Annotated in this window: 47 protein-coding genes and 2 tRNA genes (1 of these 49 only partly in view); 44 read left to right on the top strand and 5 right to left on the bottom strand. The window is 35.4% G+C overall.

Annotated elements, in window-relative coordinates; translation table 11 throughout:
- From HMPREF9333_RS02390 to HMPREF9333_RS02270, 25 genes are all read left to right on the top strand, one after another.
- A protein-coding gene (locus HMPREF9333_RS02390; protein WP_156797233.1) for an ABC transporter substrate-binding protein crosses the window boundary here: on the top strand, positions 1-778 show its 3' portion. It extends 596 nt beyond the left edge of the window; only the last 778 of its 1,374 coding nucleotides appear in the window; its start codon lies beyond the left edge, outside the window; it ends in the stop codon at positions 776-778.
- A gap of 161 nt (positions 779-939) precedes the next feature.
- Complete coding sequence (locus HMPREF9333_RS02385; RefSeq protein WP_005539521.1) at positions 940-1,782, top strand: carbohydrate ABC transporter permease; 843 nt, start codon at positions 940-942, stop codon at positions 1,780-1,782.
- Entirely contained in the window at positions 1,782-2,678 is an 897-nt protein-coding gene (locus HMPREF9333_RS02380; RefSeq protein ID WP_005539519.1) for a carbohydrate ABC transporter permease, read from the top strand. The genes HMPREF9333_RS02385 and HMPREF9333_RS02380 overlap by 1 nt, the downstream gene beginning before the upstream one ends.
- Positions 2,679-2,696: 18 nt before the next feature.
- Entirely contained in the window at positions 2,697-3,719 is a 1,023-nt protein-coding gene (locus HMPREF9333_RS02375; protein ID WP_005539517.1) for a LacI family DNA-binding transcriptional regulator, read from the top strand.
- A gap of 27 nt (positions 3,720-3,746) precedes the next feature.
- On the top strand, positions 3,747-5,480 hold the full coding sequence (malQ, locus tag HMPREF9333_RS02370; protein WP_156797232.1) for a 4-alpha-glucanotransferase: 1,734 nt from the start codon (positions 3,747-3,749) through the stop codon (positions 5,478-5,480).
- A gap of 56 nt (positions 5,481-5,536) precedes the next feature.
- A complete protein-coding gene (locus HMPREF9333_RS02365) occupies positions 5,537-6,274 on the top strand; it encodes a CpsB/CapC family capsule biosynthesis tyrosine phosphatase (RefSeq protein WP_005539515.1) in 738 nt (245 codons plus the stop codon).
- A 43-nt stretch (positions 6,275-6,317) separates the two neighbouring features.
- Positions 6,318-7,094, top strand: a complete 777-nt coding sequence (locus tag HMPREF9333_RS02360) for a YveK family protein (RefSeq protein WP_005539514.1) — start codon at positions 6,318-6,320, stop codon at positions 7,092-7,094.
- Complete coding sequence (locus HMPREF9333_RS02355) at positions 7,094-7,855, top strand: CpsD/CapB family tyrosine-protein kinase (protein ID WP_005539513.1); 762 nt, start codon at positions 7,094-7,096, stop codon at positions 7,853-7,855. Before HMPREF9333_RS02360 ends, HMPREF9333_RS02355 begins: the two co-directional genes overlap by 1 nt.
- A complete protein-coding gene (locus HMPREF9333_RS02350; RefSeq protein ID WP_005539512.1) occupies positions 7,825-8,856 on the top strand; it encodes an LCP family protein in 1,032 nt (343 codons plus the stop codon). The genes HMPREF9333_RS02355 and HMPREF9333_RS02350 overlap by 31 nt, the downstream gene beginning before the upstream one ends.
- A gap of 86 nt (positions 8,857-8,942) precedes the next feature.
- The gene (locus HMPREF9333_RS12115) at positions 8,943-9,539 is read left to right on the top strand and encodes a hypothetical protein (protein ID WP_005539511.1); all 597 of its coding nucleotides are present in this window, start codon (positions 8,943-8,945) and stop codon (positions 9,537-9,539) included.
- Between the two features lie 77 nt (positions 9,540-9,616).
- A complete protein-coding gene (locus tag HMPREF9333_RS02340) occupies positions 9,617-11,038 on the top strand; it encodes a sugar transferase (RefSeq protein ID WP_005539510.1) in 1,422 nt (473 codons plus the stop codon).
- Between the two features lie 4 nt (positions 11,039-11,042).
- Positions 11,043-12,125: an NAD-dependent epimerase/dehydratase family protein gene (locus tag HMPREF9333_RS02335; RefSeq protein WP_005539509.1), complete on the top strand. Its 1,083-nt coding sequence runs from the start codon at positions 11,043-11,045 to the stop codon at positions 12,123-12,125.
- Positions 12,126-12,130: 5 nt separating this feature from the next.
- Entirely contained in the window at positions 12,131-13,384 is a 1,254-nt protein-coding gene (locus HMPREF9333_RS02330) for a nucleotide sugar dehydrogenase (RefSeq protein WP_005539508.1), read from the top strand.
- 34 nt (positions 13,385-13,418) lie between these two features.
- Complete coding sequence (locus HMPREF9333_RS02325) at positions 13,419-14,588, top strand: glycosyltransferase family 4 protein (RefSeq protein WP_005539507.1); 1,170 nt, start codon at positions 13,419-13,421, stop codon at positions 14,586-14,588.
- A complete protein-coding gene (locus HMPREF9333_RS02320) occupies positions 14,563-15,681 on the top strand; it encodes a glycosyltransferase family 4 protein (RefSeq protein ID WP_005539506.1) in 1,119 nt (372 codons plus the stop codon). Before HMPREF9333_RS02325 ends, HMPREF9333_RS02320 begins: the two co-directional genes overlap by 26 nt.
- A 170-nt stretch (positions 15,682-15,851) precedes the next feature.
- Positions 15,852-16,769 carry an ATP-grasp fold amidoligase family protein gene (locus tag HMPREF9333_RS02315; RefSeq protein ID WP_005539505.1) on the top strand — a complete coding sequence of 306 codons (918 nt, stop codon included), beginning with the start codon at positions 15,852-15,854 and terminating at the stop codon, positions 16,767-16,769.
- A gap of 95 nt (positions 16,770-16,864) precedes the next feature.
- Positions 16,865-18,049 carry a glycosyltransferase gene (locus HMPREF9333_RS02310; protein WP_005539503.1) on the top strand — a complete coding sequence of 395 codons (1,185 nt, stop codon included), beginning with the start codon at positions 16,865-16,867 and terminating at the stop codon, positions 18,047-18,049.
- Positions 18,046-19,233 (top strand): glycosyltransferase family 4 protein, encoded by a 1,188-nt coding sequence (locus HMPREF9333_RS02305; protein WP_005539501.1) that lies wholly within the window; start codon positions 18,046-18,048, stop codon positions 19,231-19,233. Before HMPREF9333_RS02310 ends, HMPREF9333_RS02305 begins: the two co-directional genes overlap by 4 nt.
- Positions 19,234-19,304: 71 nt before the next feature.
- Positions 19,305-19,898 (top strand): hypothetical protein, encoded by a 594-nt coding sequence (locus HMPREF9333_RS02300; RefSeq protein ID WP_005539499.1) that lies wholly within the window; start codon positions 19,305-19,307, stop codon positions 19,896-19,898.
- A complete protein-coding gene (locus tag HMPREF9333_RS02295; protein WP_005539498.1) occupies positions 19,874-20,503 on the top strand; it encodes an O-antigen ligase family protein in 630 nt (209 codons plus the stop codon). The genes HMPREF9333_RS02300 and HMPREF9333_RS02295 overlap by 25 nt, the downstream gene beginning before the upstream one ends.
- Positions 20,504-20,627: 124 nt before the next feature.
- Positions 20,628-22,139 (top strand): lipopolysaccharide biosynthesis protein, encoded by a 1,512-nt coding sequence (locus HMPREF9333_RS02290; protein WP_005539497.1) that lies wholly within the window; start codon positions 20,628-20,630, stop codon positions 22,137-22,139.
- Positions 22,140-22,198: 59 nt separating this feature from the next.
- Entirely contained in the window at positions 22,199-22,753 is a 555-nt protein-coding gene (gene rfbC, locus HMPREF9333_RS02285; protein WP_005539496.1) for a dTDP-4-dehydrorhamnose 3,5-epimerase, read from the top strand.
- Positions 22,754-22,765: 12 nt separating this feature from the next.
- Complete coding sequence (locus HMPREF9333_RS02280; protein ID WP_156797231.1) at positions 22,766-23,578, top strand: ABC transporter permease; 813 nt, start codon at positions 22,766-22,768, stop codon at positions 23,576-23,578.
- Between the two features lie 27 nt (positions 23,579-23,605).
- Complete coding sequence (locus tag HMPREF9333_RS02275) at positions 23,606-25,012, top strand: ABC transporter ATP-binding protein (protein ID WP_005539494.1); 1,407 nt, start codon at positions 23,606-23,608, stop codon at positions 25,010-25,012.
- Positions 25,013-25,060: 48 nt separating this feature from the next.
- Positions 25,061-29,104 (top strand): glycosyltransferase, encoded by a 4,044-nt coding sequence (locus HMPREF9333_RS02270; protein WP_005539493.1) that lies wholly within the window; start codon positions 25,061-25,063, stop codon positions 29,102-29,104.
- 247 nt (positions 29,105-29,351) lie between these two features.
- Here the strand turns inward: HMPREF9333_RS02270 and HMPREF9333_RS02265 are convergent, their stop codons facing one another.
- The gene (locus HMPREF9333_RS02265; protein WP_005539492.1) at positions 29,352-30,746 is read right to left on the bottom strand and encodes an NCS2 family permease; all 1,395 of its coding nucleotides are present in this window, start codon (positions 30,744-30,746) and stop codon (positions 29,352-29,354) included.
- A 474-nt stretch (positions 30,747-31,220) separates the two neighbouring features.
- On the opposite strand from HMPREF9333_RS02265, the gene HMPREF9333_RS02260 reads away from it, so the two are divergent.
- The 8 genes from HMPREF9333_RS02260 (at position 31,221) to HMPREF9333_RS02225 (ending at position 37,663) form a co-directional block, all read left to right on the top strand.
- On the top strand, positions 31,221-31,400 hold the full coding sequence (locus HMPREF9333_RS02260; protein ID WP_005539491.1) for a hypothetical protein: 180 nt from the start codon (positions 31,221-31,223) through the stop codon (positions 31,398-31,400).
- A 120-nt stretch (positions 31,401-31,520) separates the two neighbouring features.
- Positions 31,521-32,174, top strand: a complete 654-nt coding sequence (locus tag HMPREF9333_RS02255; RefSeq protein ID WP_005539490.1) for a coiled-coil domain-containing protein — start codon at positions 31,521-31,523, stop codon at positions 32,172-32,174.
- 63 nt (positions 32,175-32,237) lie between these two features.
- A complete protein-coding gene (locus HMPREF9333_RS02250; protein ID WP_005539489.1) occupies positions 32,238-32,936 on the top strand; it encodes a response regulator transcription factor in 699 nt (232 codons plus the stop codon).
- Positions 32,933-34,189 (top strand): sensor histidine kinase, encoded by a 1,257-nt coding sequence (locus tag HMPREF9333_RS12110; RefSeq protein ID WP_005539488.1) that lies wholly within the window; start codon positions 32,933-32,935, stop codon positions 34,187-34,189. The genes HMPREF9333_RS02250 and HMPREF9333_RS12110 overlap by 4 nt, the downstream gene beginning before the upstream one ends.
- Positions 34,190-34,196: 7 nt before the next feature.
- The gene (locus HMPREF9333_RS02240; protein WP_005539487.1) at positions 34,197-34,940 is read left to right on the top strand and encodes a hypothetical protein; all 744 of its coding nucleotides are present in this window, start codon (positions 34,197-34,199) and stop codon (positions 34,938-34,940) included.
- 185 nt (positions 34,941-35,125) lie between these two features.
- Positions 35,126-35,800 (top strand): response regulator transcription factor, encoded by a 675-nt coding sequence (locus HMPREF9333_RS02235; RefSeq protein ID WP_005539486.1) that lies wholly within the window; start codon positions 35,126-35,128, stop codon positions 35,798-35,800.
- Positions 35,797-37,188, top strand: a complete 1,392-nt coding sequence (locus tag HMPREF9333_RS02230) for a sensor histidine kinase (protein ID WP_005539484.1) — start codon at positions 35,797-35,799, stop codon at positions 37,186-37,188. The genes HMPREF9333_RS02235 and HMPREF9333_RS02230 overlap by 4 nt, the downstream gene beginning before the upstream one ends.
- A gap of 175 nt (positions 37,189-37,363) precedes the next feature.
- On the top strand, positions 37,364-37,663 hold the full coding sequence (locus tag HMPREF9333_RS02225; protein ID WP_005539480.1) for a PepSY domain-containing protein: 300 nt from the start codon (positions 37,364-37,366) through the stop codon (positions 37,661-37,663).
- A gap of 296 nt (positions 37,664-37,959) precedes the next feature.
- Here the strand turns inward: HMPREF9333_RS02225 and HMPREF9333_RS02220 are convergent.
- The 4 genes from HMPREF9333_RS02220 to HMPREF9333_RS02205 form a co-directional block, all read right to left on the bottom strand.
- Positions 37,960-38,032 (bottom strand) — tRNA-Gly (locus HMPREF9333_RS02220).
- A gap of 171 nt (positions 38,033-38,203) precedes the next feature.
- Positions 38,204-38,274: transfer RNA gene (locus HMPREF9333_RS02215), tRNA-Gly, on the bottom strand.
- Positions 38,275-38,448: 174 nt separating this feature from the next.
- Positions 38,449-39,372: a cysteine synthase A gene (cysK, locus tag HMPREF9333_RS02210; RefSeq protein WP_005539479.1), complete on the bottom strand. Its 924-nt coding sequence runs from the start codon at positions 39,370-39,372 to the stop codon at positions 38,449-38,451.
- A gap of 247 nt (positions 39,373-39,619) precedes the next feature.
- Complete coding sequence (locus HMPREF9333_RS02205; protein WP_005539477.1) at positions 39,620-40,222, bottom strand: Type 1 glutamine amidotransferase-like domain-containing protein; 603 nt, start codon at positions 40,220-40,222, stop codon at positions 39,620-39,622.
- A 325-nt stretch (positions 40,223-40,547) separates the two neighbouring features.
- On the opposite strand from HMPREF9333_RS02205, the gene HMPREF9333_RS02200 reads away from it, so the two are divergent.
- The 11 genes from HMPREF9333_RS02200 to HMPREF9333_RS02155 form a co-directional block, all read left to right on the top strand.
- A complete protein-coding gene (locus HMPREF9333_RS02200; RefSeq protein WP_005539475.1) occupies positions 40,548-42,233 on the top strand; it encodes a hypothetical protein in 1,686 nt (561 codons plus the stop codon).
- 174 nt (positions 42,234-42,407) lie between these two features.
- Positions 42,408-47,357, top strand: coding sequence for a S8 family serine peptidase (locus tag HMPREF9333_RS02195; RefSeq protein ID WP_005539473.1), 4,950 nt, complete (start codon positions 42,408-42,410; stop codon positions 47,355-47,357).
- A gap of 89 nt (positions 47,358-47,446) precedes the next feature.
- On the top strand, positions 47,447-49,213 hold the full coding sequence (locus HMPREF9333_RS02190) for a glutamine--tRNA ligase/YqeY domain fusion protein (protein WP_005539472.1): 1,767 nt from the start codon (positions 47,447-47,449) through the stop codon (positions 49,211-49,213).
- Between the two features lie 72 nt (positions 49,214-49,285).
- On the top strand, positions 49,286-50,794 hold the full coding sequence (pdxR, locus tag HMPREF9333_RS02185) for a MocR-like pyridoxine biosynthesis transcription factor PdxR (RefSeq protein WP_005539470.1): 1,509 nt from the start codon (positions 49,286-49,288) through the stop codon (positions 50,792-50,794).
- A gap of 65 nt (positions 50,795-50,859) precedes the next feature.
- Positions 50,860-52,350, top strand: a complete 1,491-nt coding sequence (locus tag HMPREF9333_RS02180) for an MORN repeat-containing protein (protein ID WP_005539468.1) — start codon at positions 50,860-50,862, stop codon at positions 52,348-52,350.
- Between the two features lie 181 nt (positions 52,351-52,531).
- Positions 52,532-53,674, top strand: a complete 1,143-nt coding sequence (locus HMPREF9333_RS02175) for an acyl-CoA dehydrogenase family protein (protein ID WP_005539466.1) — start codon at positions 52,532-52,534, stop codon at positions 53,672-53,674.
- Between the two features lie 298 nt (positions 53,675-53,972).
- Positions 53,973-54,245, top strand: coding sequence for a hypothetical protein (locus HMPREF9333_RS02170; RefSeq protein ID WP_005539463.1), 273 nt, complete (start codon positions 53,973-53,975; stop codon positions 54,243-54,245).
- 138 nt (positions 54,246-54,383) lie between these two features.
- Positions 54,384-55,667, top strand: coding sequence for an aminotransferase class I/II-fold pyridoxal phosphate-dependent enzyme (locus tag HMPREF9333_RS02165; protein WP_005539461.1), 1,284 nt, complete (start codon positions 54,384-54,386; stop codon positions 55,665-55,667).
- A 363-nt stretch (positions 55,668-56,030) separates the two neighbouring features.
- Positions 56,031-56,306 carry a DNA cytosine methyltransferase gene (locus HMPREF9333_RS12460; RefSeq protein WP_083816556.1) on the top strand — a complete coding sequence of 92 codons (276 nt, stop codon included), beginning with the start codon at positions 56,031-56,033 and terminating at the stop codon, positions 56,304-56,306.
- A gap of 326 nt (positions 56,307-56,632) precedes the next feature.
- Positions 56,633-57,046: a BlaI/MecI/CopY family transcriptional regulator gene (locus tag HMPREF9333_RS02160; protein ID WP_005539456.1), complete on the top strand. Its 414-nt coding sequence runs from the start codon at positions 56,633-56,635 to the stop codon at positions 57,044-57,046.
- Positions 57,024-57,671: M56 family metallopeptidase (locus HMPREF9333_RS02155; protein ID WP_005539455.1), on the top strand; the 648-nt coding region annotated here is incomplete at its 3' end. The genes HMPREF9333_RS02160 and HMPREF9333_RS02155, both read left to right, overlap by 23 nt.

Below are 57,671 nucleotides of genomic sequence, written 5' to 3'. Positions count from 1 at the left end.
CAGTGCATTTACTTCTGCAGGTATGGATAAATCTTCAGATTGGAGATTTAAAACACATCTTGCAAATCTTCCTATATACTATGAGTATAAAAAAGATAATATAGACAATACAAAGGCTATAAAGGGAACATATCTTGATAATTACAGACAGATCTGGGATCTTTATATAAATAATTCGACTGTTTCACCCGCAGTTATATCTACAAAGACTGCAGATGACGCAACGGCTGAATTTGTAACCGGACAGGCGGTATTTTACCAGAACGGAACATGGGCATATAATGATATAACTGATATCGGTGATGATAATCTGGGTATGCTTCCTATCTACATAGGTGTTGACGGTGAGGACAAGCAGGGACTTTGTACAGGTACTGAGAACTATTGGTGTGTAAATAAGAATTCAAAACCTGAAGATATTCAGGCTACGCTTGATTTTATGAACTGGTGTGTAACTTCAGAAACCGGTGTTAAGGCACTGTGCGGAGCTGAAAATTCACTTCCGTCAGGTGCAAGCGGCATGGGCTTTGTAATACCGTTCAAAAAGAATCTTGAGTCTTCAAATCCGCTTGTAAATATAGCTAATGAGTATGTTGAAAAAGGATATGTACCTGTTTCATGGACATTCTCAACCATGCCTTCAGAAAACTGGAAAAATGGTGTGGGTTCAGCACTTACCGCTTATGCGGCAGACCAGAGTGATTCAAAATGGGAAGATGTTGTAAAGGCATTTGTTGAAGGCTGGAAAACAGAGGCTGAAGCATCTAAGACTGAATAAAACAGGTTCGGGTTCGGTTTTATATACCAACCGTTCGGGCTTAAACAGTTTTTATAAATAACGATACGAAAGGCACATAAAGTAGATTACAATATTATAAATCTCTATTTAATGTGCCTTTTATATACTTTAAAATAACCCGATTGAAAGGAGGGGTATAAGTGGAAAAAGCCATAAAACGTTATTTTCCGATATTTGTAATACCTACATTTGCAGCTTTTATAATAGGATTTGTAGCGCCTTTTATAATGGGGCTGTGGCTTTCATTTTGTGAATTTACAACTGTAACTGATGCCAAATTTGTAGGGATTTCAAATTATATAAAAGCATTTGCAGATGCTATGTTCAGGCATGCTTTTGTATATACATCACTTTTTACCATAGTATCGCTTGTAATTGTCAATGTAATAGCTTTTGCCATAGCACTTGCACTTACACAAAAGCTTAAAGGAACAAATATATTCAGGACGGTCTTTTTTATGCCTAATCTTATAGGCGGGATAGTTTTAGGATATATATGGCAGCTTATATTCAGTGCAATACTTTCAAAATACAATATGGCACTTGCTCTTAATGAATGGCTCGGATTTGCAGGTCTTGTAATACTTGTGGCATGGCAGCAGATAGGCTATATGATGATAATTTATATAGCAGGTCTACAGGCGATACCCATGGATGTAATAGAGGCTGCACAGATAGACGGTGCAAATGCATGGCAGAGATTGTTTTCTGTTACAATTCCAATGATGATGCCGTCAATTACTATATGTACATTTTTATCTCTTACAGGTAATTTTAAACTGTTTGACCAGAACCTTGCACTTACTAAAGGAGAGCCTTCTCACCTTTCAGAGATGCTTGCACTTAATATTTATGATACATTTTATGGACGTACGGGCTGGGAAGGTGTAGGTCAGGCAAAAGCGGTAGTATTTTTTGCAATAGTGGTGGCAATAGGATTGCTGCAACTTAGGATCACACGCTCGAGGGAGGTACAGCAATAATGGATAATGTAAAAAAGATAAATACGGATTCAAATAATAGGGCTGTAAAAACATCAGGAAATACGAAAAAGAAAGTTTTAGGTATAATCGGAACCGTATTTTTCACTATAGTAAGTTTATTTTATATAGCTCCTATAGTAGTTGTTTTTGTAAATTCATTTAAAAAGAAAGCCTTTATAAATCTTGATATATTCAGCTTCCCTGACAGCAAATCATTTGCCGGTAATGCAAACTATATTGAGGCTGTAAATAAATATGGATTTTTAAAATCAGTCGGATGGACAGTATTTATAACTGTATGTTCAGTATTTGTCATACTTTTATGTACATCAATGTGTGCATGGTTTTTAATGAGAGTAAAAAATAAAGTTACAAAAACAATTTACTTTTTATGTATATTTTCAATGGTAGTTCCATTTCAGATGGTTATGTTTACACTTGCACTTATAGCGGACCGTATGAAGCTGAACACCCCGTGGGGGCTTATAATAGTTTACCTCGGTTTTGGTGCAGGACTTGCAGTATTTATGTTCTGCGGTTTTGTAAAATCAATACCTGTTGAGATAGAGGAAGCCGCCATGATAGACGGCTGCACTCCGCTTCAGACTTTTTTTCTCGTGGTACTGCCTATTATGAAGCCTACTTATATATCGGTAGGTATACTTGAAACTATGTGGATCTGGAATGACTTTCTGCTGCCTTATCTTGTTCTTGATATAAATAAATACAGAACAGTTTCAATAGTTGTACAGTACATGAAGGGAAGCTACGGAAAAGTTGATATGGGGGCTATAATGTCGGCACTTACTATGGCGGTTATACCTGTAATAATTTTATACCTTGCATGTCAGAAGCATATTATAAAGGGTGTTGCTTCAGGAGCTGTCAAAGGCTAATAAACAGGAGTTTTAGATATGAATATAAAAGATATTGCAGCCGAAGCAGGCTATTCGGTCGGAACAGTTTCCAGGGTACTTAACAACCACCCCGGAGTGTCTCAGAGGGCAAAAAGGAGAGTGCTTGAAACAGCTGAAAAATACCGTTTTTATATAAACAGCAATGCAAAGCATCTTAAACAGGCGGATTACATGGCAGTTGCAATTATAGTTAAAGGGACTGACAATATGCTGTTCGCTTCTATAGTTGAAAAGCTTCAGGAGTTCATATATAAAGAGAAATATGATTGTCTTATACATTATATAAATGAAGAAGATAATGAGGTTGAGTTTGCCATAAAGCTTATACAGGAGAGGCAGCCTAAAGGAATTTTGTTTTTAGGCAGCAATGAACAGTATTTTAAAGAAAGTTTCGCTTATATAAAGGTTCCGTGTGTGATGGTTGCAAATTCTGCAAAGCAGCTGGGATTTTCACATCTTTCAGGAGTGTGTGTAAATGACAGAGAGGCTGCAAAGCAGGCAATTGTACATCTTATAAAATTGGGGCACAGAAATATAGCTGTTATAGGAGGCAGTACAGACTCAAGCAGTCCTTCACAGGAGCGTTATCTGGGAGTTATAGAAGCATTTAAAGAAAGCGGTATAGATTTTAATCCTAAGCTTCAGTATGAAAGCACATGTTTTTCAATGGAAGGCGGATATTGTTCAATGAAAAAATTACTTGAAAGATATTCTGAGCTTAGTGCTGTATTTGCGATGTCGGATGTGATGGCTATAGGTGCTATGAGAGCGGTAAGAGAGGCAGGGCTTAACGTTCCTGAAGATGTTTCGGTAGTCGGGTTTGACGGTGTTGAGATAGGAAAATATCTGTATCCTATGCTTACGACCGTAAAGCAGCCTATGTACGATATAGCAAAATACAGTTTTGACACACTTATGAAGTGTATAGATGGAGATGATGCCGTTCACACGCTTCTTCCTTTTAGTTTTCAAAAAAGGGGCAGCAGTGCACATATAGATGGCAGGCGGATATTAAATTAGCCTACAGCTGCTGAGGCGAATATTAAATTGAAAAGTAAATTTAACAATAACGGATTTAAAAGTCAAGGTACGGATATGGAAACAAATTTTGAATATAAAAGAAGTTGCGGAGTATTGATGCATATCTCATCGCTTCCATCGCCTTACGGCATAGGTACTATGGGAAAAGAAGCCTATAAATTTGTAGATTTTTTACATGATTCAGGTATGTCGTATTGGCAGCTTCTTCCTATATGCCCTACAAGCTATGGAGATTCTCCTTATCAAAGCTATTGTATATATGCAGGCAACCCTTATTTTATAGATCTTGACCTGCTTTACGGCATGGGGCTTATCTGTAAAAAAGATTTTGAACAGGCAGGTATTAATACAGATGATATAAATGCAGACTGTGGTAATGTCAGCATTGCCGAACCATCATATAGCTATGTGGATTACGGAGATTTATATAAAAAAAGGTATGCTGTATTAAAGAAAGCTGCCGATACTTTTTTTGAAAAATTTATAGAAAATCATTCTGAATTTATAGAGAATCGTTCTGAGCGGAAAGAGGGGTATTTAAGCAGTGAGAAATCAGGTGTAAATACAGCCGGTTCATCAGGTCCGCAAGGAACGATTTTAAGGTTCAGACATACGGATATAACACAGGATTATAAGAGATTTTGTGCTGAAAATGCTATATGGCTTGATTCATATTCACTTTTTATGGCACTTAAGGAATATAACGGGGGTGAAAGCTGGTACAGCTGGAAAGACGGATGCAGTCGCTATGAATCTCCGAGGGTAAGTGCTTTTGAGATGTCAAATGTAAAAAATATAGAGTTTTGGAAAATAACACAGTACTTGTTTTTTTTCCAGTGGTTCGCACTTAAAGAATATGCTGAAAGCAGGAATATAGGCATAATAGGAGATCTCCCTATATATGTATCAATTGACAGTGTTGATGTATGGAAAAATCCCGAGCTTTTTCAGCTTGATGAAAACAGGATGCCCAAGGAAGTTTCAGGCTGTCCTCCGGACAATTTTTCAAAGGAAGGACAGCTCTGGGGCAATCCGCTTTATGATTGGGAACGCATGGAAAGGGACGACTTTAAATGGTGGATAAGACGCATAGAGTATATGTGCAAAATATATGATGTTTTAAGGATAGACCATTTCAGGGGATTTGAGTCTTATTATGCAATTCCTTATAAAACAGGAGATGCTCTAAAAGGCAGGTGGAAACAGGGACCGGGCATGAAAATTTTTAATGCTTTATTTAAACATTCGGGAAGAAAAAGAATTATTGCTGAAGACCTCGGATTTTTAACAGAGGGTGTAAAAAACCTTTTAAAAAACAGCGGATTTCCGGGCATGAAAGTAATTGAGATTGCATTTGACAGCCGTGATCCTGCGGCGAAAGACTATCTGCCTCATAATTTTATAAGAAACTGTGTTGCATATACAGGAACACATGACAATGATACTTTGCTTGGATGGTTATCATCAGCCTCAGAAGCCGATGTAAACTTTGCAAAGGCTTATCTGAGAATAAAGGACGACTCTGCATTTAACTGGGATGTTATAGCGGCACTACTTGCAACTGTGGCATCAACATGTATAATACAGGCACAGGATCTTTTAGATCTTGGAAGTGAAGCAAGGATGAACACACCGTCAACTGTCGGTAAAAACTGGAAGTGGAGAGCTAATAAAGGCGATTTTAATAGCCGTCTTGCAAAAAAAGTTAAGGAAATGCTTACATTATATAATAGAATTTAGAAAATATTTAATGTATAAAAATATAAAATCGTATAATACTAGGAAGGCTGCCTGATATGGCTGTTAATGATATTATAAATGATACAGGTTTTATAGATATACATGCACATATCCTGCCGGGTGTCGATGACGGTGCAGAAAATATGCAGGAAGCACTGTATATGGCATATATGGCTTACAATAACGGAATAAGGCATATAATTGCTACACCTCACAGTAAAATAAAGTATACAGTGCATGAACTTGAAAACAAACTTGCAATTTTACAGAATATGATTTATAATCGTTCTCTGAAATTAAAATTATATTTAGGTCAGGAGATATTTTACAATATCGGTTCTGTCGGGCTTTTAAAGGAAGGAAAGCTCGCAACTATGGCAAAAAGCCGATATGTGCTTGTTGAGTTTGATATAAATATAGCATATGCAGCTATATATGCAGCAGTCAGAGAGTTTATAAACAGCAGGTATATACCTATAATTGCACATGCGGAAAGGTATGCCTGTTTGTATAAAAGGGGGAGAATTGAGGAGCTTAAGATGGCGGGCTGCAAGGTTCAGGTTAATTACGAAAGTGTATGCTCGGGTTTATTAAATGCACGTTCTGCATGGTGCAGAGCACAGCTTTTGGCAGAGAATATTGATTATCTGGGAACTGATATGCATGGAGTAAAATTCAGGACTCCTGATATAACGAAATCATGCAGATGGATTGACAGACATTTAAAAAAGGAATATATAAGAAAGATTGTACACGATAATGCCGAAGAATTTATCAAACAGGCTGAGGATTAAAACACCTTATATATTTATAATTACAATAAAGTAATGAATATAGGTGAATTTTAGGAAAGGAGAAACTGCTGTATCTACCGGCAGCAGTTTTTATATACCGCTTGAAATGGTTAACAATATAAATGAGGAAGAGATACAGCTTGATATTTTTGAAGTATTATATGCTTTAAAAAAGAGGTTTTTTTTATTACTCTTTTCAACCATATTAGGTTTTGGCATTTTCGGAGCATACAGTTATTTTATACTGTCGCCACAGTATACATCAACTGCTATGCTCTATGTATTTTCAAAAGAAACCACGCTTACATCTCTTGCAGATCTGCAGATAGGAAGTCAGCTTACAAAGGATTATAAAATAATAATATCAAGTCGTCCGGTACTTCAAAAGGTTATAAATACGCTTGATTTAAAAATAGATTATAAAGAACTTAAGAAGAAACTTACAGTTGATAATCCTAACGATACAAGGATATTGTCCCTGTCTATAGTTGATGAAGATCCTGCGATGGCAAAGAAGATAGTTGATGAGGTGGCAAATACCGCCTCGGATTACATAGGAGATTTGATGGAGATGGTGCCTCCAAAACTTATAGAAGATGGTGAGGTACCTATACATAAGACGAGTCCGCATACTGTTTTAAATGCGGTTATAGGTGCCGTTCTGGCAGTTGTGATTGTTGTAGGGGTTACAGTGCTCCAGGTTATATTTGATGAATCTATAAAAACGGAAGATGATATTGCGAGGTATCTTGATATTACAGTGCTTGCTGTTCTTCCTGATACAGATGAGGATGAAAAATTAAACAGGAGAAAAACATAGTGGATATAAGGGGACAAAACGGAACTGTAAAACTAAGACCGCCAAATAAAGAAGATTATTTTTATAATGAGGCTATAAAAGCTTTAAGGACAAATATACAGTTCTGTGGAAATAATATACATGTCATTATGATAACAAGTTCAATTCCCGGAGAAGGAAAGACTATGACAAGTTTTGCACTTGCAAGATCTTTTTCGCAGATAGGAAGAAAAACACTGTTTATAGATGCTGATATAAGGAAATCGGTTATGCTTACAAGATACCAGGTTGACATAGATGTATACGGACTTAGTCAATATCTTAGCGGACAGATAAAGCTTGAGGAAGTAATATATTCAACCAATATAGAAGATATGGATATAATTTTTTCAGGACGATTTGCCCCCAATCCGGCGGAGCTTCTTGAGGAAGAACTTTTCATACAGCTTATAGACAGGGCTTCAAAAGAATATGACTATATAATTATAGATACTCCGCCTATGGCAAATGTCATAGACAGTGCGGTGATTGCAAAGTCATGTGATGGTGCGGTTATAGTTATTGAAAGCGGTAAAATAAGTTACAAGACGGCACAGAAGGTTAAGCTTCAGCTTGAAAAGAGCGGCTGTCGTATACTTGGAGCCGTACTGAATAAGACTGCTGTCCAGGAGAGGGGATATTATGCGAAATACTATGGCGGCAGAAATAAGTATAAGTATTCAAAAGATACAGAACAAGCAGGCAGGTCCAAATGGATACAGAGAGACAAGGCGGAAAGGTAATTGCAGTACTGATTGCGGTTATAATGGTTATAGTAATTGCAGTCAGCCTAATAAGAATATTAATTTCTTCAAACAATAATGAAATAGGAGAAAATGAAATATCTAAAGACACTCCTGAAAGTACTTTACCGGATGCTGAAGATACCGTACAGGGAGATGACGGAAAGATATATAAAAGGGAGAAATATATAAAAGCTGTAATGTGTCTTGGAGTTGACACCGACAGGAGCATGTATGAAAAGCGTCAGGCAGGTTCAGGCGGGCATGCGGACTCCATAGCACTTATTGCTTGGGATACCGCCAGAAATGAAGTGAAGATACTTATGATTCCACGTGATACTATGACGGATATCATGCTTACAGACATAAATGGCAATGAACTGGGAAAATCAAAACAGCATATAACTATGGCATATGCTTACGGCGACGGCAAACAGTTAAGCTGTGAGTATACAAGGAGTGCACTTAGCGAGCTTTTATCAGGGCTTGATATAGACTTTTATGTAGCCTTAAATGTAAATGCCATTTCCATATTAAATGATGATGTAGGCGGCGTTAGTGTAACTATAAATGATGACAGCATGGAGGAAGTCTATCCGGAGCTTAAAAAAGGTTCCTTTGTAAAGCTTGACGGAGAGCAGGCTGAATTTTTTGTAAGATATAGAGATATTAATGAAGATTTTACCGCAATAAAGCGTATGGATAACCAGAAGGAATATATAAAGGGCTTTCACAATGCATTAAAGAAGCAAGGGTCAAAAAAAGACAGCCTTATTGAAAAGCTTATTGATGATATAAATCCATATATGGTTACCGATATGGAGAAGGCTGAGCTTTTAAAGCTCGGGGCGGATGGAGCACAAAGCAGCGATTTAACAGAAGAGGATATACTTGTTATACCCGGAAAATCTGTTACGACAGAGCTTTATGATGAGTACTATCCCGATAAGAACGGTGTTAAAAAGATGGTGCTTGATTTATTTTATAGAGAAGTACAATAAGCCTTATGATTATGGATTGGACTTTACTTAAACCATAATTTTCTTAGCTTATATATGACAAGCTTATTTTAAAGGAGGAGAAGAACATGTATAGGAAAACAGCGGGAATTTTAATGACGGCAGCACTGGCTTTGGCATTGTCTGTAAATGTTATGGCAGCAAGAAGCATAGGCGGAGGAGCCGGCGGAAGAGGTATAAGGCAGAGAGAGGCATCGGCAAGAGGAGCAAACAGCAGAAAAAACAGCACATCAGGTGCAGTATCTCCAAGCAGTGCTATTACTATAATTTATACAGGTGATAGAAAACAGGTCAGCTTTATAACGGGAGATGCCGCTACGGCAGGGCTTCCGGCAGAAGTAACTGCTGTAATAAAAAAACTGAATGATGGAATTACACTTAAGGATGCGGTGGGTATTGCCGGTCTTGAGGGCTTTAATGCACTTACAAAGACGGATGCCATAGCAGTTAGAGATACGAAAGGCAACATCTCGGATACAGATACAAGGCTGAGACTTAATATTCCGAATCTTGCAGGAAATCTTGGCAGTATAAAGATACTTTATTATGCAAATGCAACCGGACGTTGGGCAATACTTGATACAAGTTCAGTTGATGTGGAAAATAAAAATCTTTCATTTACAGCACCAGGATCGGGAACATTTACAGTTATATATAAAAAATAAAATACATATTGCACCGCCTGCCGGGTATTACAGAGTTTTGTGCGTATCCGAAAATAAAATGGGGGAATTATGTAATTATGTATAGAAGGCAAAGATATGGACTATATAAGCATTGGGATATAATATTAATTGATATAATACTCTTTCAGATATCTTTTATAATGGCATACATGATAAGGCACGGTTTGCGCCTTCCGTATAAAAACAGCGATTATAATACAATTGCGGTTATGCTTGTACTTACGGATTTATGCCTTGCAATAATTGGAAAAGGATACAGCAAGATACTTAAAAGAGGATATTATAAAGAATTAAGGGCATGTATAAAGCGTACAAGCATAATCATTGCAATTATAGTGCTGTATATGTTCATTGTAAAAAGGAGTTATATATATTCAAGAGAAGTCATACTTACCATGTGGTACCTTGATATATGTCTCGGATTTCTTGCAAGGATAGTTTGGAAGCTTTGTCTAAGGTACAGGAGAAGGAAGGCAAAGCTGCGTGCTGCAAGATCCGTCCTTCTTATGACATCAAAAGCGGCTGCCGAGAATATAATTGAAAATTTTAATAAACGGCAGTACAGGGATTTTTACATTTCAGGTATAGTTACTTCAGACAGCAATGATATAGGTGAATATATAAGGGGAGTACCCATAGTTTCAGATTTTTGCGGTATGTATGAATATGTAAAAACAAATGTCATAGATGAAATATTTATAAGTTTTGATAATAAAGGAATGCCTGCAGAATGGGTGGTTGAAAAATTTTTGGAAGCAGGGATAACCGTACATACCAATATAAGCGGTTTTCAAATCCCTGCATGCCAAAATATTGTGGAAACATTCAGCGGATACACGGTTATTACAAGCAGTATAAATATGGCAACTATGAAGGATATGATTATAAAAAGGATTTTTGATCTTGCAGTATCCATTGTAGGTATAGCAGTTATGATTGCAGCAACCGTTATAGTGGCACCTGTTATATTTATACAAAGTCCCGGGGCTATATTTTTTTCACAAATAAGAGTGGGCAGAAACGGCAGGAAATTTAAGATATATAAGTTCAGAACCATGTATCTTGATGCAGAGGAAAGAAAACGGGAACTTACAGATCAAAACCGAATAAAGGACGGTATGATGTTTAAGGTTGAAAATGACCCCAGAATATTTCCGTTCGGTCATATAATGAGAAAATTTTCAATAGATGAGATACCACAGTTTATAAATGTATTAAAGGGCGATATGAGCCTGGTAGGCACACGTCCGCCTACTGTGGATGAATATGAAAAATATGATTTGGTACATAAGAGCAGGCTTGCCATAAAACCGGGAATTACAGGTATGTGGCAGGTAAAAGGAAGAAGCAGTATACTTGATTTTGAGGATGTTGTAAAGCTTGATAATGAATATATAAGAAATTGGAGCATAGGGCTTGACTTACATATAATATTTGAAACCTTCAAGGTTGTAATATTCGGAAAGGGGGCTATGTAAATATATGTTTCAGTATAAAGGTTTAAATAATAATGCTACATCTTTTGAGTTCGAAAATAAAAAAGTCCTTATAACAGGTGCGGCAGGCTTTATAGGTGCCGCACTTGCAGAGGCATTTTTAAACGGCTTCGTAAAGAGTACGATCATAGGAATTGACAATATGAATGATTACTATGAAGTTGCTCTTAAAAAATACAGGCTTTCCCGCATAAAAGAGAGGGAAAATTTTAATTTCATAAAAGGAGATATCGCCGACAAGGAATTTATAGACGGAGTATTTGAAAAATACAGACCTGAAATTGTAATAAATCTTGCCGCTCAGGCAGGAGTGCGGTATTCAATTATAAACCCGGATGCATATATACAATCCAATATAACCGGGTTTTTTAATATTTTAGAGGCTTGTCGCAGATATATGCCCAAGCATCTTGTATATGCTTCAAGTTCTTCGGTGTACGGCAACAATAAAAAAGTTCCTTACGATACGCAGGATAAGGTGGACAATCCGGTCAGCCTTTATGCTGCCACAAAAAAAAGCAATGAACTTATGGCACATGCATACAGCAAACTGTATGATATACCGTCGACCGGGTTGAGATTTTTTACAGTATACGGTCCTGCCGGCAGACCTGATATGGCATATTTCGGTTTTACCGACAAGCTCTTAAGAGGAGAGAAGATACAGATATTTAATTACGGCAAATGCAGCCGGGATTTTACCTATATTGATGATATAGTTGAAGGGATTATACATGTAGCAGGAAAAGCACCTTTAAAAAGGTATACAGATGACGGGCTTTCAATAGCTCCGTATGCTTTATACAACATAGGCAACAGCCACCCTGAAAACCTTCTTGATTTTGTAGATATACTTACGGATGAGCTTATAAGAGCCGGGCTTCTGAAAGAGGACTATAATATTGAGGCACATAAGGAGCTTGTTCCAATGCAGCCCGGAGATGTTGAAACAACTTATGCGGATATAAGTCCGCTTGAAAGAGATTTCGGATACAGACCTAAAACAGATCTTAGGGAAGGTCTTAAAAGATTTGTAAATTGGTATGCAGAGTATAAAGGCAGGATTTAAGCGGCATGACAAATAATAAATTTAGAGCTAAAATTGCAGTTGCAGGTATGGGATATGTGGGGCTTTCAATGGCGGTACTGCTTGCACAGTATAATGAAGTAACGGCATTTGACATAGTTTCCGAAAAGGTTGATTGTATCAATAATAAAAAATCACCTTTAAAGGATGATTATATAGAAAAATATTTATCGGAAAAAAAGTTAAATTTAAGTGCTACCATGGATAAGGAAAAAGCACTTAAAGATGCGGATTTTATAATTGTTGCAGCACCTACTGATTATGATCCTGCAAAAAATTTCTTTGATACGGCAGCTGTTGAGAAAGTTATAAAGGATGCTGTTAAAATCAATAAAAATGCATTTATAGTAATAAAATCAACAGTTCCTGTAGGTTTTACACTATATATAAGAAAAAAAGTAAAAAGTGACAGAATTCTTTTCAGCCCTGAATTTCTGCGTGAGAGTAAAGCTCTTTATGACAATCTTTATCCTTCCCGTATAATTATAGGGACTGATTTTAATGACAATGAGCTGGTAAAAGCCGCCTCAGCCTTTGCAAATCTGCTTAAGGCAGGTGCGAAGAAGGAAGATATAGATACTTTAATTATGGGGTTTAGCGAAGCCGAGGCGGTAAAGCTTTTTGCAAATACATACCTGGCACTGCGTATAGCCTATTTTAACGAGCTTGATACCTATGCCGAGACAAAAGGCTTAAATACAAGGCATATAATAGAGGGTGTATGTAAGGATCCACGTATAGGCGATTATTATAATAATCCTTCTTTCGGTTACGGAGGTTACTGCCTGCCTAAGGATACGAAGCAGCTGCTTGCAAATTATTCTGAGGTTCCTGAAAATCTTATAGGTGCAATAGTGGAAAGCAACAGAACCAGAAAGGATTTTATAGCCGAACGTGTGCTTGAACTTGCAGGAGCCTACGGTGCAAACAGCGAATGGAGTGAAGATAAGGAAAAAGAGGTTATAATAGGCATATACCGGCTTACTATGAAGTCAAACAGTGATAATTTCAGACACAGTTCAATACAGGGAATAATGAAAAGGATAAAGGCAAAAGGAGCCTTAGTTGTAGTATATGAGCCTGCATTAAAAGACGGCACAACATTTTTTGGAAGCAGGGTGGTTAATGACCTTGAAAAATTTAAAAAGCAGTGCAGAGCTATTATTGCAAACAGATATGACAGCCGACTTGAAGATATAAAAGAAAAGGTATATACAAGGGATATATTTAACAGGGATTAGGAAAATATATTTTGGAGAATCAGGTTTTATTTATATGAAGATAGCTATTATAGGGCATAAGCGTATACCCTCAAATGAGGGAGGTATTGAAAAATGTGTGGAGCAGCATGCGGTAAGGATGGCTGCACTTGGGCATAAGGTTTATGTGTATAACAGAGGCGGAGATAATGTTTTCGGGAAAAAATATAATAAAAAAAGGCTTAAAAGCTACAAGGGTGTCAGGATAATTACTGTTCCGGCAGGAAACAAAAAAGCAGGTGTGATTATATACTCATTTTTGGCAACAATACATGCCGCATTTATGAGATATGATGTAGTAAGCTACTGTGCATCAGGTCCATGTGCCGCAATCCGGCTTGCAAAAATTTTTAAAATCAGGTGTATAGCTTCACTTCACGGTATTGACAGCAAAAGAGACAAGTGGGGCGGCTTTGCAAAAAAATATCTTGAATTCGGTGAAAAAACCGCAGCAAAAAAAGCTGATGTATGTATGGTTTTATCACAAAATATGAAGGACTATATAGATAAAAGATATAATGCCGATTCATTACTTTTTGCAAACGGAATAGATAAGCCTAAAAAACGCAAAGCCCGTATTATAAAGAATAAATATGGCATAGATAAGGACAGTTATATACTTTCTCTCGGGAGGATAGTTCCTGAAAAAGGTATTCATTATCTTATAAATGCTTTTAAAAAATGCGATACGGATAAAAAACTTATAATAGCCGGAGGCGCAGAGGCTGACAGGGAATATTACAACAGCTTAAAAAGAGCCGGGGCAGATGACATGCGAATTAAATTTATAGGTTATATAACAGGAGATGAAATAGGAGAGCTTTACAGTAATGCGTATATATTTACACTGCCAAGTAATCTTGAGGGTATGGCAAATACGCTTCTTGAATCCATGTCATATGGCTGCTGCTGTCTTGTAAGTGATATTCCTGAAAATACGGAGGTTGTAAAAGATAAGGCTGCCTGCTTTAAAAAATCGGATGAGGAAGATTTATATAAAAAGCTGCAGCATCTTCTGGATAATCCGGATATAGTTGAAGATTATAAAAGCACTGCTGCGGATTATGTACTTAAAAGATACAATTGGGATATTGCAGTGGATCAGCTTTTAAGAGTGTTTAAGGGGGAAAGGGTTACATATATGGAGGTACTTAAGGAATATGAAGATAGACTTTTACATAAGTAGCCTTTCAAGCGGCGGAGCTGAGCATGTAATGGCAAATCTGGCAAGATATTTTGCTGCCGGAGATAATGAGGTAAATCTGATCTCGTATGAAAAAAGACCTCAATTTTATAATATTGATAAAAATGTAAATGTTATAAAATATAATAATAAGGCTAAAAACAGATTTTTCTTATCATTATTTGTTGAAGTTTTTCGTGATATCAGAGATACTGTAAGACGGCTTAAAAAGGGAAAGCCTCAGGTAGCCGTATCATTTTTAAGCCGCTGCAATATAATGCTTATAATTGCAGGAATATTTTCAAAAAGCAGGATAGTGGTATGCGACAGAAATTACCTGCTTAAGGAATATCCCGGATATATATTTACAATAAGCTGTTTTTTTTACAGATTTGCAGATGCTGTTATAGTACAGACGCATGAAGTAAAAAAAACTTATCCTAAATATCTTCAGAATAAAATATTTGTTCTTGAAAATCCTCTTGATTTTAAAGAGCTGGAATTACAGTGTATAAAAGAAGATACGAAAAATTCTGATGAAAACGATATAAAAAGAGAAAACACCGTTCTTTCAGTAGGCAGACTTGAAAAACAAAAGGATTTTAAGACACTTATAAATGCCTTTAAAAAGACTGCGGCAAAATTCCCTGACTGGAAACTTAAAATATTCGGTCAGGGCTGTATGAAGAAAGAGCTTGAAGCTTATATAAAGAATATAGGTATGTGCGACAGAATTAAACTTTGCGGTGTTACACATACACCGTTTTTCGAGATGAAAAAGGCGGGAATTTTTGTATTGTCTTCATTTTATGAAGGCTTTCCAAATGTATTATGTGAAGCTATGTATGCGAAAACGCCGTGTGTATCGACAAGATGCAAATGCGGTCCGTCAGATATAATAAAGGATGCAGTAAACGGCTATCTTGTAGACATAGGCGATGAGGTTAAAATGGCAGAGAAGATGGAGTTTCTTATGGGAAACGGTGAAGAAAGAAAAACAATGGGAGAAAGGGCTTTTGAAAGTGTAAAATACCTTGATATAAACAGGGTGTTTTTAAGGTGGGATAAAGTCCTGCATAAAATTGTGGATTTATAGAATAATATACTGTAATTATTTATTACCGGGAAATTTAAAATCCACAATTATACTATACTATAATATGATGTAGGTGTAAAAAGATAATAAATTCCCTTGCAGGCAAGCTTGCATCGAATTTTTATACTTTTGGTAATTGTATAATAATATATTATATTTGAGGAAAATAAATGAAAGATAAATTCAAAAAAGTTATCAGTGTATTAACAGATAAATATAAAAGAACTATCTTTATGTCAAAGCTTGGTTTTTATAATCATATATCTGATGAGAAATTTGTAAAAATGCAATTTAAAAATGTATTCGGGTATGAGCCGGATTTGGAAAACCCGGTTACATATGATGAAAAACTTCAGTGGTTAAAGCTTTACAATCACAGAGCAGAATATATAAATATGGTAGATAAGTACGAAGTAAAACATTATGTAGCTTCAATTATAGGAGAAGAACATATAATACCTACGCTTGGGGTGTGGGACAGCTTTGATGAAATAGACTTTAATATTCTTCCTGATAAATTTGTATTAAAATGTACACATGATTCAGGAGGAGTTGTAATATGTAAAGATAAATCACAGTTTAATATATCTGCTGCAAGAAAAAAAATAAGTGCAAGCCTGGCAAAAAACTACTATATACAAAATAGAGAGTGGCCTTATAAGCATGTAAAAAGACGTGTGATTGCGGAAAAATATATGGTTGATGAATCAGGATATGAATTAAAGGATTATAAATTTTTCTGTTTTAATGGTGAAGTAAAGGCACTTTTTACCGCAAGCGGCAGAGAAAATCAGGAAACAGGTGTAAAGTATGACTTTTATGACAGTGATTTTAAGCACCTTCCTATAAATACAGATGAAAACTCATATAAACCTTTAAAATGCCCGGATTCATTTGAACAAATGAAGTATTATGCCGGCTTGTTGTCAAGAAATATACCGCATGTAAGGGTTGATTTTTACGATATAAACGGAAAGCTTTATTTTGGTGAGCTTACATTTTTCCATTTAAGCGGATTTGAAAGGTTTGATCCTCCGTACTGGAATAAAGTGTTCGGAGATTGGATAGAGCTTCCTGAGGTCATATAGTATAGGCTCTGTATCAATATTATAATATCCGATTTAGGGATCTGTTGAAGGGAATGATGTTATAACAGGAGAAAGTTATACGGGAGGGAGTCATTATGAAAAAGAAAATTTTATTTATTATGAGCAGTTTAAGAAGCGGAGGAGCTGAAAGAAGTCTTGTTAATCTTCTTTGTCTTTTTGATTTTAAAAAATATGATGTAGATCTTTTATTATTCCAGCAGGAGGGTTTTTTTTTAACACAGCTTCCGGATGAGGTAAAGCTTATTTCAGACTGTGAAGATCTTCATGTACTTTATGAAAACTCATTAAATAAAATTTTTTCGTTTAAGCATCCTATACTAAGTATTATGCATGTAATATGCACAATTATATCAAAAGCGGCTGCGGGCGGAGGTTCTAAGAGCCGCCAGTACAGGTGGAAAAAATTTTATAAAAATAAAATAAAAGAAATAAAAATGCATTATGATATAGGTATTGCATATATGCATTGTGAACCTGTATATTTTTTGGCAGATAAAGTTAATGCCGATATAAAGATAGGCTGGATACATAATGATTATTCACAGATAGCACATGATAAAAACATGGATCTTGAATACTTTAAAAAAATAGATAAGATAATAAGTATTTCCGATATCTGTGTTGAAGTATTAAAAAAGACATTTCCTTCGCAGGCAGACAAGATATATATGCTGCCAAATCTGACCTCATCACAGGCAGTACATAAACTGGCTGATGAATTTATGCCTGAAGTATTTAATACTAAAAAAATAAAACTTTTATCGGTGGGCAGACTTGAAGAGCAAAAGGGTTTTGATATTGCAGTTAAAGCAGCTGCAATATTAAAAAAAAGAGGTATGGATTTTATATGGATTGTGCTTGGAAGCGGCAGATTAAAAAAAGAGCTTGAAAATCAGATTAAACAGTCGGCTCTTGAGAATCATTTTTTTCTTGCAGGAACCAAAAAAAATCCTTATCCTTTTATGAAAAACGCAGATATAATAGTACAGACTTCCAGGTTTGAGGGCAAATCGGTTGTAATTGACGAAGCAAAGATATTGGTAAAGCCTATAGTTGTAACACGCTATCCTACAGTATATGATCAGATAGATGAAAACGAGGGTATTATAACGGAATTAAATGCACAGTCCGTTGCGGACGGGATAGAGTCTATGCTTATAAATAAACAAAAATATATTGATTGGATTTCAAAACGTAATTACGGCAATCAGGATGAGATAAATAAATATTATGAAATATTTAAAGGGAGTAATATATGAAATATATGTTTATTTCAAAGGAACTGAACCTTACTTCAGGCGCAGGCGTGGGTGCAAGGATGCATAGAGACACACTTATAAATCTTGTCGGAGCGGATAATGTTTTTATAGTGGATGTTTCAGTTCAGGCGGCACCTTTAAAAAAAGAAAACTATATTGCGTACGGAAAATATAAAAATCCATTTGAGCGTATAATAAGGCATATACAGGGGAATGTATACTTATTTTCAGATAATATTATAGAAGATATATGCAGTATAATAGAAAGCCAAAATATAAATTTTGTATTTGTTGATGACTCTTTTTTCGGGAGACTTGTAAAAAAAATAAAAACAAAATTTCCCCGTTTGCCTGTAGTCTCTTTTTTTCATGATGTAAAGGCTGAGCTTTTTGCTATATGGATTAAAAGGAGCCGTTTTATAGATAAGATAGATTTTATGATAGGAATTAAAAATGAGGCTATTAATGTTAAATATACTGATAAAAATATAGTTTTGAATAAAAGAGAGGATGAGCTGCTTTTTAAACATTATAATATACACTCCGATTTTTATCTTCCGGTATGTGTGGACAGGAATGATTGTTATATTGAAAAAAAGCCTGAAGATCCGTATAAGGAAACGGGCAAAAAACATATCCTTTTTGTGGGTACATCATATTATCCGAATATAGAAGGTATAAAGTGGTTTTATATAAATGTATTTAAATATGTACGGCAATATTATGATTTATATATAGTTGGAAAGGGACTTGAATGTCTTAAAGATTATTTTGATGATGATGATGTTTATGTCATAGGCTTTTGTGAGGATTTAAGCAGTTTTTACATATATTCAGATATTGTAATTGCACCGCTTACTGACGGCGGAGGCATGAAGATTAAGACGGCGGAGGCATTTTCATACGGCAAAGTTTTTTTAGGCAGCACTGAAAGTCTTCAGGGATACTATGAGAAGCTTGATTTATATAAAGAAAATACAATAAAGGAAAAACTTATATTTTTATGTGATACTGCAAAAAGATATAAGGAGGTACTTGAAATGCTTAAGGATACTGATGTAAAAAAAGAAAATCCGGAAATTATAGATATATTTGAAGAATATTTTTCGCCACGGGCTGCTAAGGTATATATGAAAAATATAATAGATTCCGCAATTAATGATATGCAGACCCCGAATAAATAATTATACTTATTATTTTTAATTGAACGACTGCATTTGTTGATTTTAATTATATTGGCGAGGAAAATATATAGATGACAAATATAAATAACAGGGGAATTATAAAATTAAATAAAACGGATTTGATATTTTTTTTCAGTCTGGCAGTTATGCTTATGCCGGCATATTTTGCGAATAATGCGGTTATAAAGCTGCTTGGAAATATATGTGTGCTTTTTATATTCTATTTGCTGTTTGTACGTTTATATAAGCCCTCAGGATTTATTTATTTATTTACACTTTATTATATCTATATTGTAGCAAATACATTTATAAATAAAAACGGAGACATACATAGTATAATATCATCTGCAAAGATTGTGCTTATGGCATCATTTATAGACTATATGTTAAGGAAACATACTTACAGAGCAGTGAATATATTATACTATATTATATTCGTCTATGTTTTAATAGATTTTGTGTCAGTGGTTTTATTTCCGTCAGGTTTATATAAAACTACAATAGAGTGGAATCAGTGGTCAAGCAGTGAATTTTCACAATGGGTGTTCGGCAATAAGAATAATCATATATTCTGGTTTCTTGCATTGCTTATACTGGCATATATACGGTATTTTTTATTAAAAACAAAAAAAGAAAAAATATGCTTATTTTTATCACTTTTATAAGTATAATTACACCTTTAATACTGCGCTCAAGCACTTCACTTATAGTTTCGCTTATTGCCGCCTCAGGTATATATTTGTCTGATTTTAAAATGAGGATAAAAGTAAGGATAGAGCCATATATAGTTTTACTGGTATATGCCGCAGCTGCAATTTTAATTATTTTTGGAAGCGTTTCATTTCTTGCACCTATTATAAAAGGGCTTTTTGGCAAGGATCTGACATTTTCAAACAGGACGGCGGCATGGGCGATGGTTTTATTGCTGATATCAAAAAGACCTGTATTCGGATGGGGCGATATGTCAAATGCGGATGCGGCTTCAATGCTTGGAAGCAAGGCTTTTGTAAATTCACATAACCAATGGCTTGAAACCCTCTGGCAGGGAGGAATTGTATTTTTTATTATAACGCTGTTTTTAATATTAGCTGCCGTTTCAAATTTAAGGAAATGCATAAAAATAGATTTTGCAAATACACTTATATTTATAATGGCGGCATATTTTATTGAAATGATTTTTGAAGTCGGCTTGGGAAATATAGTTGCATGGTGCCCTCTTTTATTATGTTATCATGCATGCAATATAGAAAAATCAAATGAAAATATTTAGCATTATACAGGCATAAAGGACGATTGTGTAAAGAATATATATCATTTAAATAGCATTTACCTAAAGAGAATATATAAAATTTAAAACGCATTTATAAAAAATGCAGGTATTTTAAAGGAGATAAATGTCAAGGGATAATTTTAAACTTGCAAAGACTATACTTATAACGGGATTTGGAGTTTTTATAAGCTATGCTATAAACTTTTTATTGACACCGTATATTACCGATAATGTGGGTATTGAAGCCTACGGTTTTGTATCAATAGCTAAAACCGCAGTTTCGTATGCGGAAATAATTACAGTAGCACTTACAACCTTTGTAGTAAGATATATTTCAATATCCTACCATAAGGGAAATATGCAGGAGGCAGGTGAATACTACTCATCCTCGGTGCTTGGCTGTATATTGCTTCCGGGAGTTGTTTTTGCAGGTGCACTGCCTCTAATACTGAATATGGAACATCTTTTAAAAATACCGGTGAATTTAGTATTCTCAGTCAAGATTTTATTTATACTGGTTTTTTTAAATTTTGTTTTTACTACCATTATTACTCCGTTAAGTGTGGGGAGTTATATAAAAAACAGACTTGATCTTTTAGGCACGGTAAATATTTTATCATATTTATGTGATGCCGCTATACTTATTATATTATTTTTTAATTTTGAACCTGTTATATGGTTTTTGGGTATAGGCTCACTAAGTGCTTCAATTGTAAAACTGGCAGGCAATTTAGTGTTAAAAAACAAACTTACTCCAAATCTTCATTTTAAAAAGTCTTTTGCCTCATTTAAAAAGGTTTGGCAGATGATGTCAAACGGGATCTGGCAGTCTGTAAACAGTGTAGGTAATGTATTAAACAGCGGTCTGGATCTTATAGTTTCAAACCTTATGCTTTCAGGTGTTGAAACCGGCGAGATATCGGTTACAAAAACCATAGTAATTATGTTTTCAATGCTTTATCAGGTAGTATTTCAGCCTTTTCAGCCGCATATGTTAAAAAGCTATTCAACGGGTGATATGGATTTATTTATAAAGGATACGTCAAAGGCGATGAAAATATGCGGATATTTTTCAAATGCCGCCTTTGCCGGATTTGTGGCACTCGGACCGCTTTATTACAGGCTTTGGCTGCCTTCACAGAATACCGGACTTTTATACATGCTTACGATGGTGAATATATCCATATCAATAACTGAGGGAATATCACATCCTATGTATTATATAAGCACACTCGCTTTAAAAAAGAGGATGCCCTGTATAATTACAGTTTTAGGCGGAGCTGCAAATACTCTGGGGATGTACTTTTTATTAAAATATACCAATCTGGGACCGTATGCGATAGTGCTTACCACTGCAGTGATAATGACATTAATAAATCTTATATTTACTCCTATATATGCGGCATACTGCATACATGTAAAGGTCTTGAAATTTTATAAGGTTATTATACCGCATATAATATCATCTGCTTTGATGACGGCGGTATTTAAGGCGGCTGTCGGTATTATAAAACCCCACAGCTGGCTTACACTGATATTTTGTGCATTTATAATGGCAGGAGCAGGTGCGGTAATTCATGCCGTTATAATGGATTTTAAAGGTGTTGCAGGATATATAAGACGGACGTTTTTTTGACACCTGCCATATAATATGTTAAAATTAGCTGCTGAATTAAAATTTAAACAGGAGATAAAATGGGAAAGATTGTTGTAAGCGGATGTGATATAGAAGGACTGTATATTATAGAGCCCAAGGTATTTTATGATAGCAGGGGATATTTTATGGAAAGCTATAACAAGAATGATTTTTATGCAGAAGGGCTTAAGATGGATTTTGTTCAGGATAACCAAAGCATGTCCTCAAAAGGGGTACTTAGGGGACTGCATTTTCAGAAGGAGCATCCGCAAGGCAAGCTTGTAAGAGTGCTCAGGGGAGAAGTCTTTGATGTGGCAGTTGATATAAGAAAAGGCTCCAAAACCTTTGGAAAATGGTATGGAGTCATATTGAGCGCTGAAAATAAAAAGCAGTTTTATATATCTGAAGGTTTTGCACATGGATTTCTGGTGCTTTCAGATGAGGTAGAGTTTGCATATAAATGTACCGATTTTTACAGACCTGATGACGAGGGCGGTATTATATGGAATGACAGTGATATAGGTATAGACTGGCCTATAAATAAGGATATTGAACTTATAATATCCGATAAGGACAAAAAGTGGAAGGGACTTAACCAAACCTGCGGGTTATAGGGGATGGGTATTATGAAAGATCTTACAGCTGTTGTTGCAGAAGCCATTAAAAAAAGAAATCTTATATGGGATCTGGCAAAGGCAGATTTTAAAAAACGCTTTGTCGGATCCTATTTTGGTGTAGCATGGATGTTTGTGCAGCCGATAGTAACCGTGTTAATTTATTTTTTTATATTTCAGATGGGATTTAAAAGTGTTCCCCCGATAGAAGATACACCTTATGTACTCTGGCTTGTGCCGGGTATTGTGCCGTGGTTCTATTTTAATGAAGCGCTTAATCTGGGAACAAACTGTCTTCAGGAGTATGACTATCTTGTAAAAAAGGTTGTATTTAATGTTGCCATACTGCCTGTTATAAAGCTTATATCATGTCTTATGGTGCATATGGTGTTTATATTTATAATGACGGGGCTGTTTTTTGCATATGCAAAGCTGCCTATGCTGAGCTGGTTCCAGATCGCATATTACAGCTTTTCACTTTCAGTGCTTATATTGGCAGTTACATACATAACATCAAGTATAACTGTATTTTTTAAAGACATGGCACAGATAGTAAACATAATGCTCCAGTTCGGCATGTGGCTTACCCCTATAATGTGGTTTCCGACTATGTTTAAGGAGAGACCGTTATGGATAGATGAAATACTTAAGATAAATCCAGTTTATTATATAGTTACAGGTTACAGGGACAGTATGCTTACAGGAGACTGGTTTTTTGAAAGACCGCTTTTAAGCATATATTATTGGATATTTACTATTGTCCTGCTTTTAGTAGGAGTAAGACTCTTTACAAGGCTGAAGCCGCATTTTTCCGATGTGCTTTAAAGGTCTGCAAAATAAAGGAGAAATATCATGGATAAGGCTTATGCCATAGAACTGAAAGATGTAAAAAAGATATATAAATTATACGATAAACCCATAGACCGACTGAAGGAAGTTATAAATCCCGCACATAAGGTATACCATAAAAAGTTCTTTGCCTTAAACGGAGTAAGCTTTAATGTGGAAAAGGGCACTACCGTAGGGATAATAGGTACAAACGGTTCAGGAAAGTCAACCATACTTAAGATAATATGCGGTGTCTTAAATCCGAGCACGGGAGATATAAAGGTAAAGGGAAATATATCCGCTCTTCTTGAGCTGGGTGCCGGGTTCAATATGGACTATACAGGTATTGAAAATATATATATGAACGGTACCATGATGGGCTTTTCAAAAGAGGAGATGGATTTAAAACTTCCTGAAATACTTGAATTTGCCGATATAGGTGATTTTGTACATCAGCCTGTAAAAACCTATTCTTCTGGTATGTTTGTAAGACTTGCCTTTGCACTTGCTATAAATGTTGATCCTGAGATACTTATAGTTGATGAGGCACTTAGTGTGGGTGATGTATTTTTTCAGGCAAAATGCTATAAACGTATGGATGAGATAAGACGAAACGGAACTACTATACTTATGGTTACTCATGATATGGGAAGTATAATAAAATACTGCGATAAGGTGGTATTATTAAATAAAGGATCATTTGTAGCAGAGGGAAGTCCGGGTAAGATGGTCGATCTTTATAAAAAGATTCTTGCAAATAGACTTGATGATCTGGGTATGGATCTTGATGATGATTATGAGGCGGAATTTAAAAATAAAATTATTAAAAACAAGTCAGACAATATCTGTGATACAGCTGATCGGACGGTTGATTCGTCCGATGAAGGCGAAAAAAGAGCAGGGGCAGCCGATACTGAGGAAAAACATAAAGATGTACTTATGAAGGATAAGCTTGCTTTAAATCCGCACCTTACCGAATATGGAGACGGCAGGGCGAAAATATATGATCTTGGCATACTTGATGAAAAAGGTGAAGTGTCAAATCTTATATTAAAGGGTGAGGAATTTACTATAAAAGAACGAATAAGGTTTTTTGACGATATACAGATGCCTATATTTACATATACTATTAAGGATAAAAAAGGCACTGAACTTACAGGAACAAATACCATGTTTGAAGGCTGTGATATAAAGCCTGTAAAAGCAGGAGACAGCTATGAGGTTGAGTTTAAGCAGAGGATGACTCTTCAAGGCGGAGAATACCTGCTTTCAATGAGCTGCACGGGTTATGAAAACGGTAAACACACGGTATATCACAGACTTTATGATGTTACCGGCATAACAGTGGTTTCAAATAAAAATACGGTAGGAGTTTATGATATGGAGCCTGTTGTAAGCCTGAAGCTGAATAAAAATCGGGATATACTGTAATTATGGGGATTATTTTATAATAATTTTATATATACTGGAATAAGAAAAATGGAAAATATGAAAAATTCAGAAGAAAATGGCATTAATGAAGATTTAAAGGATAAGGGAAATGCTTTAAATTCGCAATATTATAAATATAGAGGACAGGCAAACCTTATAAAGGCTTATAATAATGATGAGACCGCTCTTTTAAGAGATAATCCTTCGCTTGAAGATTTATATATGTTTTCGGCACAGAGGGCAGGGCTTGCAGGCTGGCTTGATATAAAAATGAATTCAAATATTCTTCTTATAGGTCTGGAAAGTACTGCACTTGTTTCATATTTGCTTAAAAAGGCGAAAAAGCTTTATATATGGGATAAAGAAGGTTTTTTTGATATTCTGTTAAAGGCCGTATTTAATGATGAGAGCAGGCTTGTAAAGTTTGAATATCAAAACGGCTGTGAAAAAAAGGAAAAGATTAAATTTGATTACATAATAGCCTGTTTCAATAGTGAAATAAACCCGGAGCTTGATTTTAATACAGGCTTATCCTTTTTAAAAGAAATGCTTTATGATGACGGAAGGCTTATATTTGCAGTTGACAACAGATACGGTATAAAATATATGCTTGGTGCGGATTCTGATGATTATGTGCTTGGAAAAAAAGAGCTTGTACTGAAACTTAATCAGGCGGGATTTGATATGTACAGCCTTTATTATCCCGTGTCGGATTACAGACTGCCTTTAAGTATATATTCAGACGGATATCTGCCTAAAAAGGGCGATCTGTCAAGTGATTTGCCGGCTTATGATTATCCGGATGTTGCAGGGCTTTCTGTTGCACAAAAGCTTGATGAAATATGTGAGGGCGATGAATTTCCGTTTTTTGCAAATTCATTTATAGCAGTCAGCGGCAGCCGCCCCGAAACGGTATTTGTAAAATATAACCGCAACCGCAGGGATCAATATAAGATATGCACTTCAATAGAAGAAAAGGACGGAAAAAGAAACGTTAAAAAATCTGCACTTAGCAAAGAGGCTGCTGACCATATACTTTCATTTAAGGATAAATATGAACGCCTTGTAAAAGAGGGAAGCCGTGCGGTCTATCTTAAGGCTGATATTAAAAATGATCCTGAAAATGATATATATGAGGCGGTTTTTGATTTTATAGAGGGTGAAAATCTAAGTGAAAGTCTTGGGAATCTGGTAAAGGACGGGTATATACCGGTAGATGAAATCAATAGGGCGTTTGAGATAATAGATGGCGGCAGAGGGACTGCCAATATGGATGCAATCTTTGATAATTTTGTCTGCTGCGGGGATACACTTTACGGCATAGATTATGAGTGGGTTGAGGAGAATGCATTGCCGCTTTTATATACCAGATACAGGGCGTTGCATGAGTTTTTTGCAAAATTCGGAAGCGGCATGGGCATAACTGAAACGGAATTTCTTGCCTTGTTTGATATACCTGAGGAAAATATAAAACTCTACGAAGAAGCTGAAAAAGCTTTTCAAAACAGGGTTCATGGAGATATTCAAAAAATTTATCTTGATAATTACAGGGTTGAGGTAAAACCTGCCGGAGAGTTTATAAAGATGGAGAAAAATTACGGATATATCGCTGAAAGAAACAGGGTATTAAAGGAAGAACTTTATGAACAGTCCGATGCATTAAGGAAGCTGAGGGAGATTAAACAGCTTACAGACAATCATGTAAAAAATCTTGAAACTATAATAGGTGCATTAAGGCATGAAAATGGCGAACTGGCAAAGGCTTTAGCACATAGTAATGCACGTCTGGGTATACCGTACAGAATTAAGCGAAAGCTTTCTAAAGAGCTTAACCGTATGTTTCCAAAAGGAACTGAAGGAGGGCGCAGGCTTTCATATGCAAAGACGGCAGCCGAAAATCCCGCAGCCTATATAAAAATGCTTACCACCGCTGAAGGAAGAAATATACTTGAGGGTGAAAAGAAGATAGGTGAGGAATACAGACTGCATGGAAGGCTTGTATTTAAAAAAGAAGATAATCCAAAGGTAAGTATTATAATACCTGTATATAATCAGATAGATTACACCTATGCCTGCCTGGCATCAATACTTGAAAATACACATGATATAAGCTATGAGATTATAATAGCCGATGATGTATCAACCGATGCAACAAAGGAACTTTCAAAATTTGCGGAAAATATAATTATAAGCCGAAATGAGGTAAATCTGGGTTTTCTTAAAAACTGCAATAATGCCGCAAAGCTTGCAAAAGGTCAGTATATTATGTTTTTAAATAATGATACCAAAGTATGCAGGGACTGGCTTTATTGGCTTGTTGAGCTTATGGACAGGGATGTTCAGGCAGGTATGGCAGGCTCAAAGCTTTTATATCCTGACGGAAAGCTTCAGGAAGCCGGGGGCATAATATGGAGCGACGGTTCAGGCTGGAACTACGGCAGAAATGATGATCCGGACAAGTGTCAGTATAATTATGTAAGAGAAACCGACTATATATCAGGTGCGGCTATAATTATAAGGCATGAGCTTTGGAAAAAAATAGGCGGATTTGATGAAAGATTTGCTCCGGCATATTGTGAGGATTCAGATTTCGCTTTTGAAGTAAGAAAAGCCGGATATAAAGTTTTATATCAGCCCAAGTCCGAAGTAATTCATTTTGAAGGTGTTTCAAACGGTACTGATGTAAACGGTACAGGCTTAAAGAGATATCAGGTGGAAAACTCCGTCAAATTGAAAGAAAAGTGGAAAGACGAGTTTAAAAATCAGTTTGAAAATACCGGGGGCAGTAATATATTTAAAGCAAGGGAAAGAAGCCGGGACAGGAAAATAATCCTTTTTGTTGACCACTATGTTCCTACTTTTGACAAAGATGCAGGGTCAAGGACTACTTTCCAGTATATAAAGCTGCTTATTAAAAAAGGATTCGGAGTAAAATTTTTAGGTGATAATTTTATGCGTGAGGAACCGTATACTACGACACTTACACAACTTGGTGTAGAGGTACTGTACGGCAGTCAGATGCAGAATGATATAAAGGAATGGATAAGGGAAAATGCCGCTGATATACATCTGGTATATCTGAACCGTCCACATATAGCACTTAAATATATTGATTTTATAAAGAATCACACCGATCTTAAAGTGATATTTTATGGTCATGATCTGCATTTTTTGCGTGAATACAGAGAGTATGAGCTTACCGGCGATAAATCAAAAAAACAGGCAAGTTCTTACTGGAAAAATATAGAACTTGAGATACTTCATAAGGCGGATATGAGTTACTATCCTTCACAGACCGAGATACGGGCGATATGCAGTATAAATCGCTATCTTGCAGTCAAGGCGATAACCGCTTATGTATACGAAAGCTTTCCATATGAACATCAGGAAGATTTTGCAGATAGGGAAGGGATAGTATTTGTAGGGGGGTTTGCACATCCGCCAAACACTGATGCGGTTTTATATTTTGTAAATAAAGTATGGCGTTTTATAAGAGAAAAACTTAAAATTAATTTTTATATAGTAGGTTCAAAGGCGGGCAGCGAGATTACTTCTCTTAATAATCCGGATGAGGGAATTATAGTAAAGGGTTTCGTTTCGGATGAAGAACTTGAGAGATTGTATAAAAGCTGCAGACTTGCCGTTGTGCCTTTAAGGTACGGTGCAGGTGTAAAGGGAAAAGTGATAGAAGCTGTTTATCACGGTGTGCCGGTAGTAACCACTGAAGTGGGTGCGGAAGGAATACCGGAGGCGGATAAGGTTATGAGAATTACCGGAGGAAGCGATAAAAAAGATGCCTTAAGCAGAATTTTTGATGAAAATATGCGTATGAATGAAGATAAATATAACAGCCGTGAAGATAAAGCGGACTCAGATGTAATTAAGGACGGTACTATGGCGATAGATGGCAGTATAGCCGGTAGTGCCTTTTCGCAGGATGATTATGATGCCGTTCGATTTGCAGATACTGTAATTAAGCTTTATGAAGATGTAAATTCACTTAATGCCATGAGCAGGGCTTGCGGCGAATATATAAGGAAATATCACAGTATTGATGCGGTATGGGATATTATAAAGGATGATTTTGAGTAAAGCTCTTTGATATATCATTTTGAGGCGGATGTCGTAAAATGGCAGCCATATCTTTTTTATTATGACTCCGGCTTTTATATATTGTTAAGCAAAAAGCAGCCGATTATATACGGCTGCTTTTGCTAATTATGGATTTTAGTCTATTTAAACCATTTTAGTTTTTCTTTGATACGAAAAAATGTAATAAAGTAATTAGGCATAAGCCTGTTTTCACAGTATAATCAGCTGTATAAAGTATCCTTATATATTACAATATAAAATATTTCATTGCAAAAAAGATTGCCAACACTGCCATAAGCGGAGTTACTTTCTTTGCATTTTTAGTAAACAGATTCAGTATGACATATGAAAGGATTCCAATTGATATGCCTTCAGATATACTGTAAAAAAGCGGCATTGCAAGTATACACAGATAACACGGTATTGATTCACCAAGATCTGAAAGATCTATATTGGCTATATTTGTAAACATGTAAAATCCTACTACTACGAGTGCAGGAGCTGTGGCAAATGCCGGTATTGCAAGAAATATAGGTGAAAGAAGCAGTGAGACTGCAAAAAGCAGAGCGGTAATAACGGCAGTAAGTCCGGTACGTCCTCCCTCAAGCACTCCTGAGGCACTTTCCACAAATGTTGTTGCAGTTGATGTTCCGATGATTCCTCCTACCGTGGTTGCAACGGCATCCGCAAGCAGAGCACCTTTTATACGGGGCAGTTTACCTTCATCATCAAGCATGCCGGCTTTTGACGAAACACCTATAAGGGTGCCTATGGTATCAAACATATCAACAAATAGAAATGCGAATACTACGGGTATAAAATTAAAGGAGATTGCGGCTTTCAAATCAAATTTAAACAGAATAGGTGCTAATGAAGGTACTGAAAAGCCGTTTGAAAAATCCGGAAGGAGACTGTAAAAGCCGAGTTCCGGATTCGGTATATAAATACCGCAAAGCTGACATATAATTCCGATTCCCCATGTAATAAGTATGCCAAGCAGTATATTTCCCTTTATATTGTTTATTACAAGGATTGAAGTAATAAGTATGCCTGCAGATGCAAGAAGAACACCTACACCTACGTCGTTCATTGTAGCATTTACGGAATTTACCGCATTATATTTTTCAAGCGAAAAAAGTCTTACAAGTGTAGAACCTGCTATAATTATATTGGCATTTTGCAGACCTATAAATGCTATAAAAAGACCTATACCTACGCTGACCGCTTCTTTTAGGTTTTTGGGTATGGCATTGAATATAGCCTCCCTTATATTTGTTGCGGAGATAAGTATAAATATTATGCCTTCTACAAGCACGGCAGTAAGAGCAACTTGCCAGCTGTATCCCATTGATTTTACAACTGTATATGCAAAATATGCGTTAAGTCCCATGCCCGGTGCTATTGCAAATGGATAATTTGCGAAAAACGCCATAAAGAGTGTGCCTACACATGCGATAAGTGCGGTAGCGGTAAAAAGTGCTCCTGCATCCATACCCGTACTTGAAAGCACTGACGGATTGACCGCAAGTATATAAGCCATGGTCATAAATGTTGTTATACCTGCTATGATCTCGGTCTTTATGTCTGTTTTGTTTTCCTTGAGCTTAAAAATTTTCTCAAGAAAGTTTTGGATAGATTCCATTGTATTTTCCTCCCTTTTATGCTGTAAAAAAGGATACCATAAGAAAAGAGTATATGCAATCATTGTTACAACAGGTAAATAAATATTTGCTGCAATCGGATTAAGATGTTATACTTTAGCCTTAGGAAGAATGGCGGCATAATTGAAGAACTGCTTTAAATCATATATATATATTTGTTCCTTAAATTTGGGCAGTTACACTTTTGTTACACTTTTGTTGCTTTTTTGTGGGAGATTTTAATTAAAAGAACATATATAATACTTACATAAACCCGGGGATAAAAAATATAAAATGATAAGAACAAAGGAGAAACAATTAGTAATATGAGGTAAGTGTTATGTTTAAAAAAATGCGTTTAATTTATATTTAGTGATATGTTATTTGTTATTATCAATCAGCCCGACAATATCTTAATATAGATGATAATAGTATGGATACTTATGAAAATGACTAGAATAGCAGGCTTTTTATTAGTGGGATTGAGTTTGTTGGCTATATCTTTAACAAGCTCTATGGCATATGTAAGCATGCATTTGGATGAAGCTGTTGGAGTGGAGTTCACCTACAATATATTTGATTATGTAAACTTTGTAGAAATCGGATGCATAGTTATTACAATGGGTATAGGAATATACTTGATATTTCATAAATAATTGAAAAATATTATTTTTGGAGAGTTGTTAAAACATATTAATTATATATGTATAAATAATATCTTAAATAAGTGTGATTTTTAAAAATGTAAACAAAAGATATGAAAAAGGAGAAAAATTATGAGACTTAGATATATTATAACTTCAGCTATTGGGTTTATTGTGGCTGCCGCAATATTTATAATGCATATTCCTGCCGCAAAGGCTGCTGCCGGAAACAACTTTGAGAATAATCTTTATGAAACCGCTGTAAGTAATCTTAACAATAATCTTTATGAAACCGCCGGAAACGACATTGACACTGATTTCTATGATAAGGAGTATATTGATGAGATTTTACACGGGAATAATTCACTTAGTGAATCGGAACGTCGTACTTTGGCTGATGCATATAATAAAATTAATGACCTTCAGCGCCAGATGGACGGAATATATTCCAATATAGAAGAACTTGAAAACAGGTTGTCTAAAGATTTTGAAGCTCAGGATCAGGATGAAATTGAAAAAGAGATAAAAAACAGCACTAAAATAAGTGAAAATGAAAAGCAGGAGCTTATCGCAGGTTATAAAAAGGTAGATGAACTTATTGAACAGATAAATAAAGTGTATGATGTTAAGAGGGAACTTACATCTGAGGAAGAAAGTAAAGTAAAGGAACTTGAAAATAAGCTTGATGAAATTTACAAAAAAAATGCTGAAATTGAAAACAAGGTTTTTGAAGATAAGCGTATAACTCCGGTTCCGTACAATGCCGATTCCGATACTTCAAAATAGGCTTATATTAATAAAAAATTGAAGTATATATAAGTATAATTAGATATAAATCTTGGAGCAGCAATGGAAAAACTTATTTATGCAGCTGATGATGATGCAAATATATGTGAAATACTTAAGACCTTTCTGGAAGATGCCGGTTACAGGGTGAAGGTATTTAGTACGGGAGATGCGCTTTTTGAAGAATTTGTAAAAACGCCGTCCGATCTTGTGGTACTTGATATAATGATGCCGGGAAATGACGGCATCATTATATGTAAAAAATTAAGAGAAATATCACATATTCCGATCATACTTCTGACAGCTAAAGACAGCGATTTGGATTATATACTCGGTATAAACAGCGGCGGTGATGACTATCTTATAAAGCCTTTCCGTCCATCCATACTTATTACGAAGATTAAGTCTATTTTCAGGAGAATGGATATGGAGAGATCAAGGCATGGTGAGTATGAGGATAAAGCTGTCAGTTTTGCCGACCTGTATTATGAGCCTAAACATCACGGTATTTTTTGCAACAAAAAGGATCTCGGTCTTACCGTTACGGAGCTTTCACTTTTAAAGTATATGATTCAGTCGGCAGGCAGTGCTGTTTCAAGAGATGAGCTTTTAAATAAGATATGGGGTATAAATGCAGAAGTGGAAACAAGAGCGGCTGACGAAACCGTAAGCAGGATTCGCCAGAAAATGAGAAATGTAAAAAGCAAAGCTTTTATCTCTACAATATGGGGATTTGGCTATAAGCTGGAGTTAAAAGAGTGAAGCATATTAAGATACTTATAGCTTCTGCAGTTTTTGTTCTGACGTTTTTAGTTTGTACACTTCTGTTTTATGCCTCAAATATGGTAATGCATGGCTATATAAAAAATATGGCTGAAGATATCATTTTACATACTATAAAAAATGATATCTATTACAATTATACCGATGAATCATATGAAGAAGCCGGATATAGTTTATATCCCGAAATTTTTGCTGTTGATTCTGAGTACAATGCGATTTATGATGATGAAAATATAAACTATAATTTTTACAGGTATAATTATTACACCGAGACGGATAAAAAGATTGTAGACTGGTGCAGGCAAAATACTGAAAAAGATAAAATATTAAGGGTTTTGGCAGGCAGCAGCAACTATTATGTATATCAAAGTGTAGGAAAACTTGTTAAAAAAGAAGATTTTTATGATGCAGTTCCTCCTAACAGTTCTGAGGAAGGCATTTCTGTGATCTGGATTGTTTATGTTGATGTAACTTCACAGGAGCTTATTATAAATAAAGTCAATAGCGTGCTTATATTTGTAATGCTCTTTTGTACCTTAACTGCAGGTTTTTTAGGCACTATTATAGGCAGGGCGGTAGAATTCAACCAGAAAAGGCAGAAAGAATTTTTTGAGAATGCCTCGCATGAGCTTAAAACCCCTTTAATGTCGATACAGGGATATGCGGAGGGGATTGAAACCGGAGTGGTAAATGATGTTCCTAAAGCCGCAGCGGTAATTATAAATGAAAGCACGAAGATGGCAGCTCTGGTAGACGAGATACTCAGTCTTTCACGCCTTGAAAGCGGTGCACTGCATATAAAGATACAGGAACTTTCATTGCGTGAGGTAATCTATGACTGTTTGTATGCACTTGAGGCTGAGTTTGCTAAAAAAGGTATAGCACTTGAGGAAGATATAAAGGATGTGTTTATTAATGCAGATCTTAAACAGTTTGAAACTGTGGTGGTAAATATACTTTCAAACGCACTTCGTCATGCAGATAAATCAGTTAAAATAACTGCTGATGAAGAAAGACTTGTTATATATAATGATGGAGAATCAATATCAGATGAAGATATAAAACATGTGTTTGAACGCTTTTATACAGGTAAAAAAGGCAGTACGGGCATTGGAATGGCTCTTACTAAGGAAATAATTAAAAAGCATGGCTGGCATATTACTGTTAAGGGGATTGCGGACGGTACACAATTTATAATTTATTTTAATAAAAAATTACAAAAAGGGAGATAATACAATTATGAAAAAAAATATATTCGGTTTTATAGCGGCAGGTTCTATGTCAATGATACTGTTTGGTTGCAGTGCGACAGGGCAAAATGTACAAAGTACGGAAAAAAGTTCTATGGAAGCAATGTCGGAAACAAAAATGGATGGAGAAAAAATGGATAATGGTAAGGATATGGATTTAAGTTCCTCCAAAGCTGAAGATTCCGAAGATGATACGGATATATATGACAATATGGTGGGTTCAGAGTCCGGTGTAGTAAAAGAGATTAATCAAGAAAGCATCTTAATAGAGAAAACTTTGGAAAATGGAGGTCAAAAAGAGGATCTGATTTTAAATACGGGAGCTTCCGATTTTTATATAATTGATGCAAAAACCGGTGAGATAGACCATGGTCTTAAGGTAAAAGATGAGATTTTTGCATGGGTCGGCAGTGAATATTCACTGAGTCTTCCGCCGCAGGTAAATGCTCATGTGGTTTTAACAAATGTAGCTAATGCGGATATTCCGCAATATACAGACGGAATAGATAAAGTAAAAGATATGGGAGATCAGGTAATACTTAAGGATACCGAAAGAGGGCTTGAATGGTTATTTGATAATTCATCCAGCGTTACTGAGATCTCCACAGGAAATGAGATTGGTTTTGACAACATAAAAAAAGGCGATAAATGTCTTATATGGTCAGAGCCTGTAAAACTTTCAGAAAATAAAAATGACACTGTAAAAGTTACAAAGATGATTGTTCTTAAGTAATATAGAAATATGATATAACAAGTATATTAAAGCAAAGATAATATAGCAATTTCACAAAATCGTAAAATAAAAAATTACAATTTTAAAACCCGTTAAAAGGGCTAAAATCTTGAATTTATAAGGTTTTAGTCCTTTTAAATTTAAAATATGGTATTATAATAAAAAAATTATTTAAAGGAAATCGGATGAAAATACTACTTGTAGAAGATGAAAGAGATTTAAATAGAATAATTGTAAAACAGCTAACTTCACTAAGTTATAATGTGGATGCGTGTTTTGACGGCATGGAGGCTATGGATTTAGTTGAGGAAAATGACTATGATATTGCTATACTTGACATAATGCTTCCTAAGGCTGACGGCTATAAAATATTACAGCATATCAGAAAGGCGAATAAAGATATGCCTGTACTTTTTTTAACTGCGAAGGATGCTGTTGAGGACAGAGTAAAGGGGCTTGATATGGGAGCAAATGATTATCTTATAAAGCCTTTTGCATTTGATGAATTGGCGGCAAGAATCAGAGCACTTACAAGAACGTCTTTCCACAGTGATGCCAATGTATTAAAAGTCGGAGATTTAACCCTTGATTTATCCGCCAGACAGGTTCAAAGAGCTGAAAATGACATAAATCTTTCTGCAAAGGAGTTTGATTTATTGGAATATTTAATGAGAAATAGCGGTATAATATTAAGCCGAGAAAAAATTGAAAATTATATTTGGAGTTATGACTACGAGGGAGGAACCAATTTAATTGATGTGTATATAAGCTATTTAAGGAAAAAAATTGATGAAGGATATGAAGAAAAAATGATACAAACAGTTAGAGGTGTAGGTTATGTCCTAAGGGCAAAGGTATGAAAAGATTAGGTATAGTTTCAAAATTGACTCTTTGGTATGCACTATCCATGGTAATAATAGTAAGTTTAATGCTGATTTTTTTGATGTATATAGGGAAAAAAATTACAACTGACAGTATACAAAAAAGACTGATGGATACGGTACATACTGTTGCCAAAGAAATTGAATATGAGGATAAAATATCGGATGAGGATGATATCTATATAGTATACGGGAATGGATATATTGAAATAGATGAAGATTCCTTAAAGGGAAAAGACGGGATCTTCATAGCTTTATATGATAAGGAAAGGGGGATGCTCTATGGTGATTTACCTGCCGGATTGCAAAGCGATTTTTCAAAACAGCTTCAACAAATCAGATATAATGGAGTTGATTATTATATATATGATATGATGCTTAATGAGATAGGGCTTGAAAATATATGGATTAGAGGAATTTCAAGACCTATGGAAAGCTTTAGAGATATTTCAAAAATCTCGCTTATGGCTTTATATACCTTTCCGCTTCTTGTGCTTACATCAGTCCTGATGGGATATATTATGGCAAAGGGTGCTCTTCGTCCCATAGAGAATATAAGGGAGACTGCTTTAAATATCGGCAGTGATCTGGATTTAAAAAGGCATATTGATATAGGTGAGGGTGATGATGAATTACATAAGTTAGCCAGGGTATTTAATGATATGTTTGACAGATTACATGAATCGTTTGAAAAGGAGAAAAGATTTGCTTCAGATGCTTCTCATGAACTGAGAACACCAATGGCTGTAATTACCGCACAATGCGATTATTTAAACAGTGTTAAATTACAAAACAGCCCCGACATAGCAGAGTATGTGGAGGGTATTGAGGTTATTCACAGGCAGGCAGGTCGTATGAATAAAATAATAAAAAATCTTTTAGACTTTACCAGACTCGGAAACAATGCTTATAATAAGGAAATAGTTGATTTATCGGCATTGATTATCGGTATTTGTAAGGATCTGAAACTTTTAAACATTAATGATATAAATCTTAGCGAGGATGTGGAGGACAATGTATACATACATGGAAATAGGGACTTACTTTATCGCATGTTTATAAACATAATTAATAATGCCTATGTATATGGTAAAGAAAAGGGAAGCATTAGTGTAAGTCTGTTTACAGATGAAAAGAATATAAAGGTGATTATAAAGGATAACGGTATAGGTATATCAAAGGAGAAACTGGTGCATATTTTTGAGAGATTTTACCGTGCTGACAGTTCACATACCGGAAAAGGTACAGGGTTGGGACTTTCAATGGCTATGGAGATAGCAAAATGGCATGGAGGTAATATAATTGCAGAAAGTGAGGAAGATATAGGTTCAACTTTTGTTGTAATCCTCCCTAAAATAAAGGCTTAAATGTAAAGGATTTACTTTAAATGATAAAAAGAAATATTCATATTTGAAAAAAAGTTTTGTTTCTAATGTTATTTTAATGTTTGTAGATTATTATAATGGCAGGTGCACAGATAAGAGTATTTAAATCAGCTTATGCACCGGCAATAAAACAACTTGAGAAAGGAACTAATCATTTATGAAGAAAATAGTATTAAAAGCAGCGTTATTAGCAGCAACAATATCGTCAACAGGAGTATTTGCATTAACATCATTTGCAGCAAATCCGAAGATAACCCAGGCTCGTGCAAAGGAAATTGCAGTAGCTAAAGCGGGAGTTCAGGTAGGTAATGTAAATTTTAAAAAGGTAAAGCTGGAATATGAGCACGGCAGGTATGAGTACGATATTGAATTCCTGTATAATGGCTATGAGTATGATGTTGAACTTGATGCCAATACAGGTGCTATATTAGAGTATGATGTTGAATATGATGATTAATTAAAAGGGTTATTTAATATTTAGGAACACATAGCTAATATAATATGTCAATAATAATATCTATCGGGTAATATATCCGGATAGAAGTTATTGAAGCTATTGCGATTTTCGCAAAATATTTAGGAGATGTTGTAAGATCATCAAAACGGATGATTTTGCAGCCTCTCCTTTTTAAACTGAAAACAAAGGAAAAACCATGAGAAAAACCGTAGAGGTTATGTAATTACTGATTTTTTGTGCCTTAATAAAGTATTTGGTTTTTGCTATTATTATGCTGATTCTATTTTAAATAAAAAAGCACGAGACGGGACTCGAACCCGCGACCCCGACCTTGGCAAGGTCGTACTCCACCAACTGAGCCACTCGTGCGTAAATGTACGGATATGCAATGACTTAAAAATACCGGATTGAACTTTAAAATTAAGTATTATAAGAAACCATGGCTTAATCAGTGCTTCTCTAAACTCATAAAACCCATACAGCCGTATGGACACAGGTGATATCCGGCAGACATATCCTATATTTTATATTTTAATAAAAAGCAGGTGATGGGAATCGAACCCACGTATTCAGCTTGGAAGGCTGATGTTCTACCATTGAACTACACCTGCAGGCGACAACAGAGATTTTACACGAAAGTATGACTCATGTCAAGATTTTTTTAAAATATAAAAGCACCTTATAACAGGCACTTTTATATTTTAAAGGATTTTGATGATATTTTAATTGAGATCTGATAATTTCTATAAGTTATCTATGCAAAATAATCATGGCTTTTTGGATTGTTACTCAAACAAGGGTGTTGAATAGTATCTATCGCCGCTGTCAGGGAGTATTGCAACTATGGTTTTTCCTTTATTCTCAGGACGTTTTGCAATTTCAAGTGCTGCATATAAGGCTGCACCTGATGATATACCTACAAGCACCCCTTCTTTTTTGGCTATAAGCTTTGCGTATTCAAATGCATTGTCATTACTTACTGTAAAAATCTCGTCATATATATCCGCATCAAGTGTATTTGGCTTAAACCCCGCACCTATTCCCTGAATTTTATGAGGTCCTGTTTTACCTTCGGATAAGAAAGGTGAATCAACAGGTTCTACAGCTATTGCTTTTAATTCAGGCTTCATTTTTTTAAGATATCTGCCGGTGCCTGTTATAGTGCCTCCTGTTCCTATACCTGATATTATAATATCCACTTTACCGTCAGTATCCTTCCATATCTCAGGTCCTGTTGTTTCTTCATGAACCTTGGGATTTGCAGGGTTGTCAAATTGAGCAGGGATAAAGCTTTCCGGGATTGTAGCTGCAATTTCTTCAGCTTTTGCAATAGCACCTTTCATTCCCTTTGAACCTTCGGTAAGAACTATCTCGGCACCGTAGGCTTTAAGTATATTTCTTCTTTCAATGCTCATAGTGTCAGGCATTGTGAGTATAACTCTATAACCCTTTGACGCACCTATTGCGGCTAACCCTATACCTGTATTTCCTGAAGTTGGCTCAATTATTACCGAACCGGACTTTAATCTGCCGTTTTTTTCAGCATCTTCAATCATAGCTTTTGCTATACGATCCTTAATACTTCCTGCCGGATTTAGATATTCAAGCTTTACAAGTATTTTTGCCTCAATGTGCTCTTCTTTTTCAATATTAACCACTTCGAGAAGCGGGGTATTTCCTATAATTTGTGAACTGTTTTTATATAACATAAACTTACCTCCTTAAAATATAAACCTGTAAACTACTAGGTTTTATAGGTTTATATTACTTTATTCACTATAATTTGTCAAGACATAAGTTGCCTATGTAAATAGTATCTGTATATACTGTTTGTAAAGCAAGATTATTCAGAGCTTAAGCTTCCTGTGCGGCTTCAGCCGGAGAAGGTAGAAAAAAGGGGCTGTCTATTTAATGACAGCCCCTTTAAAAAATATAGCATTTTAGGGTTATTTGTTGCTATGACTCTCCAATTATATTTGATGTCCTACCATCAATAGTAATAGCCTGGTGATTGTTAATAGGACATATCTTCAAATCCGGAAATTCTTTTAAAATAGTAGCGGTAATCTTTTTGAATGGTGCAGTAAGATAATGTGGCAAGACATAAAAATCAATTAAGTTAAGCCCATCATCATCGCTTTGTGAATATCCCTCCGGCTTTTCGTCCATTTTTTCAATATAAGAAATATCAGGTGCACATATAATTGCTCCGGCTGACTCACCAATCATAAGTTTTCCTTTTTCAAGTTCTTCCTTTAACAATTTATCAACGCCGGTTCTGCGCAATTGGTCAATTAAGAAAAATGAATTTCCACCAGTAAAATAAATAATATTTGTATCTTCAAAAGTTGATTTTATCGTTGAAAAATCTTCCTTTGAAATATCAATCTCTGTAACAATCGCTCCCATTTTTTTAAATAGTTTTCTTGCAGAGCCTACATATCCGGTATAACCTTCATTAATAGAAGCCGTTGGTATAAAAACTACTTTTTTCATTTTAATTTCTTCTTTGATTAAATTGCCAACGCTTGAAAAATGTGAACACAAAAATAACTTCATACAGATATACTCCTTAATTTCAAATTTTAATTATTACTTATATTTATTATCAAAAGATAATAATACATCATTAGGCGTACAGTCAAGTGCTTTCCCATGCCAGACATAAGTTATCTATGTGAATATAAATTTTTAGTTTAATAGATATATATGGTATTTAAAATATTCTGTATATTGCATAAGAGTCATGTAATTAAAAGATTAAAGCATAGTTCAAAATAAAAAGTCAAAAAATGCAAATTATTTACAAATTGACCTTTTTTTGCTATACTAAAGCACGCTTTATGAAAGCTTGCTTAAAACTATAATAAAACAGGAGGTCAACATGAGCTTTAAGCTTAGATTAAGGACTGCGGCAGTGATGGCAGTAATATCAGCTTTTATGTTCAGTATATTTCAAGGAAATATGAATGTAAATGCGGATACAGGGACAGTTACAGAGAATATGGGAAATAAAGGAGCAGATAATTTACAGGAGATGAAAAAAACATATACCGATGATTCTGATTATGTACTGAAAAAAGATATTATAATCTTATTTAAGAGATTATCAGGGCAGCTGGGCGGTGATATGTATGATATAGGAAATTATGCAGGTGCTGATGATAAGTTTATAAATGAGGCGGTTTTGGATCTTAAAAGGTCCGGAGTGATTGACAGTGTGCCGGATACACAGAAAAGTCTATCCTATACGGCTGATGAAACACAGAAAAATGCAGTCGATAAAAATTATGAGGTTTTATTTGAAGATTTAAATGAGCCCTTAAAAAAAGGCGAGTTTTATTATATATTTGCAAAATATATAGGGCTTGAACCTGTAAATCAGGCTACCGGATTTAATGATGATGTTTCAATTAATGGATATATAAAGCCTTATATAAAAGCTTTTGAAGCAGCAGGTATAATTGAATCAAAGGATAAAAATTTTAATAATGATGAAGTAATTAAAAAAGGTGAATTAAGGTCCGTACTAAGAGATGCGATTGCAGGCGTTATAAATGCCGATAGTTCTAAAAACACGGATAATGTAAAGGCAGACGGTTTATTAAAAGGATTTTTAATAATAAACTCAAAGGATATATCCGTAAAAAATCTGAGGAAAAATGTAAGAGTGCTTGTAAATAAAGATGCCGGAAACGGAAAGCTCACATTTATCGATTCGGAGATTTCGCAGCTTTATATTGCATCAGGAGTTGAAAATCTTGAAGTAAGACTATCAAATTCAAAGCTTGAATCTGCAAAAAGCATGGGCAAAAATATAAAATATTCTGATTTGGGTGCGGATGGGAGTTTAACACCGTTACCTGATCCGGGAGAATATAAACCCTCTGAAATTAAAGATAATACTACTAAAAATAAACCGTCAACAAAGTTTGTTACAAAAAATTCACAAAAACCGGCTTCAGGTTCAGGCTCAAATTCAAGTTCGGGATCGGGTTCAAACTCAAAACCCGGTTCAAACGGAAAAAATCCTGATACGCCGGAAAATGGTAATAATGGTAATAAGAATAACAAGGGCAATAATCAGGCGGGTCAGGGTGTACCGCAGCCGCATAATCCGGGTACGGATGGAAATATTACTCCACAGCCGCCTTTAAATCCTCAAGACCCCAAGAATCCTCATAATCCGAAAAATCCGCAAGAACCTAAAAAACCGGATACGGGAGCGGATAAGGGCAAGGATAATGATAAGGATAAAATTGATGAGGACTTAAAGGATGCTGTAAGAGATTTTGTAATAATGAACGATAAGCTTTATGCAGATACAGCTTTAAGGTATAAGCAGGGAGAATCGGTGCAGCTTCCCGGTACTGCCCTTATAGGTTTAAAAAACACAGGCGAAAATAACGGCAGCCTTTTTGAGATAAAGTGGCTTGGAAAAAGTCTTAATGATATTAACAATTCAAAAAAAGGCGAATATGAAGTGGCAGCCTGTACAGAGCAGGAACTTATTATAAATGATAAAAACTATGGCAAGGTAAAATTTATAGTGAAAGTAATTATAGAATAAAATAATCTATAGTGAAATGATTTATAGTGAAATGATTTATAAAACAAGATAATTATAAAATAAAATAATTATAAAACAAAACAAAGCGGATTATATTTTTAAAATGCGGGTGATATATAATGATATAAAATATAAAGCACTATATTAAAATATAAAGAGGTTTATTTAAATAATATGGATAATATATATAGCTCTTATATATGTGAGAAAAATAAAAAACATACGGAAAATAATGAAATAAATACTGAGGAAAATATTGTAAATCCCACAGCAAATCCAAATAAAAAAACAAGGCTTAATTATAATGTAGTATATAGAACATTTAAATTAGATAATAAAAAAATAGCGTATTTATTATCAGCTACATTGCTGTTTTCATCATTTACGGCACCAAAAATTTATGCACAGGAATTAAAAAATGAAATCGGACATACATCACAGGAAATAAAAAACGAAATCGGATATACATCACAGGGCATGAAAAATGTAATCGACCATACATCACATGGCATAGATGATGAAGCTGAATATAAGTATAATATAAAAAATGAAACTGAATCCGGGCAGAGTCAAGAAGCCGGAGGGTTATATTCACAGAATATAAAAGATAAAAGTGAATATACTGATGATGTAAAATCTGCAACAACACAGGAAAAAAATATCAGGCTTATAGTTGAACTTGAAAAGGATTCTATTATAGAGGAGGCAATAAACCGTGATATCGAATATTCACAGCTTGGAGAAGCGTTTATAGATGATAAAAAAGAAGAACTGAAAATAGATCAGGATCTTCTTTTATCCGAGATAAAAGATAGCGGGATAGAAGCGGATACCTCACAGAGCAGACATTATGATACCATATTTAACGGATTTACAATTGATATAAGCTCTGAAAAATCGGGTGAAATTCAAAAAATTGAAAATCTTCCCGGAGTTAAAAATGTTTATGTATCACAGGAATTTCAAAGACCGCATTTGAAATCTTCAAATAAAATAATAGGTTCATCCTATGCGTGGAATACACTGGGTTATAAAGGTGAGGGTACTGTAATTGCCGTTATAGATTCAGGCATAGACTATACACATAAGGCATTTAGGCTTGATGATCCGCAAAAAGCTGCATATTCAAAGGAGAGTATAGAGACGGCTATAAGGCAGAACAGGCTTAAGGGTTCGTATTATTCAGATAAAATACCTTATGGATATAATTATTATGATTATAATAAAAATCTTTTTGACAGCTACGGAATTATGCATGGAATGCATGTATCAGGTATAGCGGGGGCAAATGATAAAGAAGAAAATATATATGGTGTAGCACCTAATGCACAGATACTTGCCCTTAAGGTATTTTCAGATGACATTAAATACCCCTCCACGTTTACAGATATATGGCTTAAAGCACTTGATGATGCCATAGCTCTTAAGGCGGATGTGGTAAATTTAAGTCTTGGTTCTGCTGCAGGTTTTTCTATCGAAGGCAGGGATTATCCGGAGAGTGAGGTTATAAATAAGGCAAGAAAGGCAGGGATAGTGATTTCAATATCAGCCGGCAATGATGGAACAATCACTGCGGGAAATCCTTATAATATAAAACCGCTTAAACAAAATTATGATACGGCGGTAGTTGCAAGTCCTGCACTTGATGAGGCTTCAATAGCGGTTGCTTCAATGGAAAACAGCAAAAAGCAATTAAATATAATTAAGTTTAAAGATGAATATCAGGCACATTTAAGCGAGACGGTCGATTTGCACAAAGGAGAAAATGCACCTGAAATTATAAGTAAAAATATATATGATCTTAAAAATTTTACAGATGCACAGTTGGATCCGGATAAAACGGCTGATAATATAAAAGGTAAATTTGCTATGCTTGAACTTGATAGAAACCTTGACAGTTCATTTAGTGATAAATTAAAAAATATAGTAAAATATAATCCGGCAGGTATTATTTTATATAATAATAAAAATACGGGAGAACAGCTGACAGGCGTACCGTCTTTACCTGATGAAGCAAAAAAAATTACTGTTTTAAGGATAAAAAGAAGTACCTATGATAAAATAAAAAAGGCTTACGATAAAAATAACGACCTTAAAATAGATGTATATACAAAAACACAGTCCGTGGAAAATATAAATTCAGGAACTCTTTCAAGTTTTTCATCATGGGGACCGACACCCGATCTTCGTATTAAGCCTGAAATAACGGCTCCGGGAGGAAGTATCTATTCGACAACCGAAGATCAGAAATATAAAAATATGTCAGGTACTTCAATGGCATCACCACAGGTTGCCGGAGCTGCCGCCATAGTTAAGCAGTATATTAAGCAGAATAATATAGCGACAAATGATGAATACGGCAGCAGTGAATTTGTAAAGCTTCTCCTTATGAATACCGCCGTACCGTTAAAGGAGTATGATTTGGTAGATGATGTACCTTATTTTGTAAGGCAGCAGGGTAGCGGTGTATTAAATATTGAAAATGCTTTAAAGACAAAGGTTGTTGTGAGAGTAAGGGGGACAAATGATGATAATGCCGACGGAAAGCTTGAACTTAGGGAAATTCACAGCAAGCAGTTCAGTGCAAGACTTACACTTGAAAACTTTGGCGATGCAGCAAAAACCTATACTATATCTTCAGAAGCGTTGTATGAACCTGTAGAAGATGGATACAGGACACAAACTTCCGCCCTTATCAAGTCTAAACAATCACAGGTGCGCAAAAAAATTACGGTAGATGCACATTCAACACTTGATGAGGAATTTGTTATGGATTATTCGGATGCACAGGAGCTTGAAGAAAATAATTTTATAGAGGGTTTTATAACGCTTGAAGATAGTGACGGTATTTCAAACCTCAGTATTCCGTTTTTAGGATTTTACGGAGACTGGGCACAGCAGAAAGCAATAGATGCTTTTCAGCTTCCTGAAAAGGGTCAGGATAAAAGGCAGGTACAGTTTAATGTGGGTCAAAAAGCTGACACACCCTCATCCATGTTCGGGACTAAGATGATGCTTAAACTTCCGGTGTACAAGGGTATACTTTATTTTTCACCGGGCAGTGTATATTATCCTGAAGCCGGAGTAAGGATTGCACCTTTAAGAAATATGGAAGATATAGAATATTCAATCATTAACGAAGATACTAATGAAACATTAAGAGTGCTCGGAATGTCAAAGTCAGTCAGAAAATTGAACAGGCTGAATGTAAACAGCAGTTTTATAAAGATGCCTGATTCATACTGGGATGGGAAGATAAACGGAATGCCTGCATCAGATGATATAAACTATATATACCAGATAAAGGCAAAACTTAACAATAACGGAATAGGCGGCGACGGTGAGCAGATCTATCGTTATCCGATAAGGATAGATACCTCAAAACCCGTTGTGAACAATATAAATATAACCGGAACCCAAGGTAATACCGAGGGTATGAAAGATGTAAGTTTTAAAGTTTATGATAAAGGCATAGGAATTGAAAAGATATATCTTCAGTCGGTAAGATATTTAAAAGGTGATAACGGGCAGCTTATGCCAAGGTATGGCAGAGCATTTGCGATAATATTTACCGATGAGCCTGTAAAAGATAATAAACAGCTTATAAAGGTTGAGGATGGAAAACTTTTTATACCTGAAAGTCAGGTACCCGATTCTCCGGATAAAAGAGGTGAGATATATGTTTATTCAAATAACTTCAGAAACAGTGAGATAGAGATACATTGCCCGTATTTTGTAGACAGTGCAAAACTTTTAATTTCGGCACAGGATTATCTGTCAAATGAAAACGGCATTATAACGGATACAGGTGCCGTAAAGGAATATAATATACTTCGTTTTGTAAATTTCTTTGATTATATAGAAAATTACAAAGCAAATGTATATATAAACGGAAATCATCTTGTGGACAGAGATACCTATACTACTAATGAGGAAAAGGCGGTTATAAAAATTGTACTTCCGGATAATAAATCACATTTAAGCAGGCTTTCATTAAAGAGCAATAATGTAATGTATGATATTATAAAAGATGACAGGCCCGATATGAAAAATATAAAGAAATACAAGTTCAGATATAACAGTGATGATAATTCGGTAGAGTTTACAATTGAGCAGATGGATGCCGGCTATGATATAGCTACCGCTTTTAAAAGCGGCAGTATGCCTGATTTAAAGGAAACGGGAAATGAGGATGAATCGGGGAAAGATAATGGAGAAAATAAAAATAATAATCCTGAAAACAGGCAGGAAAATGGAGCTGAAAAACCTCCTGCGACCCCGTCAAATGCCGGAAATAAGAATCATTCGGGATATACTAAAGACGCAGGTGCAAAAAACAATAAAAACAGCTATGCCACACCAAGCGATGCCTCAAAGGATGAAAAAGAAGATTTATTAATAATAGAAGCCGATGAGTCAGATATAAAAAATGATATAAACAATACAAAAAAGGGATATCCGGCAGTATTTTTAAATACACCCGGGCTCTTAGATATATTAAACGCATCAGGTGTAAGAGAGGGAAAGCTTAAGGTTGCAGGTTTTATAGGTTATATAAATGAGGATGATGTAATTGAAGATGTAAATATAAAGCTTGTTGACAATGACGGAAATACTATAGGTGATATTATAAATATAAAAGGCTCTGATTTATACAGGAAAAAAATCAATTTGAGAAGTTCGGGGAAAACGCTGTATGACGGCTACGGCTATCCGTTTGAAACTGAAATTAATGTGGAGGATTTTAATGTAGATATAAGGGTTGAGGTGATTACGGCAGGCAAAAAGACGGCATCAATAGTAAGGCGACTTTTTTATGACAGATTAAATCCCCTTGTAGATTATCAGGTATATGACAGAGAACTGAGTTCTGAAAATGTCAGAATTAAGATAAGAGCAAGAGACAATTCGATTAAGCTGAGACTTTATAGAGGAGATTCACTTATAGGTATGGATGATAAAACCGGGCTTTCATACAGGAAAGCGGCTGACGGGGTTACAACCGAGATTATAAGAGATATAAAAGTGCCTTTAAATAAAGGGCAAAACAGTATAAGTATAAGTTCGGTTGATATTGCAGGTAATAAGACTCAAAAGACTATATATATTTACAGGTCAAATTAGACAAAATTTGTCTTTTTATGATATACTACTTAGTGGCAGCCAAGTCTAAAAAGCCAGATTTAAATTTAAAATTCGGAGGTCCTAATTATATGGAAGAAAAGGGTATAAAAAAAGACAGTCAGGTTGAGGAAAACTATATTAAAAAAGACAGCCGGATTGACGAAAATTCAGATGGAGGCACTACTAAAAAAGAGACAATATCTAAAAACTTTATAGAGCTTGAGATAGATAAGGATCTTAAGGAGGGCAGGTATACAAAAGTACAGACCAGATTTCCACCTGAGCCGAACGGATATCTGCATATAGGTCATGCCAAGGCTATTATACTGAGCTATATGATGGCACAGAAATATGGAGGGAAATTTAATCTCAGATTTGATGATACAAATCCTTCAAAAGAAAAAGAGGAATTTGTAGAGTCAATTAAGGAAGATGTAAAATGGCTTGGGGCGGACTATGAAGACAGGCTGTTTTTTGCCTCGGATTACTTTGATGAGATGATAGAAAAGGCACAGCTCCTTATAAAAAAAGGTAAAGCTTTTGTATGTGATCTAAGTGCGGAGCAGATAAAACAATACAGGGGGGATTTTACCACTCCCGGGAAAGAAAGCCCTTATAGGAACAGGAGTATTGAGGAGAATTTAAGACTGTTTAATGATATGAAAGAGGGCAGATGTGCAGAGGGAAGCAGGGTACTCAGGGCAAAAATTGATATGAAAAGCCCGAATATAAACATGAGAGATCCTGTGATTTACAGAGTCGCATATAAAAGCCATCATAATACCGGTGATAAATACTGTATTTATCCAATGTACGATTTTGCACATCCGCTTGAGGATGCAATAGAGGGTATAACCCACAGCCTCTGTACTCTTGAATTTGAGGATCACAGACCCCTTTATGACTGGTTTGTAAATGAATGTGAATATAAAAGTCCTCCACGTCAGATAGAATTTGCAAAGCTTTATCTGACTAATGTAATAACTGGAAAAAGATATATAAAAAAGCTGGTTGAGGACGGTGTGGTTGACGGCTGGGATGACCCCAGGCTTGTTTCTATTGCCGCACTCAGAAGACGAGGCTATACACCTGAGTCGATAAAAAGATTTATTGAGCTGTCAGGGGTTTCAAAGGCAAACTCATCGTCCGACTATGCTATGCTTGAATACTGCATAAGAGAGGATCTTAAACTGAAAAGACCACGTATGATGGCAGTGCTTGACCCTATAAAACTTATAATAGACAATTATCCTGAGGGAAAAAGTGAAATGCTTGAAATCCCGAATAATCTTGAGAACCCGGAGCTTGGAAGCAGACAGGTTGAATTTTCGGGGGAACTTTTGATTGAAAGAGATGATTTTATGGAAAATCCGCCTAAAAAGTATTTCAGACTGTTTTTAGGAAATGAGGTCAGGCTTATGGGAGCTTATTTTGTAAAATGTACAGGCTTTGAAAAAGATGATGACGGAAATGTAACTGTGGTTCATGCACAATACGATCCTGAAACAAAGAGCGGAAGCGGTTTTGAAGGAAGAAAAGTAAAAGGAACCATACACTGGGTAAATAAATCAACTGCTGTAAATGTAGAATGCAGACTTTATGAGAATATTATAAATGAAAACAGTGAGGATCAAAATTCACAGGAGGATGGAAGCCTTAATTTAAATCCTAACTCTCTTAAAACAATAAAGGGTGCATATGTTGAACCTTTGCTTAAGGAGGCCAGTCCGTATGAGAGTTTTCAGTTTGTAAGAAACGGATTTTTCTGTGTGGATTCAAAGGATTCACATGCACATAATCCTGTATTTAACAGGATAGTCGGTCTTAAAAGCTCATTTAAACTTGAGAATAAATAAAACAGGAACAAAATACAAAAATGCTTAAAGCTTATTTGAAAAATAAAAGATATATAAGAGCATTAATTATATATGGAACTTATAATACCACTTAAAAGCAGTAAAAAACCTATTTATGAGCAAATATATGAGTATATTAAAAATGAGATAAAGAGCGGAAATCTCCGCACTTGTGAAAAACTTCCGTCAACCAGAAAACTGTCGTCCGATCTTAAAATAAGCCGTTCTACAGTACAACTTGCCTATGCCCAGCTTGAAGCCGAAGGCTATGTGGAGGCCTGTGCTTCAAGGGGCTATTTTATATCAAAGATTGAGGAACTTTATAACCTTGAGCAGTCTGAGAGCTTAAAAGGAAATGAAAATTACGAAAAAGTTCATACAATTTTTAAAGAAAAGACTTTTTCTTATAATAATATTATAGGCGGCAAAGATAAAGAAAGCACTAAAAAAAATATAATTGATTTTTCACCAAGAGGTATTGATTTTTCCGCATTTCCATATACCGTATGGAGGAAGCTTTCAAGGGATACATTTGCAGACGACAATACAAGTATGTTTTCATCAGGGGACCATAAGGGCGAGTTGGCACTCAGAGAAGCGATAGCAAGCTATCTGCACCATGCAAGAGCTGTGGAAGCAAGTGCGGACAGGGTTATAATAGGTGCCGGAAATGAGTACCTTATGCTTGTACTTGGAATTATATTGGGTAAACGCCGTATAGCAATTGAAAATCCTACATATAAACAGGCATACCGTGTTCTTAAGAGTATGGGATGGGATATAAGTGCTATAAGTATGGATGAGTCGGGAGTAAAAACTTCGGACTTAAAAAAAAGCTGTGCGGATATAGTATATACCATGCCGTCTCACCAGTACCCTACCGGTATAGTAATGTCGGCTTCAAGGCGAAGTGAAATTATAAACTGGGCTGTTGAAGATAAAAAAAGATATATTATAGAAGATGATTATGACAGTGAATTCCGTTATAAGGGCAGACCCATACCTGCAATGCAGGGAATGGGAGGTGCAGATAATGTAATTTACATAGGAACATTTTCAAAAGCCATAGCACCGGCTATAAGAGTAAGTTTTATGCTTCTTCCTGAGAGGCTTATGGAAGCATATGAGAGGCAGGCTGGATTTTTGTCATGTACGGTTCCAAGACCTTTCCAGAATATACTGTATAATTTTATAGCCGATGGTCATTTTGAGAGGCATCTGAACCGGATGAGAAAGATTTATAAATCAAAGCATGATATATTTATAGATGAGTTAAAACCGTTTTTAGAAAAATTTGATATAATAGGTTCAAATGCAGGTCATCATCTTATACTAAAAAGCAAAACCGGAAAATCGGCACAATATCTGGCTGAGCTTGCCGCTCAAAAGGGAGTAAAGGTTTATCCGATAGATGATTTTTTTATAGATGATTTATATATGAATGATTTTAATTCGGGAGATTTTGATACAGATGATTTTATAAAAAAAAGAATAGATAAAACGGTTATACTCGGTTATGCACCTTTAAGTATAAAGGATATAAGGAAAGGATTGCTACTTCTTAAGGAAGTATGGCTTTAAGAGCAATATTATATAAATAAATACTCTGCCATACACTATACTCATAATTGCATAGGAGAATTTACATGGCAAGAAAAAGCAGGAGAAGCAGGAGAAAAAAGCAGAAGGCATATATTAGAAATAATAATATAAATATTGCCGCTAAACCCGGAAGAAAAAGGAGCAGAAAAAAGGGTGGCGGTGCGGGAAAAAGCAGAGCTTTAAATGCCCGTAAAAAAATAAATGCTCAAATATATGATATGCCCGGGTATAATGGTGATATATATAACGGTATGCCATATGACGGCAATGTATATGACGGGACAATATATGATACAAATCCGTATGATAATACCATATATGACGACATGGCATATAATGATGCACGAGGATATATAGGTGATGAATACGGTATAGATATATATGGCGGCGATGGACGAAAAAGCAAAAAAAGCTATAAAAAAGTCGATATTAAAACAGTTGTTAAAAATTCGGCAGCAGCAGTTTTAGATTTATTTTTTAATTTATTTTCAAATTTAAAGGAAAATCTTGAAGATATGGGAATAAATCCGCTGTATAGTGCAGTAGTACCTTTAGTTGTAATTTTACTTATAGTGTTTGCAAATATAAATAAAAATACAGCCCGTAAAGCTGCACTGAAAAGTACACAGACAGCTGACAATACCGCCGCATCAGATGATTCAAGTGTAGCTGAAACCTTTGCTTTTACAGGAAGTAAAGCCTCTGAAAGTGGAGATAATAAAGCAGACCTTAATTCTTCAAGTGCCGCTTATGAAAACGGTTTGGAATCTTCGGATCCGGTACAGGAAAGTACAAAGTTTCTTGAAGGGATAATCGCTCAGCCTTTAAATGAGGCTGAAGAAAACAAACAAAATACACAGAGTACACAAAGTCTTGAAGATACTATAAGCAGAGATGAATTATTGGCAGCTAAAAGGATTTACAGATTTTTTGAAGAAGGCGACAGAGACGGTGCGGCTTCATTTATAATTGAAAATACACAGACGATTGAGCATCTTTTAAATGATAAGCTTAATAAGGAGCTATATGTATTTGATGGTGATAAGTTTAAAAAGCTTGAAAATGAAAATGCAAGCGGACTGGTTTTAAAAAACAGCAACACTGCATTTTTCGGTGATTTTGAAAACGGTGTTCCAAATGGAAATGCAACCGCTATAAAGGCATATACTGCCGATTCATACAGATATGACTATGCTTTCGGAAATTGGAAGGACGGGCTGCTTGACGGTCAGGGTACTGCAGGTTTTGCCTACCCTAAGCATGATTCTGAAACTACTAATGTAATCAGAGAAGGGAATTTTGTATCAAACCTTATGGAAGGTGATGTAAAATACGTAAATGAACATGCCGATCAAAGCAGGGCTGAGTGGAGTCTGACTGTTGCACAGGGAAAGATAGTTCTTGACGGCAGATGGAAATATGATGAGAAAGACGGGGTGTATCGTCTTATTGCATCGGATAATGCAAATATTTATGAGCTTAAGCCGAGTGAAGTGGAAAATACCACATGGAAAAACAGCCTTAAGCTTAAATAATTTAGTATAGAGTGTGTTTACGAAAGTATTTACAAAACATAAAAATTGTGAGATAATCTAACTACAGTAGTAGATAAATTTTTATCTATAATAAGTTTTTGGTATTTTTCCATATATGAAAAAGCAATTTAAATAAATATAAAATTATGTTAAAACAACAATATTATAAGGAGGAACTGTAATGGCTTACATAATTTCAGAAGATGCAAAGGATTTGTTGGAGGATATTAAAAAATTTTGCGATAAAGAGGTAAGAGAACAGTCGAGGGAATTTGATAAAAGCGGTGAGTGGCCGGCGGAAATTTATAAAAAGGCGGCAGAGCTTGGGTACACTGCACTTGAGGTTCCTGAAAAATATGGCGGTTTAGGTCTTTCAAGGGTTGATATTGCTGCACTTATGGAAGAAATGGCAAAGGCAGATGCGGGATTTGCAGTAACTATCTCAGCAAGCGGACTTGGTATGAAGCCGGTTCTTATTGCAGGAAGTGAAAAGCAGAAAGAAAAGGTGTGCAATATAGTAATGGAAGGAGGCTTTTCAGCATTTGCACTTACAGAGCCGGGAGCGGGCTCTGATGCAGGTTCAGGCAGGACGGTTGCCGTGAAAGATAAAGACGGCTATGTTTTGAACGGCAGGAAATGTTTTATAACCAACGGCGGAGTTGCGGATGTGTACTGTATTACTGCAATGACCGATAAAGAAGCGGGCATAAAGGGCATATCAATGTTTCTTGTTGAAAAGGGAACCCCGGGATTAAGCATCGGCAAGGATGAGGACAAGATGGGAATAAGATGTTCAAACACATGTGATGTTGTACTTGAGGACTGCAGGATACCGGCTGAAAACCTTATAGGTGAGGAAGGAAAAGGATTTAAAATTGCAATGCAGACACTTGATCAGGCTAGAACGTGGATGGGATGTATTGCAACAGGAATTGCTCAGAGAGCTATGGAAGAAGCTATAAATTATGCAAATCAGAGAGTACAGTTTGGGAAACCTATAATCAAAAATCAGGCAATACAGTTTAAAATAGCCGATATGGAGATAAAGGTGGAAACTGCAAGACAGATGACGGTACATTCTCTTACAAAGATGGATATGGGGCTGCCGTTCAGTATGGAATCGGCAATTGCAAAATGCTACGCTTCCGATATAGCTATGGAAGTAGCAAGTGATGCTATACAGATATTTGGAGGTTATGGTTATTCAAGAGAATATCCGGTTGAGAAATTTTTAAGGGATGCTAAAATATTCCAGATATTCGAAGGTACTAATGAAATACAGAGGATAGTTGTAGCTTCAAATATGCTCAACAGCAGAAGATAGTTGCAGCCTTTAAGTAAAGTACAGTATTTTGAGCGTTAACTCATTTAGATATTTGCTATATAATTTGAAATCGGAAAAGTCGCATGAACCGGAAGGTTTGAGCGGCTTTTTTGATGCTTACATTTCTGGGCTGGATATATTTTAAGGTTTATAATTATAATGAAAATAAAGGTGAGTAGTAAATACTATTGAATGTACTTAAATGACAGCACTTCGACAAGATTTATATTGACATGATATAACAAAATATATTAACATATGTTTTATCATGATTTAATTTATAAAAGGAGGCTGCACTATGGCAGGTATTATAGACAAGGTTGGCATACTTACGCAGATGGCTGTGGATAAAGGTCGTGAAGTGGTTGATGTAAACAAGCTTAAGATGGAGATAAAATCTGAAGAAAGGACTATAAAGTCTTATCTTCTGATTATAGGACAATACGTTGCTTTACATGATGTTCTTCGTGATAATGATATAATTGTAGAACAGCTTCAAAAGATAAAGGAGTCGGATCAAAGGATTGACGAACTTAAAGCAAAGCTGGATATAATCCAGAGCCAGAGATAGTCGGAGAAAATTCATAATTCATTAAAGTGCAGATTTGTAATTTATATACTATAAAGCCTGACGGATGTTTTTCGTATATAAGTTCATATTATTTGCTTATAAAAGATTTATAAATGTATAAAAATATCAGGAGGAAATATGTCATATAAAACACTTTCAAAAGAGGAACTTATTAAGCTTGAAGAAAAGTTTGAAAAGCAGTATATAAGTTTTAAGGATAAGAATCTTAAGCTTGATATGAGCAGAGGAAAGCCGGGACCGGATCAGCTCGACCTGTGTATGGGGATGCTTGATGTCTTTAATTCAAAATCAATATTAAATAGTGAAGATGGCTTTGACTGCCGAAATTACGGTTGTTTAGAAGGAATCAGGGAAGCAAGGGAGCTTATGTCGGGCATACTTGATTCATCTCCGGATGAAGTAATAATTTATGGAAATTCAAGCCTTAATATAATGTACGATACCGTATCACGTTCATATACTCATGGCATCTTTGGTATGACACCTTGGAAAGATCTTAAAGAAGTTAAGTTTATATGTATTGTTCCCGGATATGACAGACATTTTTCCATACTCAGGCATTTCGGCATAGGGTATGTAAATGTTCCGATGCTTAAAGACGGTCCTGATATGGATATGATTGAAAAGCTTGTAGCTGAGGATGAAAGTATAAAAGGAATGTGGTGCGTACCCAAATATTCAAATCCTGACGGTACGATATATTCTGACAAAACTGTAAAAAGAATGGCTGCACTGAAGCCCAGGGCGAAAGATTTCAGGATATATTGGGATAACGCCTACGGTGTACATAATTTATACGATGATTATGAAGAACTTACCGATATCTTAAGAGAATGCAGTAAGGCGGGAAATCCGGACATGGTGTATAAATTCGCCTCAACATCAAAGATAAGTTTTACAGGAGGGGGATTAGCCGCAATGGCTGCCTCAAAGAAGAATATTGAGGAGATTAAAAAACAGTTATTTTTTCAAACCATAGGTCATGACAAGATGAATCAGCTTAGGCATACAAGATTTTTTAAGGATATAGAGGGTATCCGTGCCCATATGAAAAAACATGCTTTGATTTTAAGACCTAAATTTGAGATGGTTACCGCTACATTTGAAAAAGAGCTTTCAGGTACAGATACGGCAAGCTGGACAAAGCCTAGAGGCGGATATTTTATATCACTTAATACTATGGAGGGATGTGCAAAGGAAGTTGTCGCATACTGTAAAGATGCCGGAGTTGTATTGACACCTGCAGGAGCAACATTTCCTGACGGCATTGATCCTGAAGACTCAAATATAAGGATAGCTCCTTCATATCCGGGTATTGATGAACTTAAGGCTGCATCGGAGCTTTTATGTCTGTGTATAAAGCTTGTGAGTGTAAGGAAACTGATTAAAAACTGTAAATAAATACTGTAAATAAATACTGTAAATAAATACTGAATAGTATAAATACCGGGTGAATTTCATAATATATCAGGCTGTATTAAAGCTTTGTATAATATATTTTATGAGATTTTTCCGGTTTTATTTATAATAAATAATCCCCATATTCCCTCCAAACCCTTAATTAAAGGGCTTTGCCACAAGTTTTTACCCTGAAAATACTACTTTTTTACTACTTTAATCAGAGCCTTGATATACAGATATAAAAGCTTTTGTGGAAAACTAAAAAATTTAATAGGTATCAACCAAAAGAGATTTCAGCTAACAAACTGTCATCTCTTTTTTTATTACTACCATCATTATAAAGAAATTTAAGGAGATGTAAATATAGAAAATAAAACAATAACACTTGGAAGTCTTTTTGACGGAATAGGGATATTTCCTCTTGCCGCCTCACACTTCGGGATAGAGCCTGTATGTGCAAGTGAGATAGATAAAAATGCCATAGCCGTTACAAAAAGACACTTTCCAAAGATGAAGCATTTAGGGGATATAAAAAAGATAGATGTAAGAAAAACGGAGCCCGTGGATATTATAGCTTTCGGTTCCCCCTGTCAAAACCTCTCACTTATAGGCGACAGGATGATGAGGACACAAAGATGATACAGGTATTTCAGTATGAGCTGATGTTGGTTAAGGAGAATAACTGGGTGGTGGTTAAAAATTTATAGATAAAATCTAATATATTATTATTACTCATGGATTAGTCAGACTAACAAAGTTATATTAAATATAAAAATACTAATAGTTATAATCTTAATATTCTATATTTTTACAGCTTAACACAGATATATAACATATGGCAAACAATGCCGTGCGTCTTATAACAGTTTTTATATCATATTGTTTTTATTGACTTTTATAGCATTATAATATATAATGTGTTTGTACCAACAAAAATATTATCAAAAGCAAAAGGAGGGGCTTTTATGGGGAGCGGTTTCTTGGAATACTTAGGCGGAATGAAGAATTTAACGCCCAAAGAATATGATTTTATGAAGAAATTTATATGGACACATTCAGGCGAGATATCAAGCAGTGAGATTTATGAGGAAGCTAAAATGCCGAGAGGAAGCGTAAGCGGAATTTTATTCAGTGTTTCCGAAAAGGGATATTTGGGAAAAAAACAAGCAGGCTGGCATCATATATACACTGTTTTAATATCCGAACTTGAATACGAAAGGGCATTGTTAAGACAGCAGATAAAAAAGGCGACAGGCAAAGGCTCCTTTGAATATCTGATAGCCGCCTTTTACGGAAAAGATACATTGAGCGAGGAGCAGCTTGATAAAATCAACAATTTATTAAAGGACTTTGAAAATGCTTTGGACGACGACAAATGATGTGGGAATAGCAAGCGATTTTCTATTTATACTGTTTGTACCGATAATAGTTACAAACATAGTTATTGTTTTAATGGTGTTTATTAAAGACTATCTTGAAAAGATATTAAGTATGTGCCAACTTAACAAACTGCTTAAGGGTCTTATACTGTATATTTCATTTTCACTCTTGATAATTACAGGATATATTGTCGGCAGATTTTTAATTACTGAAAAACTGAGTATTATAAGCAATGATGTATCCGAATTGTCTTTTGTCAGAGATAAGACCATTGCCAATGCCACCTCTTTTGGTGGAAGTCTTATATTCTTAATTCTGCTTGCAGTCTGGTTTATAGGGATATTTGCTTTAGGAATAAACCAATTAATCAAGGAAAGGGCTTTTTTAAAGAAACTTGACAAATTAAGTGAACTCTTAACTGACGGCACAAGCATTGAAACAAAAAACAGGCTTATTGAAGAAATGGGCATAAAAAAGGATTTTAGAGTGTTTATGAACTCCGTGATACCTTCCCCGTTTATAATAGGGTTTGTTAAGCCGAGGATATTTTTATCAAAAAATAGTCTTTCGGATTTGGAAACGGAGCTTATACTTAAGCATGAGATGACGCACTTAAAAGACCAA

Source organism: Johnsonella ignava ATCC 51276, from assembly GCF_000235445.1.
Taxonomy (GTDB): domain Bacteria; phylum Bacillota; class Clostridia; order Lachnospirales; family Lachnospiraceae; genus Johnsonella; species Johnsonella ignava.
This window is presented reverse-complemented; position numbering and strand designations above follow the sequence as displayed.

Coding starts and splice junctions, on each gene's coding strand:
- HMPREF9333_RS02375 (WP_005539517.1), top strand. CDS start 2,697: ATGAATATAAAAGATATTGCAGCCGAAGCAGGCTATTCGGTCGGAACA.
- HMPREF9333_RS02240 (WP_005539487.1), top strand. CDS start 34,197: ATGAAAAAAAATATATTCGGTTTTATAGCGGCAGGTTCTATGTCAATG.
- HMPREF9333_RS02300 (WP_005539499.1), top strand. CDS start 19,305: ATGACAAATATAAATAACAGGGGAATTATAAAATTAAATAAAACGGAT.
- HMPREF9333_RS02325 (WP_005539507.1), top strand. CDS start 13,419: ATGAAGATAGCTATTATAGGGCATAAGCGTATACCCTCAAATGAGGGA.
- HMPREF9333_RS02255 (WP_005539490.1), top strand. CDS start 31,521: ATGAGACTTAGATATATTATAACTTCAGCTATTGGGTTTATTGTGGCT.
- HMPREF9333_RS02225 (WP_005539480.1), top strand. CDS start 37,364: ATGAAGAAAATAGTATTAAAAGCAGCGTTATTAGCAGCAACAATATCG.
- HMPREF9333_RS02295 (WP_005539498.1), top strand. CDS start 19,874: ATGCTTATTTTTATCACTTTTATAAGTATAATTACACCTTTAATACTG.
- HMPREF9333_RS02190 (WP_005539472.1), top strand. CDS start 47,447: ATGGAAGAAAAGGGTATAAAAAAAGACAGTCAGGTTGAGGAAAACTAT.
- HMPREF9333_RS02205 (WP_005539477.1), bottom strand. CDS start 40,222: ATGAAGTTATTTTTGTGTTCACATTTTTCAAGCGTTGGCAATTTAATC.
- HMPREF9333_RS02270 (WP_005539493.1), top strand. CDS start 25,061: ATGGAAAATATGAAAAATTCAGAAGAAAATGGCATTAATGAAGATTTA.
- HMPREF9333_RS02230 (WP_005539484.1), top strand. CDS start 35,797: ATGAAAAGATTAGGTATAGTTTCAAAATTGACTCTTTGGTATGCACTA.
- HMPREF9333_RS02350 (WP_005539512.1), top strand. CDS start 7,825: ATGGATACAGAGAGACAAGGCGGAAAGGTAATTGCAGTACTGATTGCG.
- HMPREF9333_RS12115 (WP_005539511.1), top strand. CDS start 8,943: ATGTATAGGAAAACAGCGGGAATTTTAATGACGGCAGCACTGGCTTTG.
- HMPREF9333_RS02280 (WP_156797231.1), top strand. CDS start 22,766: ATGAAAGATCTTACAGCTGTTGTTGCAGAAGCCATTAAAAAAAGAAAT.
- HMPREF9333_RS02330 (WP_005539508.1), top strand. CDS start 12,131: ATGACAAATAATAAATTTAGAGCTAAAATTGCAGTTGCAGGTATGGGA.
- HMPREF9333_RS02250 (WP_005539489.1), top strand. CDS start 32,238: ATGGAAAAACTTATTTATGCAGCTGATGATGATGCAAATATATGTGAA.
- HMPREF9333_RS02170 (WP_005539463.1), top strand. CDS start 53,973: ATGGCAGGTATTATAGACAAGGTTGGCATACTTACGCAGATGGCTGTG.
- HMPREF9333_RS02180 (WP_005539468.1), top strand. CDS start 50,860: ATGGCAAGAAAAAGCAGGAGAAGCAGGAGAAAAAAGCAGAAGGCATAT.
- HMPREF9333_RS02290 (WP_005539497.1), top strand. CDS start 20,628: ATGTCAAGGGATAATTTTAAACTTGCAAAGACTATACTTATAACGGGA.
- rfbC (WP_005539496.1), top strand. CDS start 22,199: ATGGGAAAGATTGTTGTAAGCGGATGTGATATAGAAGGACTGTATATT.
- HMPREF9333_RS02320 (WP_005539506.1), top strand. CDS start 14,563: ATGAAGATAGACTTTTACATAAGTAGCCTTTCAAGCGGCGGAGCTGAG.
- HMPREF9333_RS02335 (WP_005539509.1), top strand. CDS start 11,043: ATGTTTCAGTATAAAGGTTTAAATAATAATGCTACATCTTTTGAGTTC.
- HMPREF9333_RS02160 (WP_005539456.1), top strand. CDS start 56,633: ATGGGGAGCGGTTTCTTGGAATACTTAGGCGGAATGAAGAATTTAACG.
- HMPREF9333_RS02310 (WP_005539503.1), top strand. CDS start 16,865: ATGAAAAAGAAAATTTTATTTATTATGAGCAGTTTAAGAAGCGGAGGA.
- HMPREF9333_RS02365 (WP_005539515.1), top strand. CDS start 5,537: ATGGCTGTTAATGATATTATAAATGATACAGGTTTTATAGATATACAT.
- HMPREF9333_RS02275 (WP_005539494.1), top strand. CDS start 23,606: ATGGATAAGGCTTATGCCATAGAACTGAAAGATGTAAAAAAGATATAT.
- pdxR (WP_005539470.1), top strand. CDS start 49,286: ATGGAACTTATAATACCACTTAAAAGCAGTAAAAAACCTATTTATGAG.
- HMPREF9333_RS02265 (WP_005539492.1), bottom strand. CDS start 30,746: ATGGAATCTATCCAAAACTTTCTTGAGAAAATTTTTAAGCTCAAGGAA.
- HMPREF9333_RS02315 (WP_005539505.1), top strand. CDS start 15,852: ATGAAAGATAAATTCAAAAAAGTTATCAGTGTATTAACAGATAAATAT.
- HMPREF9333_RS02200 (WP_005539475.1), top strand. CDS start 40,548: ATGAGCTTTAAGCTTAGATTAAGGACTGCGGCAGTGATGGCAGTAATA.
- HMPREF9333_RS02340 (WP_005539510.1), top strand. CDS start 9,617: ATGTATAGAAGGCAAAGATATGGACTATATAAGCATTGGGATATAATA.
- HMPREF9333_RS02235 (WP_005539486.1), top strand. CDS start 35,126: ATGAAAATACTACTTGTAGAAGATGAAAGAGATTTAAATAGAATAATT.
- HMPREF9333_RS02305 (WP_005539501.1), top strand. CDS start 18,046: ATGAAATATATGTTTATTTCAAAGGAACTGAACCTTACTTCAGGCGCA.
- HMPREF9333_RS02165 (WP_005539461.1), top strand. CDS start 54,384: ATGTCATATAAAACACTTTCAAAAGAGGAACTTATTAAGCTTGAAGAA.
- HMPREF9333_RS02380 (WP_005539519.1), top strand. CDS start 1,782: ATGGATAATGTAAAAAAGATAAATACGGATTCAAATAATAGGGCTGTA.
- cysK (WP_005539479.1), bottom strand. CDS start 39,372: ATGTTATATAAAAACAGTTCACAAATTATAGGAAATACCCCGCTTCTC.
- HMPREF9333_RS02195 (WP_005539473.1), top strand. CDS start 42,408: ATGGATAATATATATAGCTCTTATATATGTGAGAAAAATAAAAAACAT.
- HMPREF9333_RS02175 (WP_005539466.1), top strand. CDS start 52,532: ATGGCTTACATAATTTCAGAAGATGCAAAGGATTTGTTGGAGGATATT.